Below are 57,671 nucleotides of genomic sequence, written 5' to 3'. Positions count from 1 at the left end.
CGTCGCCGGTGACGAGAACTACATCCTCAAGGTGCGGGTGGCGACCCCGCACGAGCTCGAGGAACTGCTGGGACGGCTGCGGGCCCTCGCGGGAGTCTCGACCCGGACGACGGTCGTCCTGTCGACGCCGTACGAGGCGCGGCCGCCGCGTATCTAGGATGCCGGTGCCGGCACCCGTGCCCGCGTTGGTGGCCCGGCCCCGGATCGGGCCGGGCGCCCCGTCGACCCGCCCCAGGTGCGGTTCCGGTGCCGCGGCGCGAGAAACTGTCGGTCATGAGTGAACGCACGCCCGAGCCGAAGTCCGTCCTGCTCCGCCGTGGAGAGGTCCACAGCCCCGCAGACCCGTTCGCGACCGCGATGGTCGTCGAGCGCGGCCAGGTCGCCTGGGTCGGCTCGGAGGGCGCGGCCGACGCCTTCGCGGACGGCGTCGACGAGGTGCTCGACCTGGACGGCGCCCTCGTCACCCCCGCCTTCACCGACGCCCATGTGCACACCACGTCCACGGGCCTCGCCCTGACCGGCCTCGACCTGTCGGCCGCACCCTCCCTGACGGCGGCCCTGGACCTCGTACGGGACTTCGCCGCCGCCCGCCCCCAGGACAAGGTGCTGCTCGGGCACGGCTGGGACGCCTCCCGCTGGCCCGAGGGGCGGCCTCCCCGGCGGGACGAACTGGACGAGGCCACCGGCGGCCGACCGCTCTATCTCAGCCGGATCGACGTCCACTCGGCCGTCGTCACCACCGCCCTGCTGGAACTGGCACCCCGGGCGCGCACCGAGCCCGGCTACCTGGACGGCGAGCCGCTCACCCGCGACGCCCACCACGCCGTCCGCGCGGCGGCGTTCGCAGCCGTGACGCCCGCCCAGCGCGCCGAGGCCCAGCGGGCCGCCCTCGCGCACGCCGCCTCGCTCGGCATCGGCTCCGTCCACGAGTGCGCCGGCCCCGAGATCTCCTCCGAGGACGACTTCACGGACCTCCTGCGGCTCGCCGCCGGGGAGACGGGCCCGAGGGTCGTCGGCTACTGGGCCGAGCGCGACGTGGAGAAGGCCCGGGAGCTGGGCGCGCTCGGCGCCGCCGGGGACCTGTTCGTCGACGGCGCCCTCGGCTCCCACACCGCCTGCCTGCACGCCCCCTACACCGACGCGGCCCACACCGGCACCGCCTACCTGACCGCCGCCGACGTCGCCGCGCATGTGACCGCCTGCACCGAGGCGGGCCTCCAGGCGGGCTTCCACGCGATCGGCGACGCCGCCGTGACCGCCGTCGTGGACGGTGTGCGGGCGGCGGCGGAGAAGGTCGGCCAGGCCCGCGTCCGCGCCGCCCGCCACCGTGTCGAGCACGCCGAGATGCTGACGCCCGAGACCGTCGCGGCCTTCGCCGAACTGGGCCTGACCGCCTCCGTGCAGCCCGCCTTCGACGCCGTGTGGGGCGGCGAGGACGGCATGTACGCCCAGCGCCTGGGCGCCGAACGGGCCCGCACCCTGAACCCCTTCGCGGCCCTGCTGCGGGCCGGCGTCCCGCTCGCCTTCGGCTCCGACAGCCCGGTCACCCCCCTCGACCCCTGGGGCACGGTCCGCGCCGCCGCCTTCCATCACACCCCCGAGCACCGCGTCTCCGTCCGCGCCGCCTTCACCGCCCACACCCGCGGCGGCTGGCGGGCGATCGGCCGTGACGACGCGGGCGTCCTCGTACCGGGCGCACCCGCCGACTACGCGGTCTGGCGCGCCGACGAACTGATCGTCCAGGCCCCCGACGACCGGGTCGCCCGCTGGTCCACCGATCCCCGCTCCGGCACCCCCGGCCTGCCCGACCTCACCCCCGGAGCCGACCTGCCCGTATGCCTGCGCACGGTGGTCGGCGGACGGACGGTGTTCGTACGGCCGGGCGAGTGATCGGCGGGACCGGTGCGGGGAAGATCACCCGTCCGCACGCCGAGGTGCGGCCGGTACCGCCTCCCCGCTGACCAGGGCATTGGCGGAAAACCCGCAGGTCGAACGGCTGTTGACAGCCGATGGCGGGGGGCCGGTAGGTTCGGCCGGGTCCACCACCGGACGCCCCGCCGCAGAACGTCCGCGCACTCGCGGCGGCGCCGCTGGGTCAGGGACGGTGTGCCGCACCGGGGCACCGCCACTGGCAGCCAGGCTCAGCGCCCGCGCCGCACCGAGGGAACGTTCCGTCCGGCCGGGGAGGTGTGACCCGGGTGGGGCCCGGGCGCTCAGTAGACAACGGCTTTCGGTCGACCCGCAGCCAGCGGGCCCCAGGTCGGCCCGAAGGGCGCCGGGCCCCCATCCGCAGCACGCTTCGGCCCACCCGGGCGGGGTACGTACGTACATACAAGGCCAAAAGCTAGTTCTTACCCCGCTCATGTGGAATCGACACCACGATTCGAACGTCCTGTCACGTCATCGCAGGCGGTGACCACTATGGTGGTGGCCTGCGTACGGACACGAAGGGGCAGCAGTGAACGACGGCGACGGGACCCTCGCGGCACAGGACCGGGGGAGGCAGTTCGGTCCGCTGGGCACGGCCTTGGTGATCATCCCGACCTACAACGAGGCGGAGAACATCAAGAGCATCGTCGGCCGGGTGCGCAAGGCCGTCCCCGAGGCCCACGTCCTCGTGGCCGACGACAACAGCCCCGACGGCACCGGCAAGCTCGCCGACGAGCTGGCAGCCGACGACGACCAGGTCCAGGTCCTGCACCGCAAGGGCAAGGAGGGCCTCGGCGCCGCCTACCTCGCGGGCTTCCGCTGGGGCCTGGAGCACGGCTACGGCGTCCTCGTCGAGATGGACGCCGACGGCTCCCACCAGCCCGAGGAACTGCCCCGGCTGCTCACCGCGCTCAAGGGCGCCGACCTGGTCCTGGGCTCCCGCTGGGTGCCGGGCGGCCGGGTCGTGAACTGGCCCAAGTCCCGCGAGGCCATCTCCCGCGGCGGCAGCCTCTACTCCCGCCTCGCCCTCGACCTGCCCCTGCGCGACATCACCGGCGGCTACCGCGCCTTCCGCCGGGAGACCCTCGAAGGCCTCGGCCTCGACGAGGTCGCCTCCCAGGGCTACTGCTTCCAGGTCGACCTCGCCCGCCGCGCCGTCAAGGCCGGCTTCCACGTCGTCGAGGTCCCCATCACCTTCGTCGAGCGGGAACACGGCGACTCCAAGATGAGCCGCGACATCCTCGTCGAGGCGCTGTGGCGGGTCACCGCGTGGGGCGTGGGGGAGCGCGTGGGCAAGATCACGGGCCGGACCGTGGAACAGCCCGAGCGTCCGCGGACCCCCGCGAAGCCGCACAGCGACGGCTGATCGTCCCCTTATGCCGCTCTGAGCCGGGTCCAGGCACACTGGGAGCATGACGACTGGCGCACCCATCCCCTCCTACCCCGTCTCCGGCCCCGCCCCCGCCCGGTCCAAGCGCTCCCGCCTGCGGACGTTCCTGCCGCTGGGGCTCGCCGCGTGGCTGGTGCTGGAGATCTGGCTGCTGACCGCCGTCGCGGGCGCGACGAACGGCCTCGTGGTCTTCCTGCTCCTCGCCGCCGGGCTCGTCCTCGGCTCCGTGGTCATCAAGCGCGCGGGACGCCGCGCCTTCCAGAACCTGAACGAGGCACTCCAGCGGGGCGGCTCGCCCTCGAAGGGCTCCGGCAACGGCCTGATGATGCTCGGCGGTCTGCTGCTGATGATCCCCGGCCTGGTCTCGGACGCGGTGGGCCTGCTCCTGCTGATCCCGCCGGTCCAGAAGGCCCTGAGCGGCTACGCCGAGCGCACGTTCGAGCGCAAGCTCCGCCAGGCCACCCCGGGCACCCTCGGTGACGCCTTCCAGCAGGCCCGCATCCACCGCCCGGACGGCAAGGTGGTGCCGGGCGAGGTCATCAGGGACGAGCGGTAACCTCTCAGCGCCGGTCGGGCACCCCAGCCCGTCCGGCGTCTCCCCGGACACCACCCACAGCCAGTCACGCCAATGACCGCGGGCGCCGTACGCAAACCTCACGTACGGCGCCCGCGGTCATTGGCGTGCGCTAACAGGCCGGCCCCAGCCCCGCAGGGCTACGCGGACTTGCGGCTGTCGCGGGGATGCACCGCCAGGTTCATCGCCCCCGACCGCAGAACGGCCAGCCGCTCCTCGAGGACCTCTTCGAGTTCCTCGCGGGTCCGCCGCTCCATCAGCATGTCCCAATGCGTACGCGCGGGCTTGGCCTTCTTCTCTTCAGGGCCATCGCCGTCCACAAGGAGTGCAGTGGCTCCGCAGACCTTGCACTCCCACTCCGGCGGGATCTCCGCCTCGACCGAGAAGGGCATCTCGAAGCGGTGCCCCTTCTCGCATGCGTACTCCACGGCCTGGCGCGGGGCCAGGTCGATGCCGCGGTCCGTCTCGTAGCTGGTCACCACGAGGCGCGTGCCGCGAAGAGCTCGCTCACTCATGAATCGTGCCTCCCGGGCTTGTCGCCCACAGGACAGGTGTCGCTGTCGTCGTCATCCGGTCAACGTCCGGTCGGCGGTAAAGATTCCCGTTCCGAGTCCCGTTCCGGGTCATGCGTCGCCGTCGTAGCCGCAGCCTTGTCAACCAGTGCAGTACCCACCGGCGCCCGGTTTGTCACATCTGCAAGGAGATGTCACCCAGCGTTTCGGCATCTTTGACGCGCAGTAACGGTACGCCTGGCAGGCCAAACGCGTACACTACCGCCCTTTCGCCTTGAGCGCTAAATCTTCTCGGGGACCGGATTCCCGGCCGCACCGATCGCGCGCCGCACCGGAACCCTCGCGAGCAGCGCGAATCCGATGACGAAGAAGGCCACGAGGGAGATGATCGCGTCCCGATAACTCCCGGTCAGCTGGTACGTCACCCCGAACAGCAGCGGCCCCAGCCAGCTCATCCCGCGGTCGCTCATCTCGTAAGCGGAGAAGTACTCGGCCTCCTTGCCGGGCGGAACCAGGTGGGAGAACAGGGAGCGGGACAGGGCCTGGCTGCCGCCGAGGACCAGTCCGATCGCGGCGGCCAGCAGGAAGAAGCCCACGGGAGCCCCGGCCGGCAGGAAGTACCCGGCGCCCAGGGTGAGCGTCCACGCGATCAGCGAGCCGAGGATCGTGCGCTTGGCGCCGTACGTCCGGGCCAGCCGCCCCATTCCCAGGGCGCCCGCGACGGCCAGCACCTGCACCAGCAGGACGGCGCCGATGAGCGTGGACTGGCTGAGGCCGAGCTCCTCGGAGCCGTAGACCGAGGCCTGGGAGATCACGGTCTGGATGCCGTCGTTGTAGACGAGGTAGGCGAGGAGGAAGGCGAGGGTGAGCGGGTGACGGCGCATGTCGCGGACCGTCGCCACGAGCTGGCGCAGCCCGGGGGCCGTCGCCTCGCGGGCGACGGCCGGCTCGTCGCGGCCGCGGTCGCGCAGCCTCAGCAGCGGGATGATCGTGAAGCCGCCCCACCACAGCCCCGCCGAGGCCAGACAGATCCGCACGGCCGTCGACTCCGAGACGCCGAAGGAGTCGTGGGCGAGATAGAGGACCAGATTCGCGACCAGCACCAGCGAGCCCGCCGCGTAGCCGAAGGCCCAGCCGCGCGAGGAGACCGCGTCGCGTTCCTCGGGCGGGGCGATCTGCGGCAGATAGGAGTTGTAGAGCATCATCGCGACCGACTGCGCCGCGTTCGCCACGATCAGCAGCACGCCGCCGAGCAGATAGCGGTCGCCGCCGAGGAAGAACATGCCGGTGGTGGCCGCGGCACCCAGATAGGCGGCGGCGCCCAGCAGCGGCTTCTTGCGTCCGCTGCGGTCGGCGGCAGCGCCCACCAGGGGCATCACCAGGACGGCCACGATCACCGACAGCGAGACGGAGTACGCGAAGAAGGAGCCCGCGCGGACCGGGATGCCGAGGGGATGGACGTATCCCTCGGCGTCCGCCGCCTCCTTGGCGACCGAGGTCAGATACGGACCGAGGAACACGGTGAGCACGCTCGTCGAGTAGACGGAGCAGGCCCAGTCGTAGAAGTACCAGCCGCGCTGCTCGCGCCGCCGCCCGGCGGCCTCTTCGGACGCCGCCGTCCGCACGGTGTCGGTGCCCACCCGTGCCCTCGCTTCCCGCTGGTGCGAAGGCTTCGACGGTGGTGTGCGGCGGCTCAGGCCCAGACGCCCCGCTCCTCCATGACCTTGCGCAACGTGTCGATGTGATCGGTCATGATGCCATCCACTCCCAGGTCCAGGAGCCTGTGCATCCGATCACGATCGTTGATCGTCCACACGTGTACGTGCAGCCCGCGCGCGTGGGCGGTCCGTACGAAACGAGGGTCCACGACCTGGATGCCCGACTGGGTCTCGGGCACCTGGGCCGCCACCGCCGACCGGCGCAGGGCCGCGGGCACCCCCCAGGAGCACAGCCGCAGGTTGAGCACACCCCGGGTGCCGTACGAGGTCGCCAGGCGCGGCCCGGCCAGCCGCTGGGCGCGCACCACCCGGGCCTCGGAGAACGAGCCGACGCAGACCCGGTCCCAGGCGCCCGTGCGCGCGATGAGGTTGAGCAGGGGGTGCAGGGCGGGTTCGGCCTTGAGGTCGACGTTCCAGCGCACGTCGGGGAAGGTCTCCAGGAGTTCCTCGAAGAGCGGCACCGGCTCCTTGCCCGCCACGCGCGCGTACCGTACGTCCGCCCACGGCAGGTCGGCGATACGGCCGGCGCCGTCGGTCACCCGGTCCAGCGTCGAGTCGTGGAAGGCGACGAGCTTGCCGTCCCGGGTGGCGTGCACATCGGTCTCGATGTAGCGGTAACCCGTCTCCACCGCGCGCCGGAACTGCGCCACGGTGTTCTCCAGACCGTCCGCGGCCCCGCCGCGGTGCGCGAACGGGATGGGCCCCGGGTGGTCGAGGTAGGGGTGGCGTATGAGGGTGGTCACCTGCGCAGTATCGCCCCAGGGGGTGTCCCCGTGGCAACGACCGTGCTGCCGTCGGATGCCTTCGGAACGGCGAACACCCGCAGGAAGATCTGGGCGAGTGGGCCGATGGACACCGCGTACAGCAGGGTGCCGACGCCGATCGTGCCGCCGAGGGTGAAACCGGTCACGACGACCGCCACCTCGATCGCCGTCCGCATCAGGCGGATCGAGCGGCCGGTGCGCCGGTGCAGCCCGGTCATCAGTCCGTCACGCGGGCCGGGGCCGAAGTCGGCGGCGATGTACAGGCCGGTCGCCACGCCGTTGAGCACGATGCCGGCCACCAGAAGGGGAACGCGCACGGCCAGTGCGTGGGCCTCGGGGACCAGGGCGATGGTGCCGTCCATCGCGATGCCGACGACGAAGACGTTGGAGACGGTGCCGAGGCCGGGACGCTGGCGCAGCGGGATCCACAGCAGCAGCACCGCCGCGCCCACGACGATCGACACCACGCCGATCGTCAGCCCGGTGAGCTCGGCCAGGCCCTGGTGGAGCACGCCCCAGGGTTCCAGGCCCAGGCCCGCCTGGACGAACAGAGCCGCGCTGGCGCCGTAGAGCGCGAGTCCGACGTAGAGCTGGATCAGCCGGCGTGTGAGATGTCCCCTGGTCGGCAAGAGGTGCCCCCTGTGGTGGTAGTGGCCTGACCCGTGCCACTCTGTGGCGTGGATGGAATCCTCATCCATGGCCAATTCGGGGAAGGTGGACTGGTAACGATGGCGCAGTGGACCTCCGCGGTGGGGGCCGCCCAGCTTGGACGGCTGCTCAAGTCCCAGCAGGACCGTCCGGCGGGCCCGGGCACGCGCCGCCCGCCCGCCTATCGGGCGCTCGCCGACGGCATCCGGCTGCTGGTCCTGGAGGGCCGGGTCCCGGTGGCCGCCCGGCTGCCCGCCGAACGCGAACTGGCCCTGGCCCTCTCCGTGAGCCGTACCACCGTCGCCGCCGCCTACGAGGCGCTGCGCGCGGAGGGCTTCCTGGAGTCCCGGCGCGGCGCCGGCAGCTGGACGGCCGTCCCGGCGGGCAACCCGCTGCCCGCGCGCGGCCTGGAACCTCTGCCGCCGGAGGCCCTCGGCTCGATGATCGACCTGGGCTGCGCGGCCCTCCCGGCACCCGAACCGTGGCTCACCCGCGCCGTCCAGGGCGCACTGGAGGAACTGCCTCCGTACGCCCACACCCACGGCGACTACCCGGCGGGCCTGCCCGCGCTGCGCTCGATGATCGCCGAGCGGTACACCGCGCGCGGGATCCCGACGATGCCCGAGCAGATCATGGTGACGACCGGTGCCATGGGCGCCATCGACGCGATCTGTCATCTCTTCGGCGGACGCGGCGAGCGCATCGCCGTCGAGTCGCCCTCCTACGCCAACATCCTGCAGCTCATGCGGGAGGCGGGCGCCCGGCTGGTGCCCGTCGCCATGGCCGAGGGACTCTCCGGCTGGGACATGGACCGCTGGCGCCAGGTGCTGCGCGAGGCCGCGCCCCGGATCGCGTACGTCGTCGCCGACTTCCACAATCCGACCGGCGCGCTGGCCGACGAGGACCAGCGGCGTCGACTCGTGGAGGCCGCCCGGTCCGCCGGGACCGTGCTGGTGGCCGACGAGACGATGACCGAGCTGTGGCTCGACGACGACGTCGAGATGCCGCGGCCCGTGTGCGGGTTCGACCCCGCCGGGTCGACGGTGATCACGGTCGGTTCGGCGAGCAAGGCGTTCTGGGCGGGGATGCGCATCGGCTGGGTGCGGGCGGCCCCGGACGTCATCCGCAGCCTGGTCGCGGCCCGCGCCTACGCCGACCTGGGCACACCCGTGCTGGAGCAGCTCGCGGTGAACTGGCTGTTCAGCACCGGGGGCTGGGAGCAGGCCGTCGAGCTGCGGCGCGGGCAGGCCCGGGAGAACCGGGACGCGCTGGTCGCCGCGGTACGGCGGCAGTTGCCCGACTGGGAGTTCGCCGTACCGAAGGGCGGACTGACGCTGTGGGTCCGGGCCGGGGGACTCTCCGGCTCGCGGCTCGCCGAGGCGGGGGAGCGGGTCGGGCTGCGGGTGCCCTCGGGACCGCGCTTCGGAGTCGACGGCGCCTTCGAGGGCTATGTACGGCTGCCGTTCACGGTGGGGGGCGCGGTGGCGGAGGAGGCGGCGATGCGGTTGGCGGCCGCGGCCCGGATCGTGGAGAGCGGGGGGACGGTGGGGGCGGAGGGCCCGCGTACGTTCGTCGCGTAGGAGGTGCCCCTTGTACGTAGCTGCGGGCAGTCGTGCCGCTGGGGCGATGGGGGTCCCCCGCTCGAGCGAAGCCGAGAGTGGGGGAGGGTGGGCGCAGCGGCACCCCGCCAGCGCGGGCAAGCGAAACCGCCCGCACCGACGAGGTCCACTTGCTTACGCCTCGGCCACCAAAGCCTCCACCGGCACCGCCTCCTCGTCCGCCGGAGTACTCCGCGGCGGCAACAGCTCCAGCACCGCCTGCCGCTGCGAGTCACTCGTCGCGTCGTCGTACGGATCCGGAGTGGCCGGCACCTGAAGCCGGTGCACCGGCCCCGCCCCCAGCCGGGCGTACCCGCGCCCCGGCGGGACCTGCTCCACAGGCGTGGTGTGCGGGGGAGCACCCAGGACGGAGGCCAGCCGCCCGGCCGACGCCGGCCCGAGCACGACACGCGCACGCGTGTGCTGCAGCACGGCGTCGCTCAGCAGGTCCAGGCTGTCGAACTGTTCGGCCACGACCACCGTCACCGCGGCCGCCCGGCCGTGCCGCAGCGGAACCTGGAGGAAGGACTGCGGGTCCTTGCGGCCGTCCGCCTCCGCGAGCGGGGTGAAGGCGGTGGGGCGGTCGAGGAGGATCCACAGCGGACGCTTGGTGTCGTCCGGCGGTGTCTGCCCCGCCTGACGGGCCTGGTTCGCCGCGATCAGCCGACGCTCGGTCTCCTGTGCCGCCCACTCCAGACCGGTCAGCGCCCCGGCCAGCCCCACCTCCACGCCCAGGACGCCGTCCCGGCCGGTGAGGCAGGCGTACTCGCCGGTGCCGCCGCCCTCGACGACGAGGACGTCGCCGTACTGGAGGGCCTGGAGCGCGATGGAGCGCAGCAGGGTCGAGGTGCCGCTGCCGGGCTGGCCGACCACCAGGAGATGCGGCTCGGTGGAGCGGACGCCGGTGCGCCAGACGATCGGCGGGACGTCCCGCTGTTCCTCGCCGTGGGTGAGGGGGAGCGTGCGCTGGACGCGGGTGGGGTCGGTGAAGCCCAGGACGGTCTCGCCGGGCGCGGTCACGAAGCGCTGGGCGGCGATGTCGGTGGGGAGCGGGGCGAGGACGCCGACCGTCAGCTCGTTGCCCTCCTCGTCCCAGGTGAAGAGGTACTCGCGGCCGCGGCCCGACTTGGCGGTGAGCAGCAGTTCGATCCGCGTACGGGGCTCGGCGTCGCCGTCCGGGAAGTAGGCCGGGTAGCGGATCACGAGGTGGGTGATGCGGCCCGAGCCGTCGAACTCGTACGCCGGGAAGGCCTTCTCCCACTCGCCGCCGTGGGCGTAGAGGGGAGAAGGATCATCGGCCGTCGAGAAGTACGGCACCAGGGCCTCGTACAGCGACTGGAGCCGCTCGGTCTGCGACTCGTCGGGGCCGTCGGGAGCCGGTGGGGTGCGGTCCCGGCCCTGCCAGGCTGCCGCCGCCATCAGCGTGATGACGGCGAGCAGCGGGCCGTACGGCACGAGGACCACGACCAGGATCACCGAGGCCACCAGGAACAGCAGCGGCCCGCGCTTGTCCTTGGGGGTCTCGGCCCACCTGCGCCGTCCGGCCGAGGCCAGCCGGCGCAGACCGCGGGTGATCGTGATCAGCGGATGGAGGACGTCGGTGGCGCTGTCGGCCGCCGTCCGGGCCAGCTCCCGGCTCCGGGCGATCTGCGCGCTGCCTGTGCTCAGGATGCGGGGGAGGGGGCGCCGGGCCACTGCTGTCTCCTGGAGGTGCGTGCGGACGGGACGGGCGGCGTCAGAACTTGATGCCGCCGAGCAGGCCGGCCAGGCTCTCGCCGCCCGCCTTGATGCTCGGGGCGATGGCCGTGCTCGCCAGGTAGAAGCCGAACAGGGCCGAGACGCAGGCGTGCGACGCCTTCAGCCCGTCCTTGCGGAAGAACAGGAAGACGATGATGCCGAGCAGAACGACACCTGACATGGACAGGATCATTGGGGATCTCCTGGTTCGTGGGGACAGTCACCATGAGTACTTCCAGGATCACAGGATGTATCCATACGATAAAAGGTGCAACTGGGTGGAATTCGGCTGATTTCCCCCGGATGGAGGAAGGTCCGCTGGCCCTCCTGAGCAGGAGAATTGCGGCGAACGGGTCTCCTCGTGATCTTTGCCTCGGACGGGACCGGCCATGTGCGCGACGAGCCAGTACGCTGGCGATTCACCTGAACGGTTGTAGTGCGTTGTGAGCGAGAGGCGGTCCAGGCCGATGACTGAAGCCCCCGACCCCGAGGTCGTGGAGCTGGCGACCAAGATCTTCGATCTGGCCCGGCAGGGGCGGACCGAGGAACTCGTGGCGTACGTCGACGCGGGCGTTCCGGCCAACCTCACCAACGACCGCGGCGACTCTCTGGTGATGCTCGCCGCCTACCACGGCCACGCCGACGCGGTCCGGGCCCTGCTGGCCCGCGGCGCCGAGGCCGACCGGATCAACGACCGGGGTCAGACCCCGCTCGCCGGGGCCGCGTTCAAGGGTGAGACGGACGTGATCAAGGTCCTTCTGGAGGCGGGCGCCGACCCGTCCGCGGGCACCCCCTCGGCCGTCGACACGGCCCGGATGTTCGCCAGGGCCGAGCTCCTCGAGCTCTTCGGCGCGCACTGAGCCGATGGCTTCCGAACAGGTAATACGAAGTTCCTGACCAGGTAAATCAACGACCACGGGGGAGGCGGTACGGGGCCGCCGGAAATTTCGGTCGCGGCAGGTAGAACAGCCGGGTCATCATGACGACGTGATTCACGGACGCGATGGCTGGGCAGGTGTTGCCGCACCGCGCGGGCCGTGATGCGGTCCGCATGGGCCACCGACGAGAGGCAGAGGAAGATGGTCTACAGCAAGCAGGAAACGGCGGGCGCCCCGACGTGTTGTCACGCGGCCAGGTAGTGCACGTCCCCGGTTGCGTCGACGCTTGATGTGAGGCTGTTTCCCATGTTCGATCCGGTCATAGCGCCCAGCGGTACGCTGCTCGGCCTCCTGCAGAGGGGTCGCGGCGACGGCACGCTCCACGCGCTCACCGCCCCGCGCGCCGAAGCGCTCGCGGCACTGAACCACTGTGTGCTGCGCGATCCCCGCCACGACTGGCAGGTGGAGAACCGCTCCCTGTACTACGCCCGACTCTTCCTCGACCTCAACGGCGAGCTGGACGAGATCGAGGCACATCTCTTCGACGTCGAGGACGCCTTCGACACCGAGGAGTCACGCACGGGCCTCGCCCTGGCCGTCCTGGGGCACCTCGCCTCCTACGGCAGGCTGGACGCCCTCGAACTGCTGCGCAGGTACGCCGCCTCGGGCGCCAACTGGGCCTGGGCCCTGGACGAGCTCGCCCTGCGCGACGACGACGCCGGGCTGCGCGCCCTGGCCACGCCCGTGCTCGCGCGGTTCGCCACGGACGCCGAGGGCGAGGCCGAACTGGCCGCCGCCGTACGCGACGCCTTCGAGCCACGGCCCTGGCGGCTATGGGCCGAGGATCCCCGTGAGTACGTCTCCACACGCGTGCGTGCCGCCCAGGAAGCCGGCTGTTTCGACCGCTGGCAACGCCAGATGAGCCCCACCGGGCCACGCCCCGGCTGGAGCGTGCGGGCCGTGTTCGAGTGGGCCCAACAGGGTGTGGAACGCGGCGCGGCGCTCCATGTCCCCGCGGCCCGCTGTCTCACGGCCGTGGCCGGCCCCGAGGACCGGCCCGAGATCGTGCAGGCCGCCAAGGACGGCACCGAGGGCGCCCGGTGCACCGCCCTGCGCTATCTCGCCGACTGCAACGATCCCGACGCCCTGCTGCTGATCGAGCAGGCCGTGGCCACCGGCTCCACGGGCGTCGTGGAGGCCGCCGTGGACGCCTTCGAACGGATGCGCAGCATCGCGGCCGTCGACCGGGCCCGCGGCTGGGCCCACCGGCCCGACGCCCTCGGCGCCGCCGCGGGCCGGATGCTCGCCTGCCGGGGCGCCACCCGGGACAGCGATCTCGTCCTCGGCGCCCTGCGCGAGGCCGTACGCGGCGAGGGCTGCGACGCACCGACCCTGTGGACCCTCGTCGACGGCGCCGGACGCCTCGGCATCGTCTGCGCCGCCCCCGTACTGCGCCACATCTACCGCGAGACGGCCTCCTCCCATCTGCGCGGGCGCTGCGCCCGGGCCCTCGCCGCCACCGATCCCTCCTTCGCCACCGGCTTCGCCGTCGAGTGCCTGTGGGACTGCGAGGAGGCCACCCGCGAGATCGCCGCCCGGCACGCCGAGACCGGCGACGCCAGGGTCGTGGAACGCCTGCGCCGGCTCGCCGCCGACCCGGCCGAGGAGGCGGAGGTCCAGACAGCCGTACGCAGCCGGATCGGACCGGACGCGGCGTCCGCGATGTAGCCGCAGCAGCGGCCCGACGCCGCCGCCGTGGCCGACGTGCGCCCGCTCGGTGAACACGGGATGACCCACGGGTCAGGCGGGTGTGGACACCGTCTGACCTGCTCGGGTGTCGGCGGCGCGGGCCCCGCGGGATGCGCCGGCGCGCGCAGCGCAACGCTCATGGGACGTTTGTCGGCCGGAAAGATCCACGTTGACGCGGCCACGTCCAAGGCGGCGACAACACCGGTATGCGTGTCGTCATCGTGACCGAATCCTTTCCCCCCGACGTGAACGGCGTGGCCCACTGCGCGCTCCAGACCGCCCGGCACCTCGTAGATCGCGGTCACTCCCCGCTCGTCGTCGCACCGGCCACCGCGGCCGGTACCGGGCCCGACGCCTCGGCGCCGTGCCCCGTCGTCCGTGTCCCCTCCCTCCCGCTGCCGGGCTACCCCCAGGTTCGCGTCGCCCTCCCCAGCCGACGCGTCGCCGCGGCCATCGCCGAGCACCGTGCCGACCTGGTCCACCTGGCCAGCCCCTTCGTCCTCGGCGTCCGCGGCATGGCGGCCGCCGCGAAGCTCGGCATCCCCGCCGTCGCCGTCTACCAGACCGACCTGGCCGGCTACGCCCGCACCTACATGGGCGTCGGCGAGGCCACCGCCTGGCGGCGCATCCGCTCCGTCCACGCCGCCGCCGACCTCACCCTGGCCCCCTCCAGCGCCGCCCTGCACGACCTGGAGACGCACGGCATACCCCGGGTCAAGCTGTGGCAGCGCGGCGTGGACACCGTGCGCTTCCGCCCCGAGCACCGCGACGAGGCCCTGCGCCGCGAACTCGCCCCCAACGGCGAACTGATCGTCGGCTACGTCGGCCGGCTCGCCCCCGAGAAGCAGGTCGAACTGCTGTCCGAGGTGTGCGGCCTGGAGGGCGTGCGGGTCGTGGTCGTGGGCGACGGGCCCAGCCGCGCCCACCTCGACGAGGCCCTGCCCGGCGCGGTCTTCCTCGGTCGCCGCACCGGCGACGACCTGGCGCGGATCTTCGCCTCCCTGGACGTCTTCGTCCACACGGGCCCCTTCGAGACCTTCTGCCAGACCGTGCAGGAGGCCATGGCCAGCGGCGTCCCGGTCGTCGCGCCGGCCGCGGGCGGCCCGCTGGACCTGGTCGCCCACGGGCGCACCGGCCTGCTGTTCCCGCCGCGCGACACGGCCGCCGTACGGGAGGCGGTGGCGGCCCTGGCCACCGATCCCGCCCTGCGGACCGCGTACGGCGACGCCGGGCGCGCCACGGTCGAGGGGCGCACCTGGGCCGCCGTCGGCGACCAACTCATCGGCCACTACGGGGACGTGCTCGCCGCGCGTCGGCCGGTGGTGGCGGCATGACCGGGCCGACAAGTCCGGGGGCGAGGTCGGCGGCGAGGCCGGGCTCGGGGCCGCTGAGGATCGTGCGTCTGGCGAACTTCGTCGCCCCCGCCTCGGGCGGGCTGCGCACCGCGTTGCGCGAGCTCGGCAAGGGCTACCGCGAGTCGGGCCACGAGCCCGTCCTGATCGTGCCGGGCGAGCGGACGAGCGACCGCGATACCGACCAGGGGCGGGTCATCACCCTGCCAGGGCCGCTGCTGCCCGGCACCGGCGGCTACCGCGTCCTCACCGACAAGCGGCGCGTCGCCCGCCTCCTCGAGGACCTCGCGCCCGACCGGCTGGAGGTCTCCGACCGTACGACGCTGCGGTGGACCGGCAAGTGGGCGCGGCGCGCCCGCGTCCCCGCCGTGATGGTCTCCCACGAGACCGCCGACGGCGTACTGCGCACCTGGGGCGTGCCCGAGGCGGCCGCCCGGCGGACCGCCGACGCGCTCAACATCCGTACGGCGCACACGTACGCGCGCGTGGTGTGCACCACCGAGTTCGCCGAGCGGGAGTTCGTACGGATCGGGGCACGGAACGTGGTGCGCGCCCCGCTCGGCGTCGACCTCGTCGAACGGCATCCCGCGCTGTACGACGCGGGGCTGCGGGCCCGGTACGCGCGCGAGGACGAGGTCCTGCTGGTCACCTGCACCCGGCTGTCCGTGGAGAAGCGGCCCGGTACGGCGCTGGACGCCCTGGAGGCGCTGGTGGCGCGGGGTGTGCGGGCGGTGCTGGTGATCGCCGGGGACGGGCCGCTGCGGCCGAGGCTGGAGCAGCGGACCCGGGACCGGGGGCTGCCGGTGACCTTCCTGGGGCACGTCTCCGACCGGGATGCTCTCGGCGCGCTGCAGGCCTCCGCCGACGTGTGCCTGGCACCGGGACCCGCGGAGACGTTCGGGCTGGCCGCGCTGGAGGCGATGGCCTGCGGTACGCCGGTGGTGGTGAGCGCGTCGTCGGCCCTGCCCGAGGTGATCGGGGCGGCGGGGGCCGTCGCGGCCGACCAGGGGGCGGCTTTCGCGGACGCGGTCGAGTCCCTTCTGGAGCGCTCCCGGGCGGAGCGCCGGGCAGAGGCACGCGCGCGTGCGGAGTGCTTCGGGTGGGGGACGTCGGTGGACGCGTTTCTCGCGGCGCACGATGCGACGGCACGGGTACGTCCTGTCGTGACCGGAGGGATCGGATGAGACCGGTCCGTTTCGTCGCGCTCGGTGACTCCCTGACGGAGGGAGTGGGCGACCCGGCGGGGGACGGATGGCGCGGCTGGGCCGCGCTGCTCGCCGACGGGCTCGCCGAGCCGGGGGACGGTGAGTCGGCGGAGGTCGCGGAGGTCGCGGGGGCCGCGGGGGCCGAGCGGGCCGCAGTGCCCGTGGAGTTCACCAAGCTCGCGGTCAGCGGGGCCCAGACGCGGGACGTGCTGGAGCGGCAGCTCCCGGCCGGGCTGGCCGTGCGGCCGGACGTCGTCTCCGTCGTCGTGGGCGTGAACGACGCGCTGCGCTGCACCTTCGACATCCACGCCGTCGCCACCCGGCTCGACACGGTGTACGCCGCCTTCGCCGAACAGGGCGCGGTCCTGCTCACCGCGTGTCTGCCCGACCCGGGCGCGATGCTCGGCCTGCCCGGAGCCCTGGCCCGTCCGCTGGCCCGGCGGCAGCGCGCGGTCAACGCCGTCGTCCACGCGCTGTCCGACCGGTACGGAGCCGTCCATCTGCACGCGGCCGAGGGCGCCTGGCTGACGGACCGCGCGATGTGGAGCGCGGACCGGCTGCACCCGGGTGAGCGGGGGCACCGGCAGCTGGCCGTGCGCTTCCACGCGCTGCTCGCGGAGGCGGGCCTCGCCACCGGACCCGCGCCTTCGCCGGAGCCGGAGTTCCCGGCCCCGACGACCTCCGCGAGCCTGTGGTGGCTGGCCACCGCGGGCACCGGCTGGGTGGCACGGCGCTGCACCGACCTGCTGCCCCAGCTGCTCACGCTGGCCGCCGACGAGATGCGCCACCGCGCGCGCGGCACGAGCGCCCGGCTCGACCTGCGCGCGTCGGCGGCGGTCTCCGCGGCACTGGCCGCGCTGTCGGGGGCGGAACCACAGCCGGACGCCGCCTAGAACACCCTCCGGGTGGCGGGCGGCGCCTCGCCCCCGGGGCGTCACCGCCCTCGGCGACGCCGTACCGCCACGAAACGGACCGGTGTGCCCGGTACCGCCTGGGCGGCGGCGGGGAGGTCGGCCGTGCGGACGACCCCGATCACCGGGTAGCCCCCGGTGGTCGGATGGTCGGCCAGGAAGACCACCGGCCGGCCGTCGGGGGGCACCTGCACGGCGCCCAGGACCATGCCCTCGCTGGCCAGTTCGCCGGTGAGCGAGCGCTCCAGGGCGGGGCCCTCGGTGCGCAGTCCGATGCGGTTGCTCGCCGGGGACACGCTGTACGCGCGTGTGGTGAAGGCGCGGACGGCCTCCGGTGTGAACCACTCGTCGCGCGGGCCGAGCGTGACCCGGAGGACGAGTTCGGCCGGGGGAGCGGCCTGCGGGGCGACGTCCACGCGTGCGTGCGGGGCGGGCTCGGGCCCCAGGGGCAGGACCGCGCCGTTCGTGAGGGGCTCGGGGCCGAGGCCCGAGAGCAGGTCGGTGGAGCGGCTGCCGAGGACCGGTTCGACGGCGATACCGCCCGACACCGCCAGGTAGCCGCGCAGCCCCGAGACGGCGGATCCGACGTCGAGGACCGCCCCGGCCGGCACCCGCACGGGCGCGCCCCAAGCGGCCGGTCGTCCGTCCACCGTCACCGGGCAGGGCGCGCCCGCGACCGCCACGGTGACCGTGCAACGGGGCCGCACGGCGCAGCCGTTGACGGTGGTCTCCAGGACCGCCGCGCCGGGCGGGTTGCCGACGAGCCGGTTGACGAGGGCCGCCGCCGGCGCGTCCAGCGCGCCGGAGCGGGGGACACCGAGGTGGGCGTGCCCGGGACGCCCCTGGTCCTGCACCGTGGTGAGTGCCCCCGCGCGGACGACGGAGAGAGCGCGGTCGGTCACCCGGCACCCACCGGTTCCGCCGCGACGAAACGCACACGCGTGCCCGGCGACAGCAGCGCGGCCGGCACACGCGCGTGGTCCCACAGCACCACGTCCGTGCTGCCGATCAGCTGCCAGCCGCCCGGTGACGAGCGCGGGTACACCCCCGTGTACGGCCCCGCCAGCGCGACCGAGCCGGCCGGCACCGCCGTGCGTGGCGTGGCCCGGCGCGGGACGTCGTAGCGCGCGGGGAGACCCGTGAGGTAGCCGAAGCCGGGCGCGAAGCCGCAGAAGGCGACCCGGAACTCGGTGTCCGCGTGGATACGGGCCACCTCCCGCTCGGAGACGCCCCAGTGGGCGGCGACGTCGGCGAGGTCGGGGCCGTCGTAGCGCACCGGCAGTTCGATCACCTCGCGCGCCCGCGGGGGAGTGGGCGGGATGTCGGCGTAGGTGAGTTCGGAAGTCAAACGGACCGGATCGTCGACACCGTCCAGGAGCACCGTGCGAGCCGCCGGGACGATCTCGCGGGCGGTCGGCAGCCCGGCCGCGCGACGGCGCAGCAGTTCGGCGTGCAGTGCCTGGGCTTCGGCGCCCGAGGCGACCTCGACGAGCAGGGCGTCGTCGCCCACGGGCAGGACCCGCATGCTCATGCGAAGGCCTCCACCCGCACGCCGGACTCCTCCAGCCGGCGCCGTACCTGGCGCGCCAGCTCCACCGCGCCGGGCGTGTCGCCGTGCAGGCACAGGGAACGCGCGCGTACCTCGATGATCGACCCCGCTTCGGAGGCGACCGTGCCGGAACGGGCCAGGCTCACCGACCGCTCGACGACGGTGACCGGATCGGTGACCACGGCCCCGCTCCGGCCGCGCGGCACGAGCGTGCCCTGCTCGGTGTACGCGCGGTCCGCGAACGCCTCCGTGACGGCCGGCAGACCCGCCTTCCGGGCCGCGTCCAGCAGCCTCGAGCCGGGCAGCCCGAGCACGGGCAGCGCGCCGTCGGCGAGGAGCACGCCGTCCACCACCGCGGCGGCCTGCTCCTCGTCGTGCACGACCCGGTTGTAGAGCGCGCCGTGCGGCTTGACGTACGCCACGCGCGCGCCCGCCGCCCGGGCGAAGACCTCCAGGGCGCCGATCTGGTACGCCACCTCGGCGGCCAGTTCGGCGGGCGGCACGTCCATGGCGCGCCGCCCGAACCCCGCCAGGTCCCGGTAGGAGACCTGTGCGCCGATCGTCACGCCCCGCTCGGCCGCCAGCTCGCACACCCGCCGCATGGTGGCCGCGTCCCCGGCGTGGAAACCGCAGGCCACGTTGGCGCTCGTCACGACGGTCAGCAACTGCTCGTCGTCGGTGAGCTCCCAGCGGCCGAAGCCCTCTCCGAGGTCAGCGTTCAGATCGATCGCGATCATGGTTCCTTCGTGGTTCCTTCCGGGTTTTCTCCGTGTCCGGGTTTTCTTCGTGTGGTGCCGCTCAGGCCACGCGGTACTGCTCGTCGCGGGCGTCGGTGAGGAACATCTGTCCCGGGGCGTGGGTGAGGGCGAACGGCGGGCGCGAGGCCATCACCGCGGCCTGCGGGGTCACACCGCAGGCCCAGAACACGGGGATGTCGTCCGGCTCGGCGTCCACCGGGTCGCCGAAGTCGGGCCGGCCGAGGTCGTCGATGCCCAGTCCCGACGGATCGCCGCAGTGTACGGGGCTGCCGTGCACCGCCGGCAGCAGACTGCTCTCCCGGATGGCGGCCGCCAGGTGCCTCGGCGGCACCGGACGCATCGACACCACCATCGGGCCGTGCAGCCGCCCCGCGGGCCGGCACTGACGGTTCGTCACGTACATCGGCACGTTGCGCCCCTGTTCGAGGTGGCGGATCGGGACGCCCGAACCGGCCAGCGCCCACTCGAAGGTGAAGCTGCACCCGATCAGGAACGACACCAGGTCCTCGCGCCAGTACGCGCGCACGTCCGTCGGCTCGTCCACCAGCTCACCGTTCTCCCACACCCGGTAGCGCGGCAGATCGGTGCGCAGATCGGCGCCGTCGGCCAGGACGGTCGACCAGGAACCGGCGTCCGTGACGTCGAGGACCGGACACGGCTTCGGGTTGCGCTGGCAGAACAGCAGCATGTCGTACGCCCAGTCCGCGGGTACGGAGATCAGGTTGACCTGGGTGTGGCCCGCCGCGACCCCGGCCGTGGGGCCCGCGAGGCCCTCCCGGAAGCGGGCCCGGGCGGCTTCGGGGCTCCACGCGTGCGCGTGCTCGTCGACGAGGGTCAGGGGGCGGTCCTCGGTGACGGCCGAGGAGGTGGGGGCAGCGGGTGCGGCTGCCGAAGGGCGGTCCTCGGTGAGGATCGGACGGTTCACTCCAGTTCCTTCCCGCGCGTCTCCGGCAGCCCCAGCAGCGCCAGGGCGGCGATCCCGTAGCCGAGCGCGCCGAAGACCAGCGCACCGCCCACACCCCAGCTGTCGGCCAGGTAGCCGACCGTGGTGGGGAAGACGGCGCCGACGGCGCGGCCGGTGTTGTACGTGAAGCCCTGTCCGGTGCCGCGCACGGCCGTCGGGTACAGCTCGCTCAGGAAGGACCCGAAGCCGCTGAAGATCGCCGACATGCAGAACCCGAGCGGGAATCCGAGGACGAGGAGCAGGGTGTTGGCGCCGTCGGGGATGTTCGCGTACGCCAGGACGCAGACCGCCGACAGCAGGGCGAAGAGCCAGATGTTGCGGCGCCGGCCCAGCCGGTCGGTGAGGTACCCGCCGGTCAGGTAGCCGAGGAAGGCGCCCGAGATCAGGAAGGACAGATAGCCGCCTGTGCCGACCACCGACAGACCGCGCTCCGACTTCAGATACGTCGGAACCCAGGTCGCCAGGGTGTAGTAGCCGCCCTGGACGCCGGTGGACAGGAGTCCGGCGAAGAGCGTCGTACGCAGCAGCCGGCCCTGGAAGATGGCCGGGAACGACCCCTTCCCGGCGCTCTGCTCACGCGCGGCCGCGGCCTGCGGTGCGTCCTTGACCCGGCGTCGCATCCAGACGACCAGTACGGCGGGCAGGGCGCCGGTCCAGAACATGACACGCCAGGCCGTGTCCTCGTCGACGTACGTGAAGACCAGTGTGTAGACGATCGCCGCGAGACCCCAGCCGACGGCCCAGGAACTCTGGATCGCGCCCAGGGTGCGGCCCCGGTGCCTGGCGCTCGCGTACTCGGCGACCAGGATCGCGCCGACGGCCCACTCGCCGCCGAAGCCGAGCCCCTGCAGGGCCCGGAAGACCAGCAATGTCTCGTAGTTGGGCGCGAAGCCGCAGGCCACGGTGAAGACGGCGTACGTGATCACCGTGATCATCAGGGCCCTGACCCGGCCGATCCGGTCGGCCACCACGCCCGCGACGGCGCCGCCGATCGCGGACACGACGAGGGTGACGGTGGTGAACAGTCCGGTCTGGCCGTTGTCCAGGCCGAAGTACGCCGTCAGCGCGACCATGCTCAGGGGCAGCGTGAAGTAGTCGTAGGAGTCGAGGGCGTAGCCGCCGAACGCGCCGGCGAAGGCGCGCCGCCCGCGCGGGCCGAGAGCGCGCAGCCAGGCGAACGCCCCGTCGTCGGGGGTGGGGCCGGCCGTGGCGGGGCGCGTGGCGGTGGTCGGGGTCTGCGGTGGAGGGGTCGTGCTCATGGGGCACCTCGCAGAGGGATGACGGAGGGTGCTGGGACTGAGCCGTGCCGTGCGGGAGCGGGCGGTGCCTCGGTGGGGACGGGGCGGCGCCGTGAGACAGGAAGGTAGAGGATCGTTGAACGATCCTTCAATACCCCTGTTGTTTCGTTCTTGTCTTCTGCGGTTGAATTCCGGGCATGGCAGAGCAGCTGGCGGGACTGGCCGACGACCGTGCCCTCCTGGGGCGCACCAGCACGGCCGAACGGGTTTCGGACATCCTCAGGAGCCGTATCGCCGACGGCTTCTTCCCCCCGGGGACGCGCCTGTCGGAGGACAGCATCGGCGGGGCGCTCGGGGTCTCCCGCAACACGCTCCGCGAGGCGTTCCGGCTGCTCACCCACGAGCGCCTGCTCGTCCACGAACTGAACCGGGGCGTGTTCGTCCGGGTCCTGACCGTCGAGGACGTCGAGGACATCTACCGCACGCGCGCGCTCGTCGAGTGCGCCGTCGTACGCGGGCTGGGCGAGCCGCCGTACGCCCTGCAAGCCCTCCGGGGGGCCGTCACCGAGGGCCAGGTGGCCGCCGTCGAGAATGACTGGAAATCGGTGGGTACCGCCAACATCCACTTCCATGGCGAACTGGTCGCCCTGGCCGGCAGCGCCCGCACCGACGAACTGATGCGCAGCGTCTTCGCCGAACTGCGCCTCGCCTTCCACGTCGTCGACGACCCACGACGGCTGCACGAGCCGTACCTCACACGCAACCGCCAGATCCTCCAGGCCCTGGAGGCCGGCGACCGGGTCGGGGCGGAGAAGCTCCTGGAGGTCTACCTGCGGGACTCGCTGGAACGGGTCGTCGAGGTGTACCGGCGGCGGGTGGGAGAAGGGGCCGTCGGCGGGGGTGACGACTGAGGCCGTCCGGTGGCCTTGTGACGGCGGTCGCATCTGCGGTCGTTTGGGTCGTTGTCAGACCGAGGACCTACTCTGTGCACCGTGACTTCGCCTGCATCGACGGACCGTGTTCCGCCCCAGCTCAGCGCGGGGCCGCGCCCCGCTCCGGGCCCGGCCGCCGACGAGGGGCTGGCGCGGCGGCTGCGCGCGCTCGCCTGCACCGCGCCCATCCACGACCTCGACGCGCGCAAGGCCAACCTCGCCGGTGAGTACTCGGTCTACGGCATGGCGGAGATCGCCCTCGCCGCCATCGACCTCGTCACGCTGAACATGGACTTCGACACCGGCGCCGACCACGACCAGATCGTGGCCCGCCTCCTCCCGCGCATCGCCGCACAGGCCCCCCAGCGGCCCGTCGCCGAGCACGAGCGCGTGGCGCGCTGGGTCCTGGAGAACCTGATCAACGTCGGCAGCGTCGACCGCGGCTTCCGCGCCGTGTACGGCACCTTCGCGGCGGACGGCACCTATGTGCGCCGCGATTACGACTTCAAGCTGATCGAGGAGGTCCCCGGCTACGGCGGCGCGGTCTACCTCCGGACCACGGACGAGGCGGTCAACGTCCTCGTCGGAGCCCTCGACACCGACGTCACCAGCGCGCAGATCGCGGCCGAGGTCAAGCTGGAGGTCCTCATCCGCCGCGGCCGCCTCGCCGACGCCCAACTCGCCGCCGAACAGGCCCGCTACCGCACCGTGCAGTACTCGGAGACCCTCCGCAGGGCCCTGGACGCCACCCGGCGCAACGTCCGCGCGGTGGACTGGCTCAACGCCGTCCCCGACATGATCGCCGAGGCCCTCGACCACGTCGCCGACCGCTACCGCCACGAGAACGCGATCCTCACCAACATCCGCAGGGCCCGTGACGAGATCGAGGACGCCGAGAACAAGCGGCGGGCCGCCGAACTCGTCGACATCGTGAAGGACTGCATCCGGAGGCACACACAGCTCCAGTCCCGCCTGCTGGAGGCCGGCCCGCTGTTCCGCGCGGAACAGGACCGGCAGGCCTTCGCCACGCCCATGACGTCGTCGGGTATAGACCTCTACGGCCATCTCGTCGCGCCCGTGCTCCCGTTGCCGCTGGAGCAGGCGGCCAGGGTCACCGGCGCGTTCTTCGCGAGCGGGACCGGGTTCCGGACGCCGGTGTCCGTGCGGGTCACCGATCTGGTCGACCTGCTGCTGACACCGCCGGTGGAGCGGGAGCACCTGGGGGCGGAGATGCCGGAGCCCGACCTCATCGCCACCCCGGACGACAGCCGCTTCAGCGAGGAACAGCTGGCGGTCGCCAAGGAGCTGCTCGACCTGCCGGCGGACGCGCCACGGCGGCTGTCGGGCCTCCTGGCGGAGGCGCGGCGCACCGGTGACCTCGAACTGCCGTACCTGGTGGCGCTGCTGGCGGTGCATGCCGCCAGCCCGGCCGTGGGCACGGCCTACCGGCAGGGCGAGGAGAAGCTGCTGTTCGCCGTGGACGACGGGACAGAGCTGGACGACCCCGAGTTCGGCGGCGCCGACCTGATAGTCGGCACCGCCCTGCTGGACGCCGCGGGGATGGCGGCGGACCGCACGGAGGCCGCATGAGCCGGGCCGGGACCGCAAGGAACGAGTACCAGAACACCAAGGAGCCGAAACCGTGACCGAGCACGTCGAGTGGAGCGACACGGAGGCCCCCGCCCCGGCGGTGAGCGCCGCCGTCACCCCCGCCGACGCCGCTGACGCGGCGCGGCTCGTCGCCTTCGGTCTGCAGCCCAAACTGCAGCCCGCGCGCGACCAGGAGTACGCCGATCTGCTGCGGCGCCACCGGGAGGACCCCGCGTTCGCCCGGCTCGCCGACGCCGTCGCCGCCGGGCTCGGCCTGGTCGTGCTGGAGGTCTCCCCGCGCGCAGGGATGGCCGTGACCGCCGCCGAGGACTCGGTGTTCGCGGTGCGGATGGGGGACTACGCGCGTCGCACGTCCGCCGACGGCGGGGACCGTTTCCTGCACGGCCTCGCCCATCTCGCGGTCGCCGCGATGGCGTTCCCGCGCCCCGAGGACCTCGCCGACGACGGATACATCGGGCGGGTCAGCGTCCACGGAGTGGACTCCTTCGTGCGCCAGGCCTGCCGTCGGCTGGAGGAGCGCGCAGAGGAACAGGGCGAGAACACCGACCCCGCCACCGACGCGCCCGGGCTGGAGGCCGCCTGGCGGATCTGGGCCAGACGCAGCGCCGCGGGTGCCACCAAGGACGCCCGCAGACTCGCCGGTTCGACCACCGGCATCGTCGGCAAGGCCGTCGCCTTCCTCACCGACTCCGGCTTCCTCCAGCGCACCGGCGACGACAACGGCGGTACGTACCGCACGACGGCCCGCTACCAGCTCCAGGTCCGCGACATGGCCGGCAGCGCCGCCCTCGCCGAGCTGCTGGAACTGGGCGTCGTCCCGGTCACCGACGGCACACCGACGCTGCTGCCCGCCGAGGAGACCGACGACCTGGAACTGGTGGCCGACGCCGGGCTGCCGTTCCACTCCTAGAGCCTCCTGGCTCCCCACCCCCCCCGATCTGCCGAAGACTTACGAGAGTCCGCCATGTACGAGCTGTCCCGGGTCCGCCTCTACTCCATCGGGCCCGCCGGTGCGCGCTACGCCGACACCGTGCTTGACCTGCGGGGCGTCGGTGACGTCGTGCCCGACCCCGCCCCCATGCAGGCGGAGTTCTTCGAGGAGGAGCCCGTCGGCCCGCCGCGCCGGCCCGCGCCCGCCGGCGTGCTCTTCCTGGAGAACGGCGGCGGCAAGTCCGTCCTGCTCAAGCTGATCTTCTCGGTGATGCTGCCGGGCCACCGCAACACCCTCGGCGGCGCCAGCTCCGGCGTGCTGCGCAAGTTCCTGCTCGCCGACGACTGCGGACACGTCGCGTTGGAGTGGCAGCACGTCCTGACCGGCGAGTGCGTCGTCGTCGGCAAGGTGAGCGAGTGGCGCGGACGGCAGGTCTCCAACGACCCGCGGAAGTTCGCGGAGGCCTGGTACTCCTTCCGCCCCGGACCCGGGCTCAGCCTGGACAACCTCCCCGTCGCCGAGTCCACCGCCGTACGGCCGCCCGTCGAGGGCGCCTCCGGGGCACAGGGGCGGCGGCGCACCATGAAGGGTTTCCGGGACGCCATCACCGAGGCGGGGAAGGCGTATCCGCACCTGGAGGTGCACTGGGAGGAGATCCACGACCGGTGGGTCGAGCACCTCACCGAACTCGGCCTCGACCCCGAACTCTTCCGTTACCAGAGGGAGATGAACGCCGACGAGGGCGAGGCCGCCGGCCTCTTCGCGGTCAAGAAGGACTCCGACTTCACCGACCTGCTGCTGCGCGCGGTGACGGACACCCGCGACACCGACGGGCTCGCCGACCTCGTCGGCGGCTTCGGCAACAAGCTCGGCCGACGCGCCGAACTGATCGCCGAACGGGACTTCACCGCCGGATCGGTGGACCTCCTCGGGCGGATCGTGGAGGCCGCCGAGGCGCGCTCACGCGCGCGTGACATCCACACCGGCGCCGAGCGGCGTACACGCGCGCTGGCGCGCCGGCTGTCCGCGCGGGGCGTCCAGGAGCGGGTAAGGGCCGCCGACCTCGCCCAGCGGGTCACCGCCGCCGCCTACACCGTCACCCACTCCGAGGGCGGGCGTGAGCGCAGCGCGCTGATCGCCGCCGAACTCGCCTTCCGGCATGCCTCGTTGGCGCTCGCCGCCGCCGAGAAGTCCGCGGCCGCGCAGAAGCGGGAGCTCGCCGACGCGCGCACCCTGCACTCCGCCTGGCAGGCCGCCGAGGCCGTACTGCGCCACCGCGCCGCCTCCGACCGGGCCGCGCGCGTGTCCGCCGCGATCCAGGAGGCCGAACGCGACGCCGCCCCGGCCCTCGCCGCCCGCGCCAAGGCCGCCGTCGATCTCGTACGCGCCCTGCACGCCGCCGCCGAGAGCGCCGAGGCCCTCGCCAACGAGGAGGAGGAGCGCTCGGCCGCCCTCCAGGAGGTTGGCGAGAGCGCCTACCGGGACTCCACCTCCGCCGCGACCGAGGCGCAGCGCGCCCGCAGCGAGATCGGCCATCTGCGGCAGCGGCTCGCCGAGGTCGAGCAGGAGACCGCCGAGGCCGTCCGCGCGGGCTGGCTGGACGACAGCGCGCCCGACGCCGACCCCGCGCGCGCGGCCCTCGCCGCGAGCGACGCCGAGAAGACGGCCGTGGCCGCCTGGGACACCGCCAGAGAGGCCTCCCGCAGGGCCACCGAGCACGCCCGCGAGGCCGCCTCCGCCGAGTCCCGCGCCGAGCTGACCGCCGCCCGGGCAGCGGACGCGGCGACGGCCGCGAGGCGGTCGTACGAGGCCGAGCACCGGCTCGCCGAGGCCCTGGCCGGCGAGGAGCGGCTCACCGAACTGCTCGGCCTGACCGGCGGCGCCCCACGCGGACCGATCCCGCAGCCCCGGCAGGACGGCGACACGGCCGACGGTCCCTCCCTGACCCCCGAGGACCTCGACCGCTGCGCCGACGAACTGCGCGAACTGCTCGACGAGGCCGTCTCCTCCGCCGAACGGCAGCTGTTCGACCTGCGCACCGCCGCCGCCGACGACTCACGCATCCTCGGCGCGCTCGGCGACGGCGGGCTGCTGCCGCCCGGCCCGGACGTACTGGCCACCGTCGAGTTCCTCGGCGAACACGGCATCCCCGCCCTGCCCGGCTGGCGCTACCTCGCCCAGGCCGTCGACCCCGCCGACCACGCGCGCGTGCTCGCCGCCCGCCCCGAGCTGGTCGACGGCGTGATCATCACCGATCCCGACTCGCACGCACGCGCCCGTGACGCCCTCAGCGACGCCGCGCTGCTGCCGCGCTCGGCCGTCGCTGTCGGCACGGCCGCCGCCCTGCTCGCACCAACCCCGGGCGCGGACTCCACCAGCGGGGACGTCTTCCTCGTACCGCCGAACCCGGCCATGCACGACGAACACGCCGCCGACGAGGAACGGCAGGCGCTGCGCGCGCGGGCCACCGAGCGGGACGAGGACATCCGCCGGCTCGCCGCACGGCTCGGCAAGGACCGGGAGCTGGCGGCCCGGCTCGCCTCCTGGCGCACCGGCTGTCCAGCGGGGCGGCTCGGCGAACTCGCCCAGGCCGCCGGGGACGCCCGCGCCTTCGCCGAGGAGGCCGAGGCCGAGCTCGCCGAGGCACGGACCGTACGCGCCGAGGCGGACGAGGCCGCCGCCGAGGCCGCGCAGGTCCGCGACGAGAAGCAGGAGACCGCCCAGAAGGCCCGGCGTGCCGCCGACGCCCTGGCCGGGCTCGCCTTCCGGCTGCGCGAGCGGGCGGGCTGGCAGGTCAAGCTGCGGGAGCTCGCCGACGAGGCCACCGAGTCCGAGGCCCGCGCCCAGGCCTGCCTGGAGCGCGCCCGCGCCGCCGACGAGGACCGCCGCGGCGCCCAGCGCGCCGCCGACGACGCCCGCCGCACCGCCCGTGCGCTGCGCGCCGAGCGCTCCGAGATCGCCGGCGCCCCCGACGACGTACCTGAGGACGACACGGACGCGCCCAAGTCGTCGCTCCCCGCCCTCCGCGAGGCCTACCGGGCCGCCTCCCAGGTCTACGAGAAGGTCGGCGTCGGAGCCGACCTACGGGCCGAGCAGGCGCGCGCGGAGAGCGACGAGAGTGCCGCCCGTGCCGAACTGGACCGGCTGAGCAACAAGGTCCGCACGCGCGCGGAGCAGCTGCTGCAGTCGCCCGACGGCTCCGACGGGCCCTCCCGGCAGGCCGCGGCCGCCCGGGCCGAGGAGCTCGTACAGCTCCTGGAGACCCGTATGTCCACCGCGAGCGAGCAGCTCGGGCGACTGCGCGGCGAGGCCGAGCGGCACGCGCCCGAGGACGGCGAGGCCCACACCGAGCTGCCCGAGGAGCTCCAGCCGCGCGACGCCGAGCACGCCCAGGCCCTGCTGCGCACGGCGACGGCTGAACTCGCCTCCCGCACAGAGGCCCTGGCCCAGGCCCGCGAGGCGCACGCCGAACTGCTCGACGCGCACCGGGCCGCCGAGGACGCGGCCGGCGGCTTCGACGAGATCGCCGCGATGCTCCGCGACCTGCTGCGCGAGCACACCCCCGAGGACGAGCAGGAGGCACCGGAGCCCTACCCCGGGAACCTGGAGGAGGCCCGCCAGTCGGCCGCCGAGGCCCGTCGCTCGCTGCGCGGCTGCGCCGCCGACCTCTCCGCCGCCGAGTCCGCCGTACGCGAGGCCAGTGACGTGCTCGTCCGGCACGCCAACTCCACGCGCTACGAGCAGGTCCGTACGCCCGCCCGCCAGCAGATCCGCGAGCTGCCCGCCTCCGCGCTGCCCGAGCACGCCCAGAAGTGGGCGGACGCCTTCGCGCCCCGACTGCGGGTGCTCACGGACGAGTTGGAGCAGCTGGAGCGCAACCGGGACTCGATCGTCGACCGGCTGCGGGGACTCGTCGAGTCCGCGCTCGCGACGCTCCGTTCGGCCCAGCGGCTGTCCCGTCTGCCCGAGGGGCTCGGCGAATGGTCCGGCCAGGAGTTTCTGCGCATCCGCTTCGAGGAACCCGACCAGGCCACGCTCACCGATCGGCTCGGCGAGGTCATCGACGAGGCGACCCGGGCGGCCGTGAAGAAGAACTCCGACCTGCGGCGCGACGGCATGTCGCTCCTGCTGCGCGGTGTCGGCGCCGCGCTGCAGCCCAAGGGCGTCGCCGTCGAGATCCTCAAGCCGGACGCCGTGCTGCGCGCCGAGCGGGTGCCTGTCGGTCAGATGGGCGATGTGTTCTCCGGCGGCCAGCTGCTCACCGCCGCCATCGCCCTGTACTGCACGATGGCGGCGCTGCGCTCGAACGACCGCGGCCGGGACAAGCACCGGCACGCCGGCACGCTGTTCCTCGACAACCCCATCGGCCGCGCCAACGCGACCTATCTGCTGGAGCTCCAGCGGGCCGTTTCCGACGCTCTCGGCGTCCAGCTGCTGTACACCACCGGCCTGTTCGACACGACAGCGCTGGCGGAGTTCCCGCTCGTCATCCGGCTGCGCAACGACGCCGACCTCAGGGCCGGCCTGAAATACATCAGCGTCGAGGAGCATCTCCGCCCGGGACTGCCCCAGGCGCCCCAGGCGGGCGGGGCGGTGCACAGCGAGATCACCGCCACCCGGATGTTCAAGCGCCCGGCCCCCAGCACCCCGTAGAGGTCGACCCGGCGCGCCGGACGGATGCCCGGGCGCGCCGGACGGGCCCTCAGGAGTGGGACAGCTGCCCGGCGCCGCCCTGACGGCGTATCCGCTCCTGCGCCCGCTCCGCCGCCCGGGCCTGCCGCCGCATCCGGCGGCGCTCACGGCGCAGCGAGCGGGCGGTGCTGCTGGGCGTCGACACCACGCCGTTGCGCTGGTTCCACACCTGTCGGGTCACCCAGACGTCCAGCACCGACCATGTGGCCACGACGGTGCTGACCACACTGCTGATCACCATCGGAAAGGCCAGCCACGACTCGGCGAGAGTGGACAGGAACGCCACCATCGCCTGAATCAGCGTCACCGCGATGATGAGGACCGCACGCACGGCCGACGTACGCACCGGGTCGGGCAGCCGGCGCCGCCGCGCGGGCTCCTCGACCCACAACGGCCGGTATGCCGCTCGTTCTTGAGGTGACGTGATAGCGCCGTCGGCGCCGTCCCGCGGGTCAGCGCCCCGCTCGTCCACCGGGAGACCGCGATCCGGTGTCTCGGGGCCCCGCAGCGCCGTTCCCCGCCTCGTCGCGCCCTCTTCGGGCGCTTCGCGCCGCTCCGCCGTGCCCATCAACGTGTCACTCCCCACCGCCGGCAGACCGCTCACCTCCGGGTCGAAGACCCGGCTCCCCAGTGGCTGCCCGGCTTGCTCTGTTTTACGCCGCCGAGGTGCGGACTGCGGCTCCTGTGGCCGATTCCGCCCCCAATTCCCAAAGAGTAGGACGGTCGAGAAGCCGCGAAGATTCCCAAGTTGCGAAAAATTCTGGCCAAGTCGCTTACGGTGCCGATCGGATCCGGTCTTGTCGTCGAGGCCGGTTTCGGGGCGGCAATCGCCTGTATTGCCCTGACACCTCCGCATGTTCCCACCGCGGAGCGGAAGTTCGGCTTCCGGACAGGTCTTCGAGTTAACTGTGCGTCGGTAGTAGGCTCGCGCCGTTTGTTGACGCACATGCGTACCCCCTGTCGCTGGGGGTTCGAGCTGGGGGAGGCCATGCGCTTTCGCGGGAAGTCGATCCGCCGGAAGATCGTGGCGCTGCTTCTCGTGCCGCTGGTGTCCCTGATCGCGATCTGGGGCTTCGCCACGGTACTGACGGGCCGTGAGGCGAATCGGCTGTTCACGGTGTCCGCCGTCGTGGAGAAGGTCGGCTACCCCATCGAGGACACGGTCCGTGTCGTCCAGCAGGAGCGCCGGCAGACCCTCGTCTACCTCGCCGACCCCCGTGCCTCCGACGCGCTCTCCGCGCTGCGCCGCACCCGGACCGCCACGGACGAGGCGCTCGCCGAGATCCGGCGGAACGCCCAGGACTCCGGCGTCCGCGACGTCCTGGACCAGGACGACGGCGACGGTCTGACCGCGGTGCTCGACGCCTTCGACGGCGTCGACTCCCTGCGCCGCAGCGTCGAGGAGGGCACCGTCACCCGGGCCCAGGCCCTGGACCTCTACAACCAGCTCATCGACCCCTGTTACACCCTGCTGGCCAAGCTGGACGTGGTCGACAGCGTGGAGATGGACAAGCAGTACCGGGCCCTCGTCAGCGTCGCGCGTGCCCGTGAACTGCTCTCCCAGGAGGACGCCCTGCTCGGCTCCGCCCTGGTCGTCGGACGGCTCAGCCGCGAGGAGATCCGTGACGTCTCCGACCTCGAGGCCCAGCGCGAAGTGGTCTACGACATCAGCCTCGCCCAGCTGCCCACCGCCGAGCGCGAACGCTACGAGAGCTTCTGGAAGAACGCGACGACCGCCCCGCTGCGCACGGCCGAGCAGGCCGTCATCGCCACCACGCCCGGCGGCATGCCCCGCGGTGTCACCGCGCGCAACTGGGACACCGCGGCCGGAAACGTCCTCGACGAACTCGGCACCCTGGACGAACAGGCCAACGACCGTTACCAGGACCGCGTCCGGCCGGTGGCCATCGAGGTCATCGTCAAGGCCGTCGTCGCCGGTGTGCTCGGCCTGGTCGCCCTGATCCTCTCCCTCGTCCTGTCCGTGCGCATCGGCCGCGGCCTCATCCGCGACCTGCGCCAGCTGCGACTGGACGCCCACGAGGCGTCCGGTGTGCGGCTGCCCAGCGTGATGCGCCGCCTCTCCGCGGGTGAACAGGTCGACGTGGAGACCGAGGTGCCGCGCCTGGAGTACGACAAGAACGAGATGGGCGAGGTCGGCCAGGCCCTCAACACCCTCCAGCGCGCCGCGGTCGAGGCCGCCGTGAAACAGGCCGAACTGCGCGCCGGTGTCTCCGAGGTCTTCGTCAACCTCGCCCGCCGCAGCCAGGTCCTGCTGCACAAGCAGCTCACCCTGCTCGACACCATGGAGCGCCGCACCGAGGACACCGAGGAACTCGCCGACCTCTTCCGGCTCGACCACCTCACCACCCGTATGCGCCGGCACGCCGAGGGCCTGGTGATCCTCTCCGGCGCCGCCCCCTCCCGGCAGTGGCGCAAACCCGTCCAGCTCATGGACATCGTGCGCGCCGCCGTCGCCGAGGTCGAGGACTACGAACGCATCGAGGTCCGCCGTCTGCCGCGCCTCGCCGTCACCGGCCCCGCCGTCGCCGACCTCACCCACCTGGTGGCCGAACTCCTGGAGAACGCCACGGTGTTCTCCCCGCCGCACACCGCCGTCCACGTCCTGGGCGAGCGGGTCGCCAACGGGTTCACCCTGGAGATCCACGACCGGGGCCTCGGCATGGCGCCCGAAGCACTCCTGGAGGCCAACCTCCGGCTCGCGGAGACCCCGGAGTTCGAGCTGTCCGACACCGACCGCCTCGGACTGTTCGTGGTCAGCCGCCTCGCCCAGCGCCAGAACGTCCGGGTCTCCCTGCAGCCCTCCCCCTACGGCGGGACGACCGCCGTCGTCTTCATCCCCGACGCCCTGCTGACCGACGACGTCCCCGACACCAACGGCATCGGCTTCCGCCTCGACCGTCCCCGCGCCCCGAAGGCGGCCGAGGCGGGCGAGAGCCGCAGGCCCGCGCTGTCCTCCTCGGTGCAGCTCCCGGGGATGCCCGCGTCCGTGCTGGACGGCCCGGTCGAGCTGGAGGCCCCCGTCGACCTGGACGCCCTCGGCGACTTCCCGGCCGGCCTGGACGAGGAGGACGACGAGCGCGGCGGCCTCTTCCGCCCGCGCCGCTCGCTCACCCACCCCGAGGACAACCCGTCCGTCGCGCCCGTCGAGCAGCACCGCAGGTTCCCGGACGGCGGCGGCGAGCCGGACGGCACCACCGATGACCCGGCCGCTCTTCTGCCCCTGCCCAGCCGCCGCACGCCCAAGCTGGTCAGCTCGCACGGCCGCCCGGTCACCGACCAGCGTCCCCGGCGCCCGGAGACGGACGACGAGGCCTCGCCGCGCCCCGGACCGCGTGGAACGGACGCCGACGGACCGGCACCCCTGCCCTCGCGCCGCCGCGGCAGCGGAGCGCAGATCCCGCGGGGCATCGGCGCGACCGAGTTCCCGGCACTGCCGGGCCGCCCCGGACACGGCACCGACGACCCGTCGCAGCAGCCCGCCCTCCCACAACGCACCCGCCAGGCCACGGCCGCCGCCGACGACCAGGACCCCACGGTCACCCGCAGGGACACGCCGCCCGACCCGCGCGCGGGCGGAACCGGCGGCCTCGCGGAGCACACCCTCGGAAGCGGACCGCAGCACGGGACGCCTGCCGGCGGACCGCAGCACGGGACCCTCGGTGGCGGACTCCAGCACGGGACTCCCGGTACTGGGTCGCAGCCCTGGGCCCTGGGTGGCGGGTCGCAGGACCGCGGCCTCGGTGGCGGGCCTCATGACACCGCCTCCGCGCCGGGAGCCCTGCCCCGGCGCGTACGGCAGGCGAATCTGGCTCCGCAACTGAGGCAGGGCCCGGCACCGCGCACGGAGAACCGCTCCGGCCTCGAGGACCGGGACGCCGACGAGGTACGCAGCCGTATGGCCTCGCTCCAGCGCGGCTGGCAGCGCGGTCGCGCGGAGAACGCCGCGGGCGACGAGACCCACAGCGGCACAGCACCACAACGAACGACAAAGGGGGACGGTCGATGACCGCACCGCAGGCGACCGGCCACAGTAACAACGGCGAGCTGAACTGGCTCCTCGACGAACTCGTCGACCGAGTCGCCAGCATCCGCAAGGCCGTCGTGCTCTCGGGCGACGGTCTGGCGACAGGGGCCTCCAGGGACCTGACCAGGGAGGACAGCGAGCACCTGGCCGCCGTCGCCTCGGGATTCCACAGCCTCGCCAAGGGCGTGGGCCGGCACTTCGAGGCGGGCAGCGTCCGCCAGACCGTCGTCGAACTCGACGACGCCTTCCTGTTCGTCACGGCCGCCGGTGACGGCAGCTGCCTCGCCGTCCTCTCGGACGCCGACTCGGACGTGGGGCAGGTGGCGTACGAGATGACCCTCCTCGTCAAGAGGGTCGGCGTACATCTGGGCACCGCGCCGCGCACCGATCTGCCCTCGGGCGGGTAGTGGGATGGCATGAGCACAGACGGTCAGGGAAGCAGCCACTGGTTCGACGACGAGGCCGGACCGGTCGTCCGTCCGTACGCCATGACGCGCGGCCGCACCACCAGTGCGGTCCAGCACCGCCTCGACCTGATCGCGGTGGTCGTCGCCGAGCCACACGCGGACGATCCCGAAGGGGACCACTCGCTCTCCCCGGAGCACGTGGACATCGTGGACCTGTGCCGGGAGGCGCCGCAGTCGGTCGCCGAGCTCTCCGCCGAGCTCGACCTGCCCATCGGCGTGGTACGGGTCCTCGTCGGAGACCTCGTGGACGCGGAATTCGTCCATGTGAACCGGCCCGTACCCCCGGCCGAACTGGTCGACGAGAGTATTCTGCGCGATGTGATCAACGGCCTCCGGGCGCTGTGAGCAGCGCGGAAGCGAGGTGAGGACGTGACCGGCTGGCAGTTCTGGGTGGACCGGGGCGGAACCTTCACCGACATCGTCGCGCGCCGTCCGGACGGCCGGCTGCTGACGCACAAACTGCTGTCGGACAACCCGGCGCGGTACGCCGACGCGGCCGTCGCCGGTGTCCGCGCCCTGCTGGCGGACTCGCGCGACCCTGTCGAGGCCGTCCGCATGGGCACCACGGTCGCCACCAACGCCCTGCTGGAACGCACGGGCGAACGCACCCTGCTCGTCATCACCCGGGGCTTCCGCGACGCCCTGCGGATCGCCTACCAGAACCGCCCGCGCATCTTCGCCCGCCGGATCGAGCTCCCCGAACTGCTGTACGAACGGGTCGTGGAGGTCGACGAGCGCATCGCCGCCGACGGCACCGCCCTGCGCGCCCCCGACCTGGACGCCCTCGCCGCCCCCCTCCGGGAGGCCTACGACGACGGGATCCGGGCCGTCGCCGTCGTCTGCATGCACAGCCATCTCCACCCGGCGCACGAGGAGGCCGTCGGACAGCTGGCCGCCCGGATCGGCTTCCCGCAGATCTCGCTGTCCAGCGAGGTCAGCCCCCTCATGAAACTCGTCCCGCGCGGGGACACCGCCGTCGTCGACGCCTACCTGTCGCCCGTGCTGCGCCGCTACGTCCGCCATGTCGCCGACGAACTGCACGGCGTACGGCTGATGTTCATGCAGTCCAACGGCGGCCTCGCCGAGGCGAACCAGTTCCGCGGCAAGGACGCCATCCTGTCCGGGCCCGCGGGCGGCATCGTCGGCATGGCCCGCATGTCCCAGCTCGCCGGCTTCGACCGTGTCATCGGCTTCGACATGGGCGGCACCTCCACCGACGTCTCCCACTTCGCGGGGGAGTACGAACGCGTCTTCACCACGCAGATCGCGGGCGTCCGGCTGCGCGCGCCCATGCTGGACATCCACACCGTCGCCGCGGGAGGCGGCTCCGTCCTGCGGTTCGACGGCTCCCGCTACCGCGTAGGGCCGGACTCGGCCGGTGCGGACCCGGGGCCGGCCTGCTACCGCGCCGGCGGACCGCTCGCCGTGACCGACGCCAACGTGATGCTCGGACGCATCCAACCCGCCCACTTTCCCGAGGTGTTCGGCCCCGAAGGCGACCAGCCCCTGGACGCCGCCCTCGTCCGCGACCGCTTCAGCGCCCTCGCGCGCGGGATCCGCGAGCGGACGGGAGACGACCGCACCCCCGAACAGGTCGCCGAGGGCTTTCTGCAGATCGCCGTGGCCAACATCGCCAACGCGGTGAAGCGGATCTCCGTCCAGAAGGGGCACGACGTCACCCGCTACGCCCTCACCACCTTCGGCGGCGCCGGAGGCCAGCACGCGTGCATGGTCGCCGACTCGCTCGGCATCCGTACGGTCCTCGTGCCGCCCATGGCGGGTGTGCTGTCCGCGCTCGGCATCGGCCTCGCCGACACCACGGCCATGCGGGAACAGTCCGTCGAGGCACCCCTGGAAACCGCCGCCCTGCCCGGCATCCTCAAGACCGCCGACGACCTGGAGTCGGCGGCCCGCGCCGAACTCCGCGCCGAGGACGTCCCCGACGACCGCGTCCGCATCACCCGCCGCGCGCAGCTGCGCTACGACGGCACCGACACCACCCTCACCGTCGAACTCACCGAGCCTGCCGCGATGAGGCGGGCTTTCGAAGAACGTCATCGCGCCACGTACTCCTTCACGCTCGACCGCCCGATCGTCGTCGAAGCGCTCTCCGTGGAAGCCACCGGCATCACCCAACCCCCCGATCTGTCCGCCCTCGCCCCGTACGAGGGCCGCGCCGCCGCGCCCGAGACCGTCCGCCTCCACACCGGCGGCGCCTGGCGCGACGTACCTCTGCACCGCCGCGAGGACCTCCCTCCCGGCGAGTCCGTCACCGGCCCCGCGATCATCACCGAGGCCAGTGCCACAACCGTGGTCGACAGCGGCTGGGAGGCCGCGACGACCGACGACGGGCATCTGGTCATGGAACGCACGGCGATTACGCAGAGTTCCGATCTCGCCACGGAAGTCGATCCGGTCCTCCTCGAGGTCTTCAACAACCTGTTCATGTCCATCGCCGAACAGATGGGCGCCCGCCTGGAGTCCACGGCCCAGTCCGTCAACATCAAGGAACGCCTCGATTTCTCCTGCGCCCTCTTCGATCCGGACGGAAACCTGGTGGCCAACGCCCCCCACATCCCCGTCCACCTGGGCTCGATGGGCACCAGCGTGAAGGAGGTCATCCGCCGACGCGGCGCCGGGATGCGGCCCGGAGACACCTACGCGGTCAACGACCCGTACCACGGCGGCACCCATCTGCCCGACGTCACCGTGATCACTCCAGTCTTCGACACCCGACGGGACGACGACACGGAGAGTGACGGCGGGAGAGACGGTGAGAGTGACGGCGGGAGTGACGGCGAGATCCTCTTCTACGTGGCCTCCCGAGGCCATCACGCCGAGATCGGCGGCATCGCCCCGGGCTCCATGCCCGCCGACAGCCGCACCATCGAGGAGGAAGGCGTCCTCTTCGACAACTGGCTGCTCGCCGAGAACGGACGCTTCCGCGAGGGGGAGACCCTCCGCCTGCTCACCGAGGCGCCCTACCCCTCCCGCAACCCCAGGACCAACCTGGCCGACCTGCGCGCCCAGATCGCCGCCAACCAGAAGGGCGTCGACGAAGTGGCCCGCATGATCGGGAACTTCGGGCTCGACGTCGTCCAGGCGTACATGCGACACGTCCAGGACAACGCAGAGGAAGCGGTGCGGCGCGTCATCGACGCCCTCGACGACGGCGAGTACGGCTACGAGACCGACTCCGGTGCCGTCATCCGCGTACACGTACGCGTGGACCGCGAAAACCGCTCCGCGACCGTCGACTTCACCGGCACGTCACCGCAGCTGACCACCAACTTCAACGCCCCGTACTCGGTCGTCAACGCGGCCGTCCTGTACGTCTTCCGCACCCTCGTCGCCGACGACATCCCCCTCAACGACGGCTGTCTGCGCCCCCTGAGGATCGTCGTGCCGCGCGGCTCCCTGCTCGCGCCCGAACCGCCCGCCGCCGTCGTCGCCGGCAACGTCGAGACGTCCCAGGCGATCACCGGAGCGCTGTACGCGGCCCTGGGCGTCCAGGCGGAGGGCTCGGGCACGATGAACAACGTCACCTTCGGCAACGAGCGCCACCAGTACTACGAGACCGTCGCGTCCGGATCCGGCGCCGGCGACGGCTTCCCCGGCGCCGGTGTGGTCCAGACCCACATGACGAATTCCCGATTGACCGACCCCGAAGTCCTGGAGTGGCGTCTTCCGGTACAACTGGACGAGTTCGCCGTCCGGTACGGCAGCGGCGGCGCCGGACAATGGCCCGGCGGAGACGGTGCCGTCCGTCGTATTCGCTTCCACGAGCCCATGACCGTCTCCACCCTTTCCCAGCACCGCAGGGTCCCCCCGTACGGCATGGCGGGCGGAGCCCCCGGCGCGCTGGGTGCCAATCGAGTGGAACGCGCTGACGGCACCGTCGTCGAACTCGCGGGAAGCGACTCCGTGGAGGTCGGTCCCGGCGACGTACTCGTCGTTGAAACCCCCGGAGGCGGAGGCTACGGCCCACCGCCGAACACCCCCCAGTCCAGCCATCAAGCAGGAGAAGTGAACGATGATCTTCGGGCGAACTGAGCGCGGCAAGTCCCCGGTCGAGCCCGTCACGCTCAAGATCCTGGTCGCCGGCGGTTTCGGGGTGGGCAAGACCACCCTCGTCGGCGCCGTCAGCGAGATCAGGCCGCTGCGCACGGAGGAGTACCTCACCGAGGCCGGCCGCCCGGTCGACGACCTCACCGGCGTCGAGCGCAAGCACACGACCACCGTCGCCATGGACTTCGGGCGCATCACCCTGCGCGAGGACCTGGTGCTGTACCTGTTCGGGACGCCCGGCCAGGAGCGGTTCTGGTTCATGTGGGACGAGCTCTCCGAGGGCGCGCTGGGCGCCGTCGTGCTCGCCGACACGCGCCGCCTGGAGGACTGCTTCGCCGCCGTCGACTACTTCGAGCGGCGCTCCATACCCTTCCTCATCGGCGTCAACTGCTTCGAGGGCGCCGCCCGTTACCCCGAGGGGGACGTGCGCCGGGCCCTCGACCTCGACGACGACGTACCGGTGATCCTGTGCGACGCCCGTGACCGGCTATCGGTCCGGGACGTCCTGGTCGGTGTCGTCCAGCACGCGATGGACTTCGGAGCCGAGCGCCGCCAGACCGTCACCACCTGAGCCACACACGGCCCGTACCCCCGCCGACCGGGGTACGGGCCGTGACCTTGTGACTCCCCTGGGGCCCGTCCTCCGGATCCTGCCGGGGCGCGGCCCTAACCCTCGCCGTCCTCCATCCAGCCGAAGCTCTTCTCCACGGCCCGGCGCCAGTTGTGGTACTCGCGGTCCCTCACTGACGCCTCCATCGCCGGAGTCCACTCGGCGTCCTTCTGCCAGTGTGCCTTCAGCTCGTCGAGGTCGTTCCACACGCCGGTGGCCAGCCCCGCCGCGTATGCCGCGCCCAGACACGTCGTCTCCGAGACACGGGGCCGGATCACGGATACGCCGAGGACGTCCGCCTGGTGCTGCATGAGCAGGTTGTTCTTCGTCATGCCGCCGTCCACCTTCAGGGTCGTGATCTGGACCCCGGAGTCCTGGTACATCGCGTCCACGACCTCCCGCGTCTGCCAGCTCGTCGCCTCCAGCACCGCGCGCGCGAGATGGGCCTTCGTGACGTATCGGGTGAGCCCGGTGACCACGCCGCGCGCGTCCGAACGCCAGTACGGCGCGAACAGTCCCGAGAACGCGGGCACGATGTACGCGCCGCCGTTGTCCTCGACGCTCTCCGCGAGCGGCTCGATCTCGTCAGCCGTACGGATGATGCCGAGCTGGTCCCGGAACCACTGCACGAGCGCACCCGTTATGGCGATCGAACCCTCCAGACAGTAGACCGGTGCCTCCCCGCCGATCTTGTAGCCCATCGTCGTCAGCAGACCGCTCTTCGACGGCACCGGCCGGTTGCCGGTGTTGAGCAGCAGGAAACTGCCCGTCCCGTACGTGTTCTTCGCCGTGCCCACGTCGTAGCACGCCTGACCGAACACCGCCGCCTGCTGGTCTCCCAGCGCCGAGGCGACCGGCACCCCGCCGAGCTGTCCCACGGCGGTGCCGTACACCTCGGCCGAGGACCTGATCTCCGGCAGCACGGCCTCCGGCACGTTCATCGCCGACAGAATGGAGGTGTCCCACTGAAGCGTCTCGAGATTCATCAGCATGGTCCGCCCGGCGTTGGTCACGTCGGTCACGTGCCGGCCGCCGTCGGTCCCGCCGGTGAGGTTCCAGATCAGCCAGGAGTCGATCGTGCCGAAGGCGATCTCGCCCCGCTCGGCGCGGTCCCTGAGCCCGGGCACGTTGTCCAGCAGCCAGGCCGCCTTGGGACCCGAGAAGTAGCTGGCCAACGGCAGTCCCGTCTGTTCCCGGAAGCGGTCCTGTCCGTCGGGACCGCCGAGTTCGTTGCAGAGCCCGGCGGTCCGGGTGTCCTGCCACACGATCGCGTTGTGCACGGGCTTGCCCGTGGCGCGGTCCCAGAGCACGGTCGTCTCGCGCTGGTTGGTGATGCCGAGCGCGCTGATCTGGTCGGCCCGCAGCCCGGCCTTGGCGATCGCCCCGGCGACCACCGCCTGCACCTTCGACCAGATCTCGGTGGCGTCGTGCTCCACCCATCCGGGCTTGGGGAAGATCTGGCGGTGTTCCCGCTGGTCGACGGCGACGATCGCGCCGTTCCGGTCGAAGATGATGCAGCGGCTGGAGGTGGTGCCCTGGTCGATTGCTGCGACGTACTTCTCGGCGTTGTCCGTCATGGCTACCTCTTGGGCTGGGTTCGGAAGGCTGCGCGGCCGGTCGGAAGCCGCGTGGGATGGGCGCGATCAGAACGCCGCGTGGTAGATGAGCCCCGCGAGCGCTCCGCCGACCAGCGGGCCGACGACCGGGATCCAGGCGTAACCCCAGTCGGACGTGCCCTTGTTCGGGATCGGCAGGAAGGTGTGCACGATCCGCGGCCCCAGGTCACGCGCGGGGTTGATGGCATAGCCGGTGGGCCCGCCCAGGGAGAGCCCGATGCCGACGACCAGCAGGGACACGATCAGCACCAGGGTGCCGGACTCGCCGAGTCCCTTCGTCAGCCCGAAGGCGAGGATCGGCAGGACCAGCGCGATCGTCGCGATGATCTCCGTGATCAGGTTGGCGACCGGATTCCGGATCTCGGGGATGGTGGAGAAGATGCCCAGCGTCGGCGTCGGCTCCTCCGCCGTGCCCTCCGTGGTGCCCGTCTGCTGTACGTTCGCCTGGAACTGCGCGAGGTACACCAGATACGCGAGGACGGCACCGAGCATCGCGCCGACCATCTGGCCCAGCAGATAGACCCAGACCTTGCCCCACTTGCCCGTGTCGACGGCGATACCGATGGTGACGGCCGGGTTGAGCTGTCCGCCCGACAGCGGCGCGGCAGTGTAGGCCCCCGCCAGCACGCCGAACCCCCAGCCGAAGGCGATCACCACCCACCCCGACGCCCGTGCCTTGGAATATCTGAGAGTGACCGCGGCGCAGACGCCCGCGCCGAACAGGATGAGGATCGCGGTACCGATGACCTCGCCGACGAATATGTCTCCGTTGCTCATGGCGACTCCTGGGCCGGGCCCGGGGCGATCGACCCCGGTGCGCTGTGCAGGGTGCGGTTCGCGTGGCTGCTTCGGCCATGGCAGGGAGGTCCCGCGCCCCGCCCGGCGTCCGTGACGAGCGTGCCGTCAGAGCCGAATCGCCGGTGGGAGAGTGGGCCGCGGTCGGGGGAGCCCGCGGGGCGCGTGCCTGGATACGCCGAGAATGTACGGCGATGTCGGCTGACACCGGGAAGTGTTCACCGGCGCCCAGGGAGCGTCAAGGAGGCGGACGGCAATGGTTGGGGACAGCTGAAACCCCCTCAACCCTCGGCGCGGCACACCACAACCCTTGGCGCGGCACCCCTCAACCCTTCATGCCGCACCCCTCAACCCTCCATGCCGCACCCCTCAACCCTCCGCGCGGCCCGGCTCACCCCGCCCCGGGCTCCGCCCCCACCGCCTCCGCCGCGACAGGCGGCGACCCCCGCCTCACCTCATGGCCGGAGAACCCGGCCCGCCCCCACACCCAACTCGCTCCGCGCAACGACTTCGCGGCCTGCTTCAGCGGCGTCAGACACGCGGCAGCCTGCCGGTGGTCGGCCACACTGCCCGGCGGGCACAGGACCGTGGCCAGCGACAGCGTGACCGGACGGCCGCCTGCCGACCACGGCGCGTCCAGCACGGAGGACGCCACCGGCTCCAGACTCTCCGGATCCGCCAGCACCAGGAAGTCGTCCCCACCGATGTGTCCCACTCGCGTGCTTCCGGACGCCGCGACCTGCAACGCCCGTCCCACCGACCGGATCAGCTCGTCGCCCGCCGCGAAGCCCGCGCCGTCGTTGACCTGCTTGAAGTGGTCCACGTCCAGCCAGCTCAGCGCGAACGCCCGCCCCTCCGCGATACGCCGGTCCACCTCTGCGGTGATCGCGTCCGAACCCGGCAGCCGTGTCAACGGATTGAGCCCCACCGCCTCCTCGACCCTGCTCTCGGCCAGCGCCCGTACGAGATCGGCCAGTCGTACGACGCCGACGCACCGCCCGTGGTGGTCGACGACCGCCACATCGTCCGAGGTACGGTCCCGGTCACCGACCGCGACCACGTCCAGCACCTCCCACGCCGTCGCGTCGACGCCCACCGTCCGCGGCGGGTCACCGAGTCTGGTCGCGGGCCGGTCCGCGTACAGGGCGTGGCCGTAGCGCCCCGACATCGACAGCAGGAAACGCGACCGGTGCACCGACCGGACGGGGACCCCCGCGCGGTCGACGAGCAGCACCCCGGACACCTCCGGCGCCCCGGTCAGCAGCGCTCTGACCTGGCCTGCGGAGGCGCCGACGGGCATCTGCGCGGCCGGCCGGACGAACTCGCGCACCGACGGGCCCGACCGCGGCGCCGACACCACGCCGGGGACCCGCGGCGGAACGTACACCTCGGCTGCGGGCAGCCGGGCCGGCGGTGCGAACAGCACACCCTGGGCCAGCTGCGCACCCGCCGACAGGGCCGCCGCACACTGCAGTTCGGTCTCCACCCCCTCCACGGCCAGCAGCGCTCCCACCTCGTCGCACCACGTCCGCATCGCCCGCACGGCCGCCGGCCGCGCCAGCAGGGACGCGTCCAGCTTCACCAGGTCCGGCGCGAGGTCGACCAGCAGCCGCAGCGGTATGTCCCCGTCCCCGACGCCGTCCGCGCTGATCCGGAAACCCTGCTCCCGCAGCGCCCCCACGGCCTCCAACAGCGCGCGTTGCGGCACGTGCGCGTACGGGGGAACGATGTCGAGCGTCACCTCCCAGGGCAGCCGCCCCGCCCCGCGCACGGCGTCGTGGAGCGGTGTGAGCCCACCGAGGTCGGCCAGCGTGCACGCGAACACGTTCACATGCAGCGGCAGCAGCGTCTCCTTGCGTGCCGCCGCCCGAACCGCCAGCACGGCCAGCCCGGCGTCGAGTTCGGGATTCCGCCGGGCTTCCGCCAGGATGTCGCCGGACTCCGGGCGGGCGAGTATCTCCAGCCCCGCCACCCCTCCCGTGGCCAGGTTGACCACCGGCTGGAAAGCGAAGCGGAGAGTATCCGTCCAGGAGCGCACGGGAGCATGATGGCGCTGCGGAAGCACGCCCAGGCCCAGTTCATAAGACGTTCACGCAGGATTCCGGAGTGGTCACGGAGGGTGTGCGACCGGCCCGGAGTCCGTGCCCGGCCCCTGCTCATCCCTCTCCTCAGCGCACCGCGATGACCGCTGATCCGTGCCCGAACAGCCCCTGGTTGGCCGTGATGCCCACGCGCGCGTCCCCGATCTGACGATCGCCCGCCTGTCCCCGCAACTGCCAGGTCAGCTCGCAGACCTGGGCGATCGCCTGGGCCGGCACCGCCTCGCCGAACGAGGCCAGCCCCCCGCTAGCGTTCACCGGTATACGACCGCCCGGTGCCGTGGCGCCCTCCCGCAACAGCTTGGCGCCCTCGCCCTCGCCGCAGAGCCCGAGATCCTCGTACCACTGCAGCTCCAGGGCCGTGGACAGGTCGTAGACCTCGGCCAGGGACAGGTCCTCGGGGCCGGTCGCCGCCTCCTCGTAGGCGGCGCGGGCGATCGACGCACGGAACGGCTCACCGTCGGGCTCCACCGCGACCGCGGAGTCGGTGGCGATGTCCGGCAGATCCAGCACGGTGTTGGGGTAGCGAGGCGTCACCGTGGACACGGCCCTGATCCGCACCGGATCCACTGCCCCGTGCCGGCGGGCGAACTCCATGCTCGACAGCACCAGGGCGGCCCCGCCGTCCGAGGTCGCGCAGATGTCCAGCAGCCGCAGCGGATCGGCGACCACCGCGGAGGCGGCGACCTCCTCGGCGGTGACCCGCTTGCGGTAGCGCGCGTACGGGTTCAGCGCCCCCATGGCGGCGTTCTTCACCTTGACCTGGGCGAAGTCCTCCGGCGTGTCCCCGTGCACCGCCATGCGCCTGCGCGCGTACAGCCCGAAGTACGTCGGATTGGTGGCGCCGAGCACCCGGAACCGCAGCCAGTCCGGATCGTCCGGCCGATCACCGCCCGCCGGACGGAAGAATCCCTTGGGCGCCGCGTCGGCCCCCACCACGAGCACCACGTCCGCCAGGCCCGCGAGGATCTGCGCCCGCGCCGTATTGATCGCCTGCGCGCCCGACGCGCACGCCGCGTACACACTCGCGACCCGGGCGCCCTGCCAGCCCAGGGCCTTCGCGAACGTCGCCCCGGCCACATACCCCGGGTAGCCGCCACGCACCGTGTCGGCGCCCACGATCGAGCCGATGTCCCGCCAGTGCAGCCCGGCGTCCGCAAGAGCCGCCCGCGCGGCCGCCACCCCGTACGCGACGAAGCCGCGCCCCCACTTGCCCCACGGGTGCATGCCCGCGCCGAGCACCGCCACCTCTGCCGTCATCCCGCCACCCCCGTCGGCCGCCAGTGCCAGGTCGTCCAGGTCGTCTCCGCGTCCTCGCTCAGCACGCCCGGGACGACCTCCACCTCCATGCCCACCGTCAGATCGGCGACGGTGACCCCGGGAACCGCCTGCCCCAGCACCACGATCCGCTCGGACTCCAGCTCCACCGCGATCAACGCGTACGGCTCCCACGGAAGTTCCGAGTTCGTCACATAGGGTGACGGAGGCCGGTAGCGGCTGTCGGTGTACGACCAGACGCGCCCTCGCCGCGAGAGCGGCACCTCCTCCAGATCGCCGCCCCGGCAGGCCGGGTTTCGGCAGTGCGTGTCCTCGCGGGGGAAGAAGACCGAGCGGCACGCCGAGCAGCGTGTCCCGAGAAGCCGGAAGCGGTCCCCGTCCCCGGTGAACCACCCGGAGACCACGGGCGTGCGTGTACGCGACAACGTTCCTCCTCCGCAGGCAATCTGACGGACAATCAGAATTTTGGCATGCGTGCCAGGACTTGGGCAGGGTGAGGACATGACACGCCCCTTCAGCGCAGTCCGCGGCCTCGTCGCCGTCCTCGCCGCCTTACTGACCGTGACCGCCGCGTCCGCCACCGCGCGTGCGTCCACCGACGGCCGAGCCCCCGCGGACTTCGTGGCCCTGAGCACCGTGGACCCGACGATCCTGCAGGAGATCCGCTACTTCACCCCGCACAACTTCGTCGGAACGCCCATCGACGGCTACCAGCAGCCGATCTGCATCCTCACCCGCCCGGCGGCCGAAGCCCTCCACCGCGCACAGAGCCAACTGCTCCGCCAGGGCTACTCGCTCAAGGTGTACGACTGCTACCGGCCCCAGCGTGCCGTCGACCACTTCGTCCGCTGGGCCGAGGATCTCGACGACGAGACGATGAAGGGGGAGTTCTACCCGGACGTCGACAAGACCCGCCTCTTCGAGGACGGTTACATCGCGGCGAAGTCCGGCCACAGCCGCGGCTCGACCATGGACCTCACCCTCGTGAAACTCCCGGCCCACCCCACCAGGCCGTACATCCCCGGCGAAACCCTGGTCCCGTGTTACGCGTCCCGGGCCGAGCGCTTCCCCGACAACTCGGTCGACATGGGCACCGGATACGACTGCTTCGACACCCTCAGCCACACGCTCGACCCGCGCATCCAGGGCGAGCAGCTCGCCAACCGGCTGCTCCTGAAGGACACCCTGGAAGGGCTCGGGTTCGTGAACCTCGCCGAGGAGTGGTGGCACTACACCTTCAAGCCCGAGCTCTACCCGGACACCTACTTCGACTTCCCCGTCTCCGCGAAGTCCCTCACCGCAGCCTACTGAGCCACTCGCGTACGACGCCCTCCCCAAGATCGGATACGCTCCGCCGCGTGTCCGAATCTCTGCACTCCATTTCGAACTCCGCGCGCGACTCCCACTGTTCGAGCTGCGGAGCGCCCTACGGGGAGGGCGTCACCGGCTGGCCCCGCACCTGCCCGGCCTGCGCCACCACCGCCTACCGCAACCCGCTGCCGGTGGCCGTCGCCCTCCAGCCCGTGTACGACCACAAGGGCACCGGCCTGGTCGTCATCACCCGAACCATCGGCCCCGCGCGCGGAGGCGTCGCCCTGCCCGGCGGGTACATCGACGACCGCGAGGACTGGCGGCAGGCCGTCGTCCGCGAGCTCAAGGAGGAGACGGGCATCGACGCCGCGAGCCGCGACGTACGACTCGTCGACGCCATGAGCTCTCCCGACGGCCACCTGCTGCTGTTCGGACTCCTCCCGGAGCGCCCCGCGGACCGCCTCCCGGAGTCGGCGGCCACGGACGAGACGGAGGGCTGGCACCTCCTGCGCAGGCCGGAGGAGCTCGCGTTCCCGCTGCACACCCACGCCGTGCGGGCGTTCTTCGAGGGCCGCTACATCTGAGCTACCGCTCGCCGAGCCCGCGCACGCGCACGGGGTGGGACGGCTCGTACAGGCCGTCCTCCCCCTCCCGCTCGACGACGAGCTGCCGGCCCTCCCAGCGGGCGACGTACCGTTCGATCTCGGGCTCGTCCCAGCCGTCGCCCGCGTCCCGCACCACCAGACCGCCACCGGTCCGCCCCCGGGCCGGCGTCCACACCTCCAGCTCCAGCCCACCGCTGTCCCCGCGCACCGGTATGACGGCACCCGCGCGCGCGAGCACCGGAATACGCGACAAAGGCGCGTCCACGAGCACCTGCCCCGGCCCCCGGTACCTCCGCCCCGTCGCCGTGTCGTACCAGAGCCCCCGCGGCAGCTGCACCGCACGGCGCTCGACGCCCGGATCGAACACCGGTGCCACCAGAAGGCTGTCCCCCAGCAGGAAGGCGTCCTCGCAGTCCCGCAGAGCCCGGTCCTCGGGCGCTCCCCACCACAGCGGGCGCACATAGGGAGCGCCGGTACGCCGGGCCAGATGCGCCAGGGTCATGAAGTACGGCAGCAGCCGCCGCCGTTCGACCAGCGCCACGCGCGCGTGCTCCAGCACTTCCGGACCGAACTCCCACGGCTCGCGGCGACCCGCCCGCAGGCTCGCGTGCGTACGGAACAGCGGCAGGTACGCGCCCAGCTGGAACCACCGCAGATACAGCTCGGGCGACGGACTCCCGTCGAAGCCGCCCACGTCCGGCCCCGAGTACGGCACCCCGCACAGCCCTAGCCCCATCACCAGCGACAGCGACGCCCGCAACCCCGGCCAGCCCGTGGCGACGTCCCCCGACCACGTCCCGCCGTAGCGCTGCAGGCCCGCCCAGCCGGAGCGGGAGAACAGGAACGGCCGCTCCTCGGGAAGCAACTCCCGCAGCCCCTCGTGGGCCGCCCTGGCCATGCACAGGGCGTAGACGTTGTGGGCCTCGCGGTGATCACCGCCCCGCCCCTCCAGATCGTGACGGGCCGACCGGGGCAGCGTCGACTCTCCGAACGCGGTGAACGACGTCGGTTCGTTCATGTCGTGCCAGAAGCCGGAGAACCCCTGCGCGAGGCGCTCCGCGTACAGACCTCCCCACCACTGCCGCACACGCGCGTGCGTGAAGTCCGGGAAGACCGCCTCACCCGGCCAGACCACGCCCTCGACGAGCCGTCCCGAGGCGTCCTTGACGAACGCGTCGGCCGCGAGCCCGCTGTCGTAGACGGCGTTGCCCGGCTCGGCCCCGACCGCCGGGTCGACGATCGACACCAGCCGGATGCCGTCCCGCCGCAGCTCCTCGGCGAGCACCGGCAGCTTCGGGAAGCGGTCCTGGTCGACGGTGAACACCTGGTGGTCGTCGTAGTGATCGATGTCCAGATGCACGGAGTCGAGCGGCAGACCGTGCTCGTGATAGCCCGCGACGATCCGGCGCACCTCCTGCTCGCTGCCGAAGCCCCAGCGCGCGTGATGGTGCCCGAGCGCCCACGCGGGCGGCAGCGCCGGCGCCCCGGTGAGGGAGGCCCAGGCGAGCAGCACGCGCGCGGGGGTGCCCACCATGACCCAGCAGCGCAACGGGCCGCCGTCCATCCGCAGCTCGCACGACCCGGGCCGGTCGTGTCCCGAACCGGCCCCCTCCTCGCCCTCCCGCAGCGTCACCGTGCCGTCCCAGGAGGTGTCGTGGAACACCAGATGCGTGGCCGCGTCGGACACCACCAACTGCACCGGCATCGTCAGATAGAGCGGGTCGTCCTCACGGCCGAACGCCTGTCCGGGATCCGTGTTCCACAGCCGGTACGTTCCGCCGCGCAGACGCGGTCCCGACGCCCGTCCGCCGAGCCCGAAGAAGCGCGCGTCCGCCGCCACCTCCGACCGCTGCATCCAGCGCGCCTGACCGCCGTCCCGCGGCTCCCACCAGCGCGGCGGCAGATCACGGCGCAACGTCACCCCACCCGGGGTGCACACGTCGACCGCGCCGTGCCGGGAGACCACGACCGTCACCCGCTCGGCCACGACCCGCCAGCCGCCGTCCTTGTCGGGCTCCAGCACAGCCCGGGGATCGGGCTCCGGGCAGCGGCCGGCCAGCGCGTACGACGGCTCCGGCTCGGCACCGTCCCAGCCCCAGAAGACCGCCCCGTTCACGGCCACGAGGATCCGCAGTTCCGAGCGGCTGAACCGGAGCGTGCCACCACCGGGCCCCGGCTCCACCTCCTGCACCGGCCCCGGCACCCGCGCACGTTCGGCACCCCGCGCCGGCAGCCCGGTGGCGTCGGCGCGCCTACGGCGCCAGGCGGCCCGCACGGTGCGCAACCCCCGGCCCGCCCCCGCGGAGCCGACCGCCTTCATCGAACGCACCAGGTCACGACCGTCCATGCTGTTCACCCTGCCACTGACCGCTCCACACGCGCGTGTCGTTCAACTGCCGTTCACCCATGCCCGGACCACATCTTCACGACACGGACTGTGTGGGGCACACCCTGGTGCAGAAGTCGATCACATGGCATCGTCCCTGTCAGCCGCGTCACGCGCACAACCCCAGCACGTGCGCGGGCGACGCACACGACGCGCCACAGTCCGGGAGCCGCCCCAATGCCAACCGTGAACCCCGAGCCGCTCTGGCGGCCAGATCCGCAGCGCATCGCGAAGGCCCAGGTCACCAGGTTCCACACCTGGGCGGCCGAGCACCACGGAGCCCCCGCCGAAAGGGGATATCCGGCCCTGCACCGCTGGTCCGTCGACGAGCTGGAGACGTTCTGGAAAGCCGTCACGGAATGGTTCGACGTACGGTTCTCGACGCCCTACGCGCGCGTGCTGGGCGACCGCACCATGCCGGGTGCCGAATGGTTCCCCGGGGCCACGCTGAACTACGCCGAGCACGCCCTGCGCGCGGCCGCCACCCGCCCGGACGAACCGGCCCTGCTGTATGTCGACGAGTCCCATGAACCGCGCCCGGTGACCTGGTCCGAGCTCCGCCGCCAGGTCGGTGCGCTGGCCGCGGAACTGCGCGCCCTCGGCGTCCGCCCCGGGGACCGCGTCAGCGGCTACCTCCCGAACATCCCGCAGGCCGTCGTCGCGCTCCTCGCCACCGCCGCCGTGGGCGGAGTCTGGACCTCCTGCGCCCCCGACTTCGGTGCCCGCAGCGTCCTCGACCGCTTCCAGCAGGTCGAACCCGTCGTCCTCTTCACCGTCGACGGCTACCGCTACGGCGGCAAGGAACACGACCGCCGCGACGTCGTCGCCGAACTGCGCCGCGAGCTGCCCACCCTGCGCGCCGTCGTCCACATCCCGCTCCTCGGCACCGAGGCCCCCGAGGGAGCCCTGGAGTGGTCGGCGCTCACCGCGTCGAACGAGGAGCCCGTCTTCGAACAGGTCCCGTTCGCCCACCCCCTGTGGGTGCTCTACTCCTCCGGCACGACCGGCCTGCCCAAGGCCATCGTCCAGTCCCAGGGCGGCATTCTGGTCGAACACCTCAAACAACTCGGCCTGCACTGCGACCTCGGCCCCGAGGATCGTTTCTTCTGGTACACGTCGACCGGCTGGATGATGTGGAACTTCCTCGTCTCCGGCCTCCTGACCGGCACGACGATCGTCCTCTACGACGGCAGCCCGGGTTATCCCGACACCGGCGCCCAGTGGCGCGTCGCCGAACGCACGGGAGCCACCTTGTACGGCACCTCGGCGGCGTACGTCATGGCCTGCCGCAAGGCGGAGGTGCACCCGGCCCGCGACTTCGACCTGTCCAGGGTCCAGTGCGTCGCCACGACCGGGTCACCGCTCCCGCCCGACGGCTTCCGCTGGCTGCACGACGAGTTCGCAAGCAGTGGGGCCGACCTGTGGATCGCCTCCGTCAGCGGCGGCACGGACGTGTGCTCCTGCTTCGCCGGAGCCGTCCCGACCCTCCCCGTGTACACCGGTGAACTGCAGGCGCCCGGCCTCGGCACCGACCTGCAGTCGTGGGATCCGAGCGGCCACCCCCTGATCGACGAGGTCGGCGAGCTCGTCGTCACCAACCCCATGCCGTCCATGCCGGTCCACTTCTGGAACGACCCCGACGGCAGCCGCTACCGGGGCAGCTACTTCGACACGTACCCCGGTGTCTGGCGCCACGGCGACTGGATCACCGTCACCTCACGCGGCTCCGTCGTCATCCACGGTCGCTCCGACTCCACGCTCAACCGCCAGGGCGTACGCATGGGCTCCGCCGACATCTACGAGGTCGTCGAGCGGCTCCCCGAGATCAAGGAATCCCTGGTCATCGGCATCGAGCAGCCCGACGGCGGCTACTGGATGCCCCTCTTCGTGCACCTCGCCCCCGGAACCGTCCTCGACGACGCCCTTCTCGACCGGATCAAGCGGGCCATCCGCGAACAGCTCTCGCCGCGCCATGTCCCCGACGAGGTCATCCAGGTGCCCGGAGTCCCGCACACCCTCACCGGAAAACGCATCGAGGTCCCCGTCAAGCGCCTCCTCCAGGGCACCCCGCTGGAGAAGGCGGTCAACCCGGGCTCCATCGACAACCTCGAACTGCTGCACTTCTACGAGGAACTCGCGCGCAAGAGGGCCTGAAGCGCACACCGGAAAGCCTGACGCGCACGCAAGATGGCCTCAGCCGTCGCAAGAGGGCTGAGGCCTCCAGGGAGCCGCTCAGCCGCCGTAGGTGGCCTCGGACTCGCCCAGGACCGCGGCGAAGTCCGAGGCCAGCCGTGTCGAGTCGGCCGGCTGGAGCTCGGCGACGGTGATGCGTACCCCCGGCTCGGACGCCAGTCGGAACCGGGCTCCCGCCGCCACCCACCAGCCGTACGACCGCAGCCCGTTCACCACGGCCGACTCGTCCCGTACCGGCACCCACACGTTCATCCCGCTCGCGCCGTGCGCCGCGATGCCACGGGCCGCCAGCTCCCGGAGAAGCGCACCCCGGCGCCGGGCGTACATCTCGCGCGCGCGTGTCACCAACGCGCGCGTGCCGTCGTCGGTCAACAGCCCGTACACCGTCTCCTGCAGGAGATGGCTGACCCAGCCGGACGTCAGCAGCAGCCGCCCGTCGTGCCGGGCCAGGGTGGTCGCATCGCAGGCCGCGGCCGCCCACCGCAGGTCGGTCCCGAGGAACTTGCTCACCGTCCGCACATGCACCCAGCGCGACAGCCCACCCGACGTCAGGGTGAGCAGGGGGGCATGCGCGATCTCGGAGGCATGGTCGTTCTCGACGACCAGCAGATCCGGTTCCTCCCGCAGAACCTCGACGAGCTCGTCCCGGCGCGCCGCGGAAAAACAGCCCCCACAGGGGTTCTGCGCCCGCGGACTGCACACCAGCGCGCGTACGCCCGCGCGTACGGCTGCCCGAAGTGCCTCGGGGCGCACCCCCTCGTCGTCGACGGCCACGGGAACGATGCGCAGCCCCAGAGCCGTGACCAGATCCAGCAGATGGTGATACCCGGGATCCTCCATGGCCACGGCGTCTCCGGGCCGAAGCTCCACGGACAGCAGCCGCCCGATCAGATCCAGAGCGCCGTGCGCGAACGTCACCTGCTCCACCGGTACGCCGTCAGGACGCAGCCAGTCCCTCACGGCCTCCTCCAGCCGCTCCAGCCTGGGTGTCGCGCGATGGGAGCGGGCGCCGGGGGACAGGCGTGTGGGCGGCACCAGCCCGGGCAGCAGCTCCGGGGCGGGATGCCCGCCGGCCAGGTCCCGCAGCCCTTCCGGCACCCTCGGCGGCCTGCGTGACGCCACGGACGGAACCGCCGCCACCACTGTGCCGCCCCGCCCGCGCGTGACGACGATGCCGCGTCGCCGCAACTCCTTGTAGGCCGTCGCGACCGTCCCGGGGCTCACCCCGAGCTCGTCCGCGAGCCGCCGCACCGGAGGCAGCGCGGCCCCCGGCCCCAACGCCCCCTCGGACACACCTCGTTCGACGGACGCGGCAATCCCCTTGGCCGTCGTACCACTGATCCCATATTGTGTTACCACATTGCCAAGTATGTATCAATACATAATTTCAGGCAAGGGGGAGCCCGTGCATCCGATCCGCCGCGCAGCCACATGGACCCACCGCATACCCGGAGGACGCGACGGACGAAGAATGCTGACCATCGCCTTCGTCGACCGTGTCGGAAGCGGCCTGTGGGCCTCAGTCAGCGTCCTGTACTTCACCTACGTCTCGGGCCTCTCCATCGGCCAGGTCGGCACCCTCGTCGCCGTGGCCGGAGCCGCCGGGATCGCGGGCGCACCCCTCGGCGGGCGTCTCGCGGACCGCTTCCCGCTCACCCACGTCCTGATCACCGTCCAACTGCTGCGCGCCGTCGCCTCCTTCGCCCTGCTGACCACCGACCACTACGGGCTCCTCGTGGTCTACTGCTCCCTCGGCAGCCTCGGCGACCGCGCCGCCAACGTCCTCACCAAGCTCTACGCCACCCGCATCGCCGGCCCCGACCGCGTCCGCTACCAGGCCGTCCAGCGCACCGTCGCCAACGCCGGCTGGGCCCTCGGCGGCCTCACCGCCGCGGCAGCCCTCGCACTCGACAGCACCGCCGCCTACCGATGGCTCCTCGCGGGCGACGCCCTCTCCTTCGTCGCCTGCGCCCTGCTCACCCTCCGCTGCCACGAGCCCCGCTCGGCCTCCCGCACGGTGACCACCTCCAAGCAGCCCAGTCCCACCGCCGCACCGACCGGCCCCTGGCGCGACCGCACCTATCTCGCCTACGTGGCCACCGACACCGTCCTCTTCCTCGACGACGCCGTCTTCAAGGTCGGCCTGCCCCTCTGGATCGCCCACACCGGCACCGCACCGCACGGCCTCGCACCCCTGCTGCTGGTCCTCAACAACGTGATGGTCGTGGGCCTCCAGGTCCCCCTGGCCCGCTTCGGCGCGACCACGGCCGCCGCCCGCGCCCTCCTCATCCCCCTCTCGGTGACCTTCGCCCTGGCCGGCATCGCCATGGCCGCCTCGGCGACCGGCGGGACCGTCACCACCACCCTGTTCCTCACCGCCGCAGCCGCACTCTTCACCCTCGCCGAGATGCTCCACGCCACGATCGCCTGGGAACTCTCCGTCGCCCTGGCCGCCGACACCTCCCAGGGCGCCTATCTCGGAGTCCACGGCCTCGCCCAGTCCGCCCAGCGCAGCATTGGACCACTCGCCGTCACCACAGCCATCGCCACCGGCCCCGCCGGCTGGCTCGCCTTCGGCGGCGTCATCGCCGTGACCTGCGCAATCCAGCATCGCCTGGTCCGTGAACGACTCACGCGAGGGCCATTGTCAGTGGCGCCGGTTACTGTGAGTGAGCATTGATCGACCGTGCTCACAGGGGGAAACATGGCACACACCGACCGCCAGACCATGCGCCGCGTCCTGGGCCGCGAAATCGCCGGCACCATCGGCCTGCTCACCGACGAACACGACTTCCGTGCCATGCAGCACTACCGCAGCTTCACCTTCGACGACCACGCCACCTACCTCCGCCAGGTCGAAGACCTCCTCAGGACACGCGCCCAGCAGGGCAGCCACACCACCGTGGCCCTCTTCGACCCGCAGGAGTACGCCGAATACTGCACCGCCAGGAACCTCGACCCCGACCTCCCCGCCAACCGCACCCGCTTCACGGCCCAACTCGCGACCACGGGCCCCACCATCCCCTACGACGGCCAGCCCCTCGCCGACCTCGTCCCCACCCTCGTCGACGAAGCCGTACGCCAGGCCACCTGGGAGTACGCGGCCACACTCCTGTCCCGCCTGGGTGCCTGCGCGACCTGCGGCGAGGACATCGGCCGCGCGGCCTTCGCACGCGCGTCCGACCTCCTCACCCGCATCCTCGACACAGCACCGCCCGGCTACCGGCACCTCGTCTGCAGCGTCACGGCAACACCCGAAACACTCGTCGCCGTCCTCCACGCAGACGGAGAGACCGACGGCACCACCCACCTCGACGAGGCCGAAGCCCTGGAGTTCACCACCGTCCTCGCCCTCGGCCTCGCCACCCAAGGGCCCGGCGGCCTGGTCATGCGTACCAGCGCCCCCGGCACCCCCGACCAGGTCTACGGCTGGCGGATGCGCGGCGACGGCCTCGAACCCCTGACCGCCGGCGAGGTCTTCGACGCCTACTGCACCGACGCCGAATCGGGCGAACTCATCTCACCCGAGTCCGGCGTCGACTACTGCGTCCCACCGGACCTCGGAGAGGAGGGCCCGCTGCCCGACCACCACCACTGAGCAAGCCCGCGACACCCCACGAAGAGGGGCGCTCCACCCGGAGGCGGAGCGCCCCTGCTCACAGGCAGTCGGTTCCGGACCGACCACCCACTCGGCACCTACTCGCCGGACAACACGGCCTGCGCCGCACTGCGCGCCTCCTCGGCGCTGTCCGTCGCACGCGCGGCCGCCGCGGCACGCTCGCACTGCGCCAGCGTGTACTTCGCCAGCGTCGCCCGCACATAAGGAATCGACGCCGCACCCATGGAAAGGGAGGTGACACCCAGACCGGTCAGCACACAGGCGAGCAGCGGGTCGGACGCCGCCTCGCCACACACGCCACAGCTCTTGCCCTCGGCCTTGGCCGCCTCGGCCGACAGCGCGACCAGGTCGAGCAGCGCGGGCTGCCACGGATCCTGCAGTCGGGACACCGCACCCACCTGCCGGTCCGCGGCGAACGTGTACTGCGCGAGGTCGTTCGTCCCCAGCGACAGGAACTCGACCTCCTGAAGAATCGAGCGCGCCCGCAGCGCGGCCGACGGGATCTCCACCATGGCGCCGAACTTCGCCCGCAGCCCCGCCTCGCGGCACGCGTCCGCGAACGCCTTCGCGTCGGCGCGGTCAGCCACCATCGGGGCCATCACCTCGAGGTAGACCGGCAGACCCTCGGCCGCCTTCGCCAGCGCCGTCAGCTGGGTGCGCAGGACATCCGGGTGGTCGAGCAGGGTGCGCAGACCCCGCACGCCCAGCGCCGGGTTCGGCTCATCGGCCGGAGTCAGGAAGTCCAGCGGCTTGTCCGCGCCCGCGTCCAGGACTCGCACGACGACGCGCCCCTCGGGGAAGGCCTCGAGCACCTGCCGATAGGCCTCGACCTGCTTCTCCTCGGACGGCGCGCTCTTGCTGTCGTCGAGGAAAAGGAACTCGGTGCGGAAGAGACCGACACCCTCAGCACCCGCCTCCACGGCGGCGGGAACGTCAGCCGGCCCACCGACGTTCGCCAGCAGCGGCACCTTGTGACCGTCGGCAGTGGCACCCGGCCCCGTCGAAGCGGCCAGCGCCGCCTTGCGCTCCGCGGCAGCGGCCTCGAGCTGCGCCTTCTTCTCGTCGCTCGGGTTCACGAAGATGTCGCCCGTGCTGCCGTCGACCGCGATCATCGTGCCCTCGGCCAGCTCACCGGCACCCGGCAGCGCCACGACCGCCGGCACGCCGAGCGCACGCGCCAGAATCGCGCTGTGGCTCGTCGGTCCGCCCTCCTCGGTCACGAAACCGAGCACGAGCGTCGGGTCCAGCAGCGCCGTGTCGGCCGGCGCCAGATCCCGCGCCACCAACACGTACGGCTCGTCGCTGTCCGGGACACCCGGCATCGGGACGCCCAGCAGACGGGCGACGATACGATTCCGCACGTCGTCGAGGTCGGCCACGCGCCCCGCGAGGTACTCGCCGGCTCCCGCCAGCAGCTCGCGGTAGGACGCGAAGGCGTCGTAGACCGCACGCTCGGCCGTGCTGCCGACGGCGATACGCCGGTCCACGTCCGCCATCAGCTCGGGGTCCTGGGCCATCATGGCCTGTGCCTCGAGCACCGCCTGGGCTTCGCCACCCGCCAGATTGCCGCGCGCCATCAGATCGGCCGCGACGGCCTCCACGGCCTTGCGTGCGCGCCCCTGTTCGCGCTCCGCCTCCTCCGCAGGTATCTGCTTGGCAGGCGGCTCGAGCACCGCCGTTCCCATGTGCCGAACCTCGCCGATCGCCACACCGTGACTCACGCCGACGCCTCGCAGCGTTGTCTCCATCTCACCCGTCTCCGTTAAGTGCGGCGGGTCCCGCCGCCGCGATGGTTGTCCTGCATGCCGTCGCGCCCTTCAGCGCGACGGCGTTGGCATCACTGCCAGGAAAAGAGAACGTCGCCGGCCTTCACGTCGCCGTCTTCACGAAGATCACCGAGGGCGTCGGCCGTGGCCTCCAGTGCCACGACAGGGCACACGGGAGACTTGCCGGCCTCTTCGACCGCCGCCGGGTTCCAGCGCACGATGCCCTGCCCGCGGGTCACGGTGTCGCCCTTGTTCACGAGGAGCTCGAAGCCCTCGCCGTTGAGCTGCACGGTGTCGATGCCGAGATGGGTGAGCACTCCATGTCCCTCGGCGTCCACGACGACGAAGGCGTGCGGGTGGAGGGAGACGATGACTCCGTCCACGGGCGCCACCGCCTCGGAAGGTTCGCGCACCGGGTCGATCGCCGTACCCGGGCCGACCATGGCCCCGGAGAAGACCGGATCCGGCACCGAGGCCAGTCCGATGGCGCGTCCTACAAGAGGGGACGTCACGGTGGTCATGGGAAGCCTCCCAGGGGTGGAGATGTACATGGGCCGTTACTGCCTGTCCAGGACGGCGCACTGTGCAGCAGGGTATGTCAGATGAAGTACCGGTTCCGCACGAGAGTCCGATCCGTGGTCTAGACCACAAGCCTAATGGATTTGCGCCCGCTCTGCGGCCCCGTGTACAGTCGTACTCCTGCTTGGGGTGAGCGACGCGATCAAGCGCGCTTGGCGAGCAGCATCCAACTCGGTCAGATCCTAACTTTGGATCATCTTCTGCATGCCTGCAGGACGGTGGTCAGGAGGACGGAAAAACCCTGATAGTGTTGGAAACACCGAAGGGAAGCGCCCGGAGGAAAGCCTGAGAGAGTCTCTCGGGTGAGTACAAAGGAAGCGTCCGTTCCTTGAGAACTCAACAGCGTGCCAAAAATCAACGCCAGATATGTTGATACCCCGTCCCCGGCAGTGATAGCCGAGGATGAGGTTCCTTTGAAAAAACACAGCGAGGACGCTGTGAGCCAGGAGGACTATTCCTCCTCCTGGTTCCGCTCTCGTGGTGTTGCACCGGATTACCGGTAAACATTCACGGAGAGTTTGATCCTGGCTCAGGACGAACGCTGGCGGCGTGCTTAACACATGCAAGTCGAACGATGAAGCCCTTCGGGGTGGA

Annotated in this window: 45 protein-coding genes and 1 rRNA gene (1 of these 46 running past the window's edge); 25 read left to right on the top strand and 21 right to left on the bottom strand. The window is 72.3% G+C overall.

What is annotated here, in order from left to right; genetic code table 11:
* The 4 genes from ACIRF9_RS22170 to fxsA all read left to right on the top strand — a co-directional run.
* Positions 1–157, top strand: the end of a protein-coding gene (locus ACIRF9_RS22170; protein WP_189936412.1) for an Lrp/AsnC family transcriptional regulator. It extends 284 nt beyond the left edge of the window; only the last 157 of its 441 coding nucleotides appear in the window; its start codon lies beyond the left edge, outside the window; its stop codon occupies positions 155–157.
* Positions 158–273: 116 nt separating this feature from the next.
* Positions 274–1,890 (top strand): amidohydrolase, encoded by a 1,617-nt coding sequence (locus ACIRF9_RS22165; protein ID WP_403824752.1) that lies wholly within the window; start codon positions 274–276, stop codon positions 1,888–1,890.
* 568 nt (positions 1,891–2,458) lie between these two features.
* Positions 2,459–3,295: a polyprenol monophosphomannose synthase gene (locus ACIRF9_RS22160; protein ID WP_403824749.1), complete on the top strand. Its 837-nt coding sequence runs from the start codon at positions 2,459–2,461 to the stop codon at positions 3,293–3,295.
* A gap of 46 nt (positions 3,296–3,341) precedes the next feature.
* A complete protein-coding gene (fxsA, locus tag ACIRF9_RS22155) occupies positions 3,342–3,875 on the top strand; it encodes an FxsA family membrane protein (RefSeq protein WP_403824746.1) in 534 nt (177 codons plus the stop codon).
* A 158-nt stretch (positions 3,876–4,033) separates the two neighbouring features.
* Here the strand turns inward: fxsA and ACIRF9_RS22150 are convergent, their stop codons facing one another.
* The 4 genes from ACIRF9_RS22150 to ACIRF9_RS22135 all read right to left on the bottom strand — a co-directional run bounded on the left by ACIRF9_RS22150 (position 4,034) and on the right by ACIRF9_RS22135 (position 7,516).
* The gene (locus ACIRF9_RS22150; RefSeq protein ID WP_055637205.1) at positions 4,034–4,408 is read right to left on the bottom strand and encodes an RNA polymerase-binding protein RbpA; all 375 of its coding nucleotides are present in this window, start codon (positions 4,406–4,408) and stop codon (positions 4,034–4,036) included.
* A gap of 278 nt (positions 4,409–4,686) precedes the next feature.
* On the bottom strand, positions 4,687–6,045 hold the full coding sequence (locus ACIRF9_RS22145) for an MFS transporter (RefSeq protein ID WP_403824743.1): 1,359 nt from the start codon (positions 6,043–6,045) through the stop codon (positions 4,687–4,689).
* A gap of 53 nt (positions 6,046–6,098) precedes the next feature.
* The gene (locus tag ACIRF9_RS22140; RefSeq protein WP_403824740.1) at positions 6,099–6,866 is read right to left on the bottom strand and encodes a glycerophosphodiester phosphodiesterase; all 768 of its coding nucleotides are present in this window, start codon (positions 6,864–6,866) and stop codon (positions 6,099–6,101) included.
* A complete protein-coding gene (locus ACIRF9_RS22135) occupies positions 6,863–7,516 on the bottom strand; it encodes a YitT family protein (protein ID WP_403824737.1) in 654 nt (217 codons plus the stop codon). The genes ACIRF9_RS22140 and ACIRF9_RS22135 overlap by 4 nt, the downstream gene beginning before the upstream one ends.
* Before the next feature lie 99 nt (positions 7,517–7,615).
* Here ACIRF9_RS22135 and ACIRF9_RS22130 point away from each other — a divergent pair, with 99 nt between their 5' ends.
* Positions 7,616–9,115 (top strand): PLP-dependent aminotransferase family protein, encoded by a 1,500-nt coding sequence (locus ACIRF9_RS22130; RefSeq protein ID WP_403824734.1) that lies wholly within the window; start codon positions 7,616–7,618, stop codon positions 9,113–9,115.
* Positions 9,116–9,268: 153 nt separating this feature from the next.
* Here ACIRF9_RS22130 and ACIRF9_RS22125 read toward each other — a convergent pair whose 3' ends face one another.
* Positions 9,269–10,828 (bottom strand): hypothetical protein, encoded by a 1,560-nt coding sequence (locus ACIRF9_RS22125; RefSeq protein ID WP_403824732.1) that lies wholly within the window; start codon positions 10,826–10,828, stop codon positions 9,269–9,271.
* A gap of 40 nt (positions 10,829–10,868) precedes the next feature.
* Positions 10,869–11,063 carry a hypothetical protein gene (locus tag ACIRF9_RS22120; protein ID WP_055638461.1) on the bottom strand — a complete coding sequence of 65 codons (195 nt, stop codon included), beginning with the start codon at positions 11,061–11,063 and terminating at the stop codon, positions 10,869–10,871.
* 274 nt (positions 11,064–11,337) lie between these two features.
* On the opposite strand from ACIRF9_RS22120, the gene ACIRF9_RS22115 reads away from it, so the two are divergent.
* The 5 genes from ACIRF9_RS22115 to ACIRF9_RS22095 all read left to right on the top strand — a co-directional run bounded on the left by ACIRF9_RS22115 (position 11,338) and on the right by ACIRF9_RS22095 (position 16,947).
* Complete coding sequence (locus tag ACIRF9_RS22115; protein ID WP_403824730.1) at positions 11,338–11,730, top strand: ankyrin repeat domain-containing protein; 393 nt, start codon at positions 11,338–11,340, stop codon at positions 11,728–11,730.
* A gap of 324 nt (positions 11,731–12,054) precedes the next feature.
* Positions 12,055–13,476 carry a HEAT repeat domain-containing protein gene (locus ACIRF9_RS22110; RefSeq protein ID WP_403824727.1) on the top strand — a complete coding sequence of 474 codons (1,422 nt, stop codon included), beginning with the start codon at positions 12,055–12,057 and terminating at the stop codon, positions 13,474–13,476.
* A 227-nt stretch (positions 13,477–13,703) separates the two neighbouring features.
* Positions 13,704–14,831: a glycosyltransferase family 4 protein gene (locus ACIRF9_RS22105; protein WP_403824725.1), complete on the top strand. Its 1,128-nt coding sequence runs from the start codon at positions 13,704–13,706 to the stop codon at positions 14,829–14,831.
* Positions 14,828–16,033, top strand: coding sequence for a glycosyltransferase (locus ACIRF9_RS22100; protein WP_403824722.1), 1,206 nt, complete (start codon positions 14,828–14,830; stop codon positions 16,031–16,033). Before ACIRF9_RS22105 ends, ACIRF9_RS22100 begins: the two co-directional genes overlap by 4 nt.
* Entirely contained in the window at positions 16,030–16,947 is a 918-nt protein-coding gene (locus ACIRF9_RS22095) for an SGNH/GDSL hydrolase family protein (RefSeq protein ID WP_403824719.1), read from the top strand. Before ACIRF9_RS22100 ends, ACIRF9_RS22095 begins: the two co-directional genes overlap by 4 nt.
* Before the next feature lie 41 nt (positions 16,948–16,988).
* Here ACIRF9_RS22095 and ACIRF9_RS22090 read toward each other — a convergent pair whose 3' ends face one another.
* The 5 genes from ACIRF9_RS22090 to ACIRF9_RS22070 form a co-directional block, all read right to left on the bottom strand.
* On the bottom strand, positions 16,989–17,867 hold the full coding sequence (locus tag ACIRF9_RS22090; protein ID WP_403824716.1) for a biotin-dependent carboxyltransferase family protein: 879 nt from the start codon (positions 17,865–17,867) through the stop codon (positions 16,989–16,991).
* Complete coding sequence (gene pxpB, locus ACIRF9_RS22085) at positions 17,864–18,490, bottom strand: 5-oxoprolinase subunit PxpB (protein ID WP_403825495.1); 627 nt, start codon at positions 18,488–18,490, stop codon at positions 17,864–17,866. Before pxpB ends, ACIRF9_RS22090 begins: the two co-directional genes overlap by 4 nt.
* 2 nt (positions 18,491–18,492) lie before the next feature.
* Positions 18,493–19,251, bottom strand: a complete 759-nt coding sequence (locus tag ACIRF9_RS22080) for a LamB/YcsF family protein (protein WP_403824714.1) — start codon at positions 19,249–19,251, stop codon at positions 18,493–18,495.
* Between the two features lie 61 nt (positions 19,252–19,312).
* A complete protein-coding gene (locus ACIRF9_RS22075; RefSeq protein ID WP_403825493.1) occupies positions 19,313–20,185 on the bottom strand; it encodes a putative hydro-lyase in 873 nt (290 codons plus the stop codon).
* An 8-nt stretch (positions 20,186–20,193) separates the two neighbouring features.
* Positions 20,194–21,495 carry an MFS transporter gene (locus ACIRF9_RS22070; RefSeq protein ID WP_403824711.1) on the bottom strand — a complete coding sequence of 434 codons (1,302 nt, stop codon included), beginning with the start codon at positions 21,493–21,495 and terminating at the stop codon, positions 20,194–20,196.
* 176 nt (positions 21,496–21,671) lie between these two features.
* Here ACIRF9_RS22070 and ACIRF9_RS22065 point away from each other — a divergent pair, with 176 nt between their 5' ends.
* The 4 genes from ACIRF9_RS22065 (at position 21,672) to ACIRF9_RS22050 (ending at position 29,601) form a co-directional block, all read left to right on the top strand.
* On the top strand, positions 21,672–22,385 hold the full coding sequence (locus ACIRF9_RS22065) for a GntR family transcriptional regulator (RefSeq protein ID WP_403824709.1): 714 nt from the start codon (positions 21,672–21,674) through the stop codon (positions 22,383–22,385).
* Between the two features lie 81 nt (positions 22,386–22,466).
* On the top strand, positions 22,467–23,996 hold the full coding sequence (locus ACIRF9_RS22060; protein WP_403824707.1) for a hypothetical protein: 1,530 nt from the start codon (positions 22,467–22,469) through the stop codon (positions 23,994–23,996).
* Positions 23,997–24,048: 52 nt separating this feature from the next.
* Positions 24,049–24,927, top strand: coding sequence for a hypothetical protein (locus ACIRF9_RS22055; RefSeq protein WP_403824704.1), 879 nt, complete (start codon positions 24,049–24,051; stop codon positions 24,925–24,927).
* A 54-nt stretch (positions 24,928–24,981) separates the two neighbouring features.
* A complete protein-coding gene (locus ACIRF9_RS22050) occupies positions 24,982–29,601 on the top strand; it encodes a hypothetical protein (protein WP_403824702.1) in 4,620 nt (1,539 codons plus the stop codon).
* 49 nt (positions 29,602–29,650) lie between these two features.
* Here the strand turns inward: ACIRF9_RS22050 and ACIRF9_RS22045 are convergent, their stop codons facing one another.
* Positions 29,651–30,208, bottom strand: coding sequence for a hypothetical protein (locus ACIRF9_RS22045; protein WP_403824699.1), 558 nt, complete (start codon positions 30,206–30,208; stop codon positions 29,651–29,653).
* Positions 30,209–30,628: 420 nt separating this feature from the next.
* On the opposite strand from ACIRF9_RS22045, the gene ACIRF9_RS22040 reads away from it, so the two are divergent.
* From ACIRF9_RS22040 to ACIRF9_RS22020, 5 genes are read left to right on the top strand one after another with little or no spacing between them, the layout of a single operon-like run.
* The gene (locus ACIRF9_RS22040; RefSeq protein ID WP_403825490.1) at positions 30,629–33,667 is read left to right on the top strand and encodes a nitrate- and nitrite sensing domain-containing protein; all 3,039 of its coding nucleotides are present in this window, start codon (positions 30,629–30,631) and stop codon (positions 33,665–33,667) included.
* Positions 33,664–34,092, top strand: coding sequence for a roadblock/LC7 domain-containing protein (locus ACIRF9_RS22035; RefSeq protein WP_403824697.1), 429 nt, complete (start codon positions 33,664–33,666; stop codon positions 34,090–34,092). Before ACIRF9_RS22040 ends, ACIRF9_RS22035 begins: the two co-directional genes overlap by 4 nt.
* Positions 34,093–34,101: 9 nt before the next feature.
* Positions 34,102–34,497 (top strand): DUF742 domain-containing protein, encoded by a 396-nt coding sequence (locus tag ACIRF9_RS22030; protein WP_403824695.1) that lies wholly within the window; start codon positions 34,102–34,104, stop codon positions 34,495–34,497.
* A 24-nt stretch (positions 34,498–34,521) separates the two neighbouring features.
* Positions 34,522–38,205, top strand: a complete 3,684-nt coding sequence (locus tag ACIRF9_RS22025) for a hydantoinase B/oxoprolinase family protein (RefSeq protein WP_403824692.1) — start codon at positions 34,522–34,524, stop codon at positions 38,203–38,205.
* Positions 38,186–38,791, top strand: a complete 606-nt coding sequence (locus tag ACIRF9_RS22020; RefSeq protein WP_403824689.1) for a GTP-binding protein — start codon at positions 38,186–38,188, stop codon at positions 38,789–38,791. Before ACIRF9_RS22025 ends, ACIRF9_RS22020 begins: the two co-directional genes overlap by 20 nt.
* A 95-nt stretch (positions 38,792–38,886) precedes the next feature.
* On the opposite strand, the gene glpK is transcribed toward ACIRF9_RS22020, so the two are convergent.
* From glpK to ACIRF9_RS21995, 5 genes are all read right to left on the bottom strand, one after another.
* Positions 38,887–40,407, bottom strand: coding sequence for a glycerol kinase GlpK (gene glpK / locus ACIRF9_RS22015; RefSeq protein WP_403824686.1), 1,521 nt, complete (start codon positions 40,405–40,407; stop codon positions 38,887–38,889).
* Positions 40,408–40,473: 66 nt separating this feature from the next.
* Complete coding sequence (locus ACIRF9_RS22010; protein WP_403824684.1) at positions 40,474–41,223, bottom strand: MIP/aquaporin family protein; 750 nt, start codon at positions 41,221–41,223, stop codon at positions 40,474–40,476.
* A 409-nt stretch (positions 41,224–41,632) separates the two neighbouring features.
* Positions 41,633–43,279, bottom strand: coding sequence for an EAL domain-containing protein (locus tag ACIRF9_RS22005; RefSeq protein WP_403824681.1), 1,647 nt, complete (start codon positions 43,277–43,279; stop codon positions 41,633–41,635).
* A 130-nt stretch (positions 43,280–43,409) separates the two neighbouring features.
* The gene (locus ACIRF9_RS22000; RefSeq protein WP_403824678.1) at positions 43,410–44,600 is read right to left on the bottom strand and encodes a lipid-transfer protein; all 1,191 of its coding nucleotides are present in this window, start codon (positions 44,598–44,600) and stop codon (positions 43,410–43,412) included.
* Complete coding sequence (locus tag ACIRF9_RS21995) at positions 44,597–45,022, bottom strand: Zn-ribbon domain-containing OB-fold protein (RefSeq protein ID WP_403825487.1); 426 nt, start codon at positions 45,020–45,022, stop codon at positions 44,597–44,599. Before ACIRF9_RS21995 ends, ACIRF9_RS22000 begins: the two co-directional genes overlap by 4 nt.
* Before the next feature lie 97 nt (positions 45,023–45,119).
* On the opposite strand from ACIRF9_RS21995, the gene ACIRF9_RS21990 reads away from it, so the two are divergent.
* Positions 45,120–45,929 carry a M15 family metallopeptidase gene (locus ACIRF9_RS21990; protein ID WP_403824675.1) on the top strand — a complete coding sequence of 270 codons (810 nt, stop codon included), beginning with the start codon at positions 45,120–45,122 and terminating at the stop codon, positions 45,927–45,929.
* Positions 45,930–45,976: 47 nt separating this feature from the next.
* Positions 45,977–46,513 carry an NUDIX domain-containing protein gene (locus ACIRF9_RS21985; RefSeq protein ID WP_403824672.1) on the top strand — a complete coding sequence of 179 codons (537 nt, stop codon included), beginning with the start codon at positions 45,977–45,979 and terminating at the stop codon, positions 46,511–46,513.
* A 1-nt stretch (position 46,514) separates the two neighbouring features.
* On the opposite strand, the gene ACIRF9_RS21980 is transcribed toward ACIRF9_RS21985, so the two are convergent.
* Positions 46,515–48,881 carry a glycoside hydrolase family 31 protein gene (locus ACIRF9_RS21980; protein WP_403824670.1) on the bottom strand — a complete coding sequence of 789 codons (2,367 nt, stop codon included), beginning with the start codon at positions 48,879–48,881 and terminating at the stop codon, positions 46,515–46,517.
* 216 nt (positions 48,882–49,097) lie between these two features.
* On the opposite strand from ACIRF9_RS21980, the gene ACIRF9_RS21975 reads away from it, so the two are divergent.
* Complete coding sequence (locus tag ACIRF9_RS21975; RefSeq protein WP_403824668.1) at positions 49,098–51,074, top strand: acetoacetate--CoA ligase; 1,977 nt, start codon at positions 49,098–49,100, stop codon at positions 51,072–51,074.
* 78 nt (positions 51,075–51,152) lie between these two features.
* On the opposite strand, the gene ACIRF9_RS21970 is transcribed toward ACIRF9_RS21975, so the two are convergent.
* Positions 51,153–52,472, bottom strand: a complete 1,320-nt coding sequence (locus ACIRF9_RS21970; protein WP_403824667.1) for an aminotransferase class I/II-fold pyridoxal phosphate-dependent enzyme — start codon at positions 52,470–52,472, stop codon at positions 51,153–51,155.
* A 112-nt stretch (positions 52,473–52,584) separates the two neighbouring features.
* Between ACIRF9_RS21970 and ACIRF9_RS21965 the strand changes: the two genes are divergently transcribed.
* Entirely contained in the window at positions 52,585–53,793 is a 1,209-nt protein-coding gene (locus ACIRF9_RS21965) for an MFS transporter (RefSeq protein WP_403824664.1), read from the top strand.
* Positions 53,794–53,817: 24 nt separating this feature from the next.
* Complete coding sequence (locus ACIRF9_RS21960; protein WP_403824661.1) at positions 53,818–54,711, top strand: hypothetical protein; 894 nt, start codon at positions 53,818–53,820, stop codon at positions 54,709–54,711.
* A 98-nt stretch (positions 54,712–54,809) separates the two neighbouring features.
* Here ACIRF9_RS21960 and ptsP read toward each other — a convergent pair whose 3' ends face one another.
* Together ptsP and ACIRF9_RS21950 are read right to left on the bottom strand one after the other, a co-directional pair.
* The gene (ptsP, locus tag ACIRF9_RS21955; RefSeq protein WP_403824658.1) at positions 54,810–56,480 is read right to left on the bottom strand and encodes a phosphoenolpyruvate--protein phosphotransferase; all 1,671 of its coding nucleotides are present in this window, start codon (positions 56,478–56,480) and stop codon (positions 54,810–54,812) included.
* An 89-nt stretch (positions 56,481–56,569) separates the two neighbouring features.
* Positions 56,570–57,019: a PTS glucose transporter subunit IIA gene (locus ACIRF9_RS21950; protein ID WP_403824655.1), complete on the bottom strand. Its 450-nt coding sequence runs from the start codon at positions 57,017–57,019 to the stop codon at positions 56,570–56,572.
* Between the two features lie 564 nt (positions 57,020–57,583).
* On the opposite strand from ACIRF9_RS21950, the gene ACIRF9_RS21945 reads away from it, so the two are divergent.
* Positions 57,584–57,671, top strand: a 16S ribosomal RNA gene (locus ACIRF9_RS21945); the annotation flags it as partial.

Source organism: Streptomyces sp. NPDC096132 (assembly GCF_044763345.1).
Classification (GTDB): Bacteria; Actinomycetota; Actinomycetes; order Streptomycetales; family Streptomycetaceae; genus Streptomyces.
This window is presented reverse-complemented; position numbering and strand designations above follow the sequence as displayed.

What these genes read in the sequence shown, in the direction of transcription:
- ACIRF9_RS22165 (WP_403824752.1), top strand. Translation starts at nt 274, where the DNA reads ATGAGTGAACGCACGCCCGAGCCGAAGTCCGTCCTGCTCCGCCGTGGA.
- fxsA (WP_403824746.1), top strand. Translation starts at nt 3,342, where the DNA reads ATGACGACTGGCGCACCCATCCCCTCCTACCCCGTCTCCGGCCCCGCC.
- ACIRF9_RS22150 (WP_055637205.1), bottom strand. Translation starts at nt 4,408, where the DNA reads ATGAGTGAGCGAGCTCTTCGCGGCACGCGCCTCGTGGTGACCAGCTAC.
- ACIRF9_RS22130 (WP_403824734.1), top strand. Translation starts at nt 7,616, where the DNA reads ATGGCGCAGTGGACCTCCGCGGTGGGGGCCGCCCAGCTTGGACGGCTG.
- ACIRF9_RS22120 (WP_055638461.1), bottom strand. Translation starts at nt 11,063, where the DNA reads ATGATCCTGTCCATGTCAGGTGTCGTTCTGCTCGGCATCATCGTCTTC.
- ACIRF9_RS22115 (WP_403824730.1), top strand. Translation starts at nt 11,338, where the DNA reads ATGACTGAAGCCCCCGACCCCGAGGTCGTGGAGCTGGCGACCAAGATC.
- ACIRF9_RS22110 (WP_403824727.1), top strand. Translation starts at nt 12,055, where the DNA reads ATGTTCGATCCGGTCATAGCGCCCAGCGGTACGCTGCTCGGCCTCCTG.
- ACIRF9_RS22105 (WP_403824725.1), top strand. Translation starts at nt 13,704, where the DNA reads ATGCGTGTCGTCATCGTGACCGAATCCTTTCCCCCCGACGTGAACGGC.
- ACIRF9_RS22100 (WP_403824722.1), top strand. Translation starts at nt 14,828, where the DNA reads ATGACCGGGCCGACAAGTCCGGGGGCGAGGTCGGCGGCGAGGCCGGGC.
- ACIRF9_RS22095 (WP_403824719.1), top strand. Translation starts at nt 16,030, where the DNA reads ATGAGACCGGTCCGTTTCGTCGCGCTCGGTGACTCCCTGACGGAGGGA.
- pxpB (WP_403825495.1), bottom strand. Translation starts at nt 18,490, where the DNA reads ATGCGGGTCCTGCCCGTGGGCGACGACGCCCTGCTCGTCGAGGTCGCC.
- ACIRF9_RS22080 (WP_403824714.1), bottom strand. Translation starts at nt 19,251, where the DNA reads ATGATCGCGATCGATCTGAACGCTGACCTCGGAGAGGGCTTCGGCCGC.
- ACIRF9_RS22070 (WP_403824711.1), bottom strand. Translation starts at nt 21,495, where the DNA reads ATGAGCACGACCCCTCCACCGCAGACCCCGACCACCGCCACGCGCCCC.
- ACIRF9_RS22065 (WP_403824709.1), top strand. Translation starts at nt 21,672, where the DNA reads ATGGCAGAGCAGCTGGCGGGACTGGCCGACGACCGTGCCCTCCTGGGG.
- ACIRF9_RS22050 (WP_403824702.1), top strand. Translation starts at nt 24,982, where the DNA reads ATGTACGAGCTGTCCCGGGTCCGCCTCTACTCCATCGGGCCCGCCGGT.
- ACIRF9_RS22045 (WP_403824699.1), bottom strand. Translation starts at nt 30,208, where the DNA reads ATGGGCACGGCGGAGCGGCGCGAAGCGCCCGAAGAGGGCGCGACGAGG.
- ACIRF9_RS22040 (WP_403825490.1), top strand. Translation starts at nt 30,629, where the DNA reads ATGCGCTTTCGCGGGAAGTCGATCCGCCGGAAGATCGTGGCGCTGCTT.
- ACIRF9_RS22035 (WP_403824697.1), top strand. Translation starts at nt 33,664, where the DNA reads ATGACCGCACCGCAGGCGACCGGCCACAGTAACAACGGCGAGCTGAAC.
- ACIRF9_RS22030 (WP_403824695.1), top strand. Translation starts at nt 34,102, where the DNA reads ATGAGCACAGACGGTCAGGGAAGCAGCCACTGGTTCGACGACGAGGCC.
- ACIRF9_RS22020 (WP_403824689.1), top strand. Translation starts at nt 38,186, where the DNA reads ATGATCTTCGGGCGAACTGAGCGCGGCAAGTCCCCGGTCGAGCCCGTC.
- glpK (WP_403824686.1), bottom strand. Translation starts at nt 40,407, where the DNA reads ATGACGGACAACGCCGAGAAGTACGTCGCAGCAATCGACCAGGGCACC.
- ACIRF9_RS22010 (WP_403824684.1), bottom strand. Translation starts at nt 41,223, where the DNA reads ATGAGCAACGGAGACATATTCGTCGGCGAGGTCATCGGTACCGCGATC.
- ACIRF9_RS22000 (WP_403824678.1), bottom strand. Translation starts at nt 44,600, where the DNA reads ATGACGGCAGAGGTGGCGGTGCTCGGCGCGGGCATGCACCCGTGGGGC.
- ACIRF9_RS21990 (WP_403824675.1), top strand. Translation starts at nt 45,120, where the DNA reads ATGACACGCCCCTTCAGCGCAGTCCGCGGCCTCGTCGCCGTCCTCGCC.
- ACIRF9_RS21980 (WP_403824670.1), bottom strand. Translation starts at nt 48,881, where the DNA reads ATGGACGGTCGTGACCTGGTGCGTTCGATGAAGGCGGTCGGCTCCGCG.
- ACIRF9_RS21975 (WP_403824668.1), top strand. Translation starts at nt 49,098, where the DNA reads ATGCCAACCGTGAACCCCGAGCCGCTCTGGCGGCCAGATCCGCAGCGC.
- ACIRF9_RS21965 (WP_403824664.1), top strand. Translation starts at nt 52,585, where the DNA reads ATGCTGACCATCGCCTTCGTCGACCGTGTCGGAAGCGGCCTGTGGGCC.
- ACIRF9_RS21960 (WP_403824661.1), top strand. Translation starts at nt 53,818, where the DNA reads ATGGCACACACCGACCGCCAGACCATGCGCCGCGTCCTGGGCCGCGAA.
- ptsP (WP_403824658.1), bottom strand. Translation starts at nt 56,480, where the DNA reads ATGGAGACAACGCTGCGAGGCGTCGGCGTGAGTCACGGTGTGGCGATC.
- ACIRF9_RS21950 (WP_403824655.1), bottom strand. Translation starts at nt 57,019, where the DNA reads ATGACCACCGTGACGTCCCCTCTTGTAGGACGCGCCATCGGACTGGCC.